General features: G+C 39.6%; 51 protein-coding genes and 1 pseudogene. 16 read left to right on the plus strand and 36 right to left on the minus strand.

Translation table 11 applies throughout. From position 1 onward, the window contains the following. Window positions 1-205 precede the first annotated feature (205 nt). From V7161_RS20320 to V7161_RS20365, 10 genes are all read right to left on the minus strand, one after another. Window positions 206-1,171, minus strand: a complete 966-nt coding sequence (locus V7161_RS20320) for a carbohydrate kinase family protein (protein ID WP_335714699.1) — start codon at window positions 1,169-1,171, stop codon at window positions 206-208. A gap of 30 nt (window positions 1,172-1,201) precedes the next feature. Next, complete coding sequence (locus V7161_RS20325; RefSeq protein ID WP_335714700.1) at window positions 1,202-2,674, minus strand: glycoside hydrolase family 32 protein; 1,473 nt, start codon at window positions 2,672-2,674, stop codon at window positions 1,202-1,204. 69 nt (window positions 2,675-2,743) lie between these two features. After that, window positions 2,744-4,192: a sucrose-specific PTS transporter subunit IIBC gene (locus tag V7161_RS20330; protein ID WP_335714701.1), complete on the minus strand. Its 1,449-nt coding sequence runs from the start codon at window positions 4,190-4,192 to the stop codon at window positions 2,744-2,746. Window positions 4,193-4,356: 164 nt separating this feature from the next. Beyond that, complete coding sequence (locus V7161_RS20335) at window positions 4,357-5,343, minus strand: LacI family DNA-binding transcriptional regulator (RefSeq protein ID WP_335714702.1); 987 nt, start codon at window positions 5,341-5,343, stop codon at window positions 4,357-4,359. 87 nt (window positions 5,344-5,430) lie between these two features. Then, window positions 5,431-7,101: a glycoside hydrolase family 13 protein gene (locus V7161_RS20340; protein ID WP_335714703.1), complete on the minus strand. Its 1,671-nt coding sequence runs from the start codon at window positions 7,099-7,101 to the stop codon at window positions 5,431-5,433. 182 nt (window positions 7,102-7,283) lie between these two features. Further along, complete coding sequence (locus tag V7161_RS20345) at window positions 7,284-8,252, minus strand: sugar phosphate isomerase/epimerase family protein (protein WP_335714704.1); 969 nt, start codon at window positions 8,250-8,252, stop codon at window positions 7,284-7,286. Continuing rightward, a complete protein-coding gene (locus V7161_RS20350; protein WP_335714705.1) occupies window positions 8,249-9,268 on the minus strand; it encodes a Gfo/Idh/MocA family protein in 1,020 nt (339 codons plus the stop codon). Before V7161_RS20350 ends, V7161_RS20345 begins: the two co-directional genes overlap by 4 nt. After that, on the minus strand, window positions 9,265-10,299 hold the full coding sequence (locus V7161_RS20355; protein WP_335714706.1) for a Gfo/Idh/MocA family protein: 1,035 nt from the start codon (window positions 10,297-10,299) through the stop codon (window positions 9,265-9,267). The genes V7161_RS20350 and V7161_RS20355 overlap by 4 nt, the downstream gene beginning before the upstream one ends. A 2-nt stretch (window positions 10,300-10,301) precedes the next feature. Continuing rightward, entirely contained in the window at window positions 10,302-11,027 is a 726-nt protein-coding gene (locus V7161_RS20360; RefSeq protein ID WP_335714707.1) for a ThuA domain-containing protein, read from the minus strand. Between the two features lie 99 nt (window positions 11,028-11,126). Continuing rightward, on the minus strand, window positions 11,127-11,888 hold the full coding sequence (locus V7161_RS20365; protein ID WP_335714708.1) for a sugar phosphate isomerase/epimerase family protein: 762 nt from the start codon (window positions 11,886-11,888) through the stop codon (window positions 11,127-11,129). 126 nt (window positions 11,889-12,014) lie between these two features. Here V7161_RS20365 and V7161_RS20370 point away from each other — a divergent pair, with 126 nt between their 5' ends. After that, entirely contained in the window at window positions 12,015-12,788 is a 774-nt protein-coding gene (locus V7161_RS20370; protein WP_335714709.1) for an AraC family transcriptional regulator, read from the plus strand. Window positions 12,789-12,891: 103 nt separating this feature from the next. On the opposite strand, the gene V7161_RS20375 is transcribed toward V7161_RS20370, so the two are convergent. Further along, a complete protein-coding gene (locus V7161_RS20375; protein ID WP_335714710.1) occupies window positions 12,892-13,959 on the minus strand; it encodes a LacI family DNA-binding transcriptional regulator in 1,068 nt (355 codons plus the stop codon). 555 nt (window positions 13,960-14,514) lie between these two features. Here V7161_RS20375 and V7161_RS20380 point away from each other — a divergent pair. Continuing rightward, window positions 14,515-18,939, plus strand: coding sequence for a pullulanase X25 domain-containing protein (locus tag V7161_RS20380; RefSeq protein ID WP_335714711.1), 4,425 nt, complete (start codon window positions 14,515-14,517; stop codon window positions 18,937-18,939). 95 nt (window positions 18,940-19,034) lie between these two features. Here V7161_RS20380 and V7161_RS20385 read toward each other — a convergent pair whose 3' ends face one another. Continuing rightward, window positions 19,035-20,615, minus strand: coding sequence for a response regulator transcription factor (locus V7161_RS20385; RefSeq protein WP_335714712.1), 1,581 nt, complete (start codon window positions 20,613-20,615; stop codon window positions 19,035-19,037). After that, window positions 20,612-22,429 carry a sensor histidine kinase gene (locus V7161_RS20390; RefSeq protein WP_335714713.1) on the minus strand — a complete coding sequence of 606 codons (1,818 nt, stop codon included), beginning with the start codon at window positions 22,427-22,429 and terminating at the stop codon, window positions 20,612-20,614. The genes V7161_RS20385 and V7161_RS20390 overlap by 4 nt, the downstream gene beginning before the upstream one ends. 233 nt (window positions 22,430-22,662) lie before the next feature. Here V7161_RS20390 and V7161_RS20395 point away from each other — a divergent pair, with 233 nt between their 5' ends. The 3 genes from V7161_RS20395 (at window position 22,663) to V7161_RS20405 (ending at window position 25,972) form a co-directional block, all read left to right on the plus strand. Continuing rightward, entirely contained in the window at window positions 22,663-23,631 is a 969-nt protein-coding gene (locus tag V7161_RS20395; protein ID WP_335714714.1) for a carbohydrate ABC transporter permease, read from the plus strand. Beyond that, window positions 23,631-24,458 carry a carbohydrate ABC transporter permease gene (locus V7161_RS20400; protein ID WP_335714715.1) on the plus strand — a complete coding sequence of 276 codons (828 nt, stop codon included), beginning with the start codon at window positions 23,631-23,633 and terminating at the stop codon, window positions 24,456-24,458. The genes V7161_RS20395 and V7161_RS20400 overlap by 1 nt, the downstream gene beginning before the upstream one ends. Window positions 24,459-24,673: 215 nt before the next feature. Continuing rightward, window positions 24,674-25,972 (plus strand): ABC transporter substrate-binding protein, encoded by a 1,299-nt coding sequence (locus V7161_RS20405; RefSeq protein ID WP_335714716.1) that lies wholly within the window; start codon window positions 24,674-24,676, stop codon window positions 25,970-25,972. Window positions 25,973-26,067: 95 nt separating this feature from the next. Here V7161_RS20405 and V7161_RS20410 read toward each other — a convergent pair whose 3' ends face one another. The 6 genes and pseudogenes from V7161_RS20410 to V7161_RS20435 all read right to left on the minus strand — a co-directional run bounded on the left by V7161_RS20410 (window position 26,068) and on the right by V7161_RS20435 (window position 32,310). Then, window positions 26,068-27,453 (minus strand): sigma-54 interaction domain-containing protein, encoded by a 1,386-nt coding sequence (locus tag V7161_RS20410; RefSeq protein WP_335714717.1) that lies wholly within the window; start codon window positions 27,451-27,453, stop codon window positions 26,068-26,070. 96 nt (window positions 27,454-27,549) lie between these two features. Continuing rightward, on the minus strand, window positions 27,550-28,335 hold the full coding sequence (locus V7161_RS20415) for a 3-hydroxybutyrate dehydrogenase (RefSeq protein WP_335714718.1): 786 nt from the start codon (window positions 28,333-28,335) through the stop codon (window positions 27,550-27,552). An 18-nt stretch (window positions 28,336-28,353) separates the two neighbouring features. Continuing rightward, window positions 28,354-29,007: a 3-oxoacid CoA-transferase subunit B gene (locus V7161_RS20420; RefSeq protein WP_335714719.1), complete on the minus strand. Its 654-nt coding sequence runs from the start codon at window positions 29,005-29,007 to the stop codon at window positions 28,354-28,356. 15 nt (window positions 29,008-29,022) lie between these two features. Next, entirely contained in the window at window positions 29,023-29,724 is a 702-nt protein-coding gene (locus V7161_RS20425; protein ID WP_335714720.1) for a CoA transferase subunit A, read from the minus strand. A gap of 260 nt (window positions 29,725-29,984) precedes the next feature. Further along, window positions 29,985-31,421 carry a GntP family permease gene (locus tag V7161_RS20430; RefSeq protein WP_335714721.1) on the minus strand — a complete coding sequence of 479 codons (1,437 nt, stop codon included), beginning with the start codon at window positions 31,419-31,421 and terminating at the stop codon, window positions 29,985-29,987. Between the two features lie 499 nt (window positions 31,422-31,920). Further along, window positions 31,921-32,310: pseudogene (locus tag V7161_RS20435) on the minus strand (globin). A gap of 194 nt (window positions 32,311-32,504) precedes the next feature. On the opposite strand from V7161_RS20435, the gene V7161_RS20440 reads away from it, so the two are divergent. After that, the gene (locus V7161_RS20440; RefSeq protein ID WP_335714722.1) at window positions 32,505-32,852 is read left to right on the plus strand and encodes a DMT family transporter; all 348 of its coding nucleotides are present in this window, start codon (window positions 32,505-32,507) and stop codon (window positions 32,850-32,852) included. A gap of 1 nt (window position 32,853) precedes the next feature. Further along, window positions 32,854-33,168 (plus strand): DMT family transporter, encoded by a 315-nt coding sequence (locus V7161_RS20445; RefSeq protein WP_289986651.1) that lies wholly within the window; start codon window positions 32,854-32,856, stop codon window positions 33,166-33,168. 56 nt (window positions 33,169-33,224) lie between these two features. Here the strand turns inward: V7161_RS20445 and V7161_RS20450 are convergent, their stop codons facing one another. The 3 genes from V7161_RS20450 to V7161_RS20460 all read right to left on the minus strand — a co-directional run bounded on the left by V7161_RS20450 (window position 33,225) and on the right by V7161_RS20460 (window position 35,702). Further along, on the minus strand, window positions 33,225-34,661 hold the full coding sequence (locus V7161_RS20450) for a glycoside hydrolase family 1 protein (protein WP_335714723.1): 1,437 nt from the start codon (window positions 34,659-34,661) through the stop codon (window positions 33,225-33,227). Between the two features lie 211 nt (window positions 34,662-34,872). Then, window positions 34,873-35,100, minus strand: a complete 228-nt coding sequence (locus V7161_RS20455; protein WP_335714724.1) for a hypothetical protein — start codon at window positions 35,098-35,100, stop codon at window positions 34,873-34,875. 113 nt (window positions 35,101-35,213) lie between these two features. Continuing rightward, window positions 35,214-35,702, minus strand: coding sequence for a hypothetical protein (locus V7161_RS20460; protein ID WP_335714725.1), 489 nt, complete (start codon window positions 35,700-35,702; stop codon window positions 35,214-35,216). Between the two features lie 243 nt (window positions 35,703-35,945). Here V7161_RS20460 and V7161_RS20465 point away from each other — a divergent pair, with 243 nt between their 5' ends. Beyond that, a complete protein-coding gene (locus tag V7161_RS20465) occupies window positions 35,946-36,467 on the plus strand; it encodes a DinB family protein (protein WP_335714726.1) in 522 nt (173 codons plus the stop codon). A 222-nt stretch (window positions 36,468-36,689) separates the two neighbouring features. Next, the gene (locus V7161_RS20470; RefSeq protein WP_335714727.1) at window positions 36,690-37,118 is read left to right on the plus strand and encodes a VOC family protein; all 429 of its coding nucleotides are present in this window, start codon (window positions 36,690-36,692) and stop codon (window positions 37,116-37,118) included. A gap of 46 nt (window positions 37,119-37,164) precedes the next feature. Here V7161_RS20470 and V7161_RS20475 read toward each other — a convergent pair whose 3' ends face one another. Beyond that, a complete protein-coding gene (locus V7161_RS20475) occupies window positions 37,165-38,043 on the minus strand; it encodes a LysR family transcriptional regulator (protein ID WP_335714728.1) in 879 nt (292 codons plus the stop codon). Between the two features lie 108 nt (window positions 38,044-38,151). Here V7161_RS20475 and V7161_RS20480 point away from each other — a divergent pair, with 108 nt between their 5' ends. Then, complete coding sequence (locus tag V7161_RS20480; protein WP_335714729.1) at window positions 38,152-39,243, plus strand: citrate synthase/methylcitrate synthase; 1,092 nt, start codon at window positions 38,152-38,154, stop codon at window positions 39,241-39,243. Window positions 39,244-39,682: 439 nt separating this feature from the next. On the opposite strand, the gene V7161_RS20485 is transcribed toward V7161_RS20480, so the two are convergent. From V7161_RS20485 to V7161_RS20500, 4 genes are all read right to left on the minus strand, one after another. Further along, the gene (locus tag V7161_RS20485) at window positions 39,683-40,189 is read right to left on the minus strand and encodes a DUF6933 domain-containing protein (RefSeq protein ID WP_335714730.1); all 507 of its coding nucleotides are present in this window, start codon (window positions 40,187-40,189) and stop codon (window positions 39,683-39,685) included. A 242-nt stretch (window positions 40,190-40,431) separates the two neighbouring features. Further along, window positions 40,432-41,040, minus strand: coding sequence for an exonuclease domain-containing protein (locus V7161_RS20490; RefSeq protein ID WP_335714731.1), 609 nt, complete (start codon window positions 41,038-41,040; stop codon window positions 40,432-40,434). A gap of 98 nt (window positions 41,041-41,138) precedes the next feature. Further along, window positions 41,139-41,705, minus strand: a complete 567-nt coding sequence (locus tag V7161_RS20495) for a TetR/AcrR family transcriptional regulator (protein ID WP_335714732.1) — start codon at window positions 41,703-41,705, stop codon at window positions 41,139-41,141. Between the two features lie 13 nt (window positions 41,706-41,718). Continuing rightward, window positions 41,719-42,426, minus strand: a complete 708-nt coding sequence (locus tag V7161_RS20500; RefSeq protein WP_335714733.1) for an MBL fold metallo-hydrolase — start codon at window positions 42,424-42,426, stop codon at window positions 41,719-41,721. A 179-nt stretch (window positions 42,427-42,605) separates the two neighbouring features. Here V7161_RS20500 and V7161_RS20505 point away from each other — a divergent pair, with 179 nt between their 5' ends. Genes V7161_RS20505 through V7161_RS20515 form a run of 3 tightly spaced genes read left to right on the plus strand, consistent with a single transcriptional unit; the run spans window position 42,606 to window position 43,789 of the window. After that, on the plus strand, window positions 42,606-42,932 hold the full coding sequence (locus V7161_RS20505; protein ID WP_335714734.1) for an ArsR/SmtB family transcription factor: 327 nt from the start codon (window positions 42,606-42,608) through the stop codon (window positions 42,930-42,932). After that, window positions 42,913-43,368 (plus strand): SRPBCC family protein, encoded by a 456-nt coding sequence (locus V7161_RS20510; protein ID WP_335714735.1) that lies wholly within the window; start codon window positions 42,913-42,915, stop codon window positions 43,366-43,368. The genes V7161_RS20505 and V7161_RS20510 overlap by 20 nt, the downstream gene beginning before the upstream one ends. A gap of 31 nt (window positions 43,369-43,399) precedes the next feature. Then, a complete protein-coding gene (locus tag V7161_RS20515; protein WP_335714736.1) occupies window positions 43,400-43,789 on the plus strand; it encodes an SRPBCC domain-containing protein in 390 nt (129 codons plus the stop codon). A 46-nt stretch (window positions 43,790-43,835) separates the two neighbouring features. Here the strand turns inward: V7161_RS20515 and V7161_RS20520 are convergent, their stop codons facing one another. From V7161_RS20520 to V7161_RS20530, 3 genes are read right to left on the minus strand one after another with little or no spacing between them, the layout of a single operon-like run. Further along, entirely contained in the window at window positions 43,836-44,789 is a 954-nt protein-coding gene (locus V7161_RS20520; RefSeq protein ID WP_335714737.1) for a PDR/VanB family oxidoreductase, read from the minus strand. Window positions 44,790-44,802: 13 nt separating this feature from the next. Next, a complete protein-coding gene (locus V7161_RS20525) occupies window positions 44,803-45,246 on the minus strand; it encodes a dimethylamine monooxygenase subunit DmmA family protein (protein WP_335714738.1) in 444 nt (147 codons plus the stop codon). Next, window positions 45,246-46,202 (minus strand): heme-dependent oxidative N-demethylase family protein, encoded by a 957-nt coding sequence (locus V7161_RS20530; protein WP_335714739.1) that lies wholly within the window; start codon window positions 46,200-46,202, stop codon window positions 45,246-45,248. The genes V7161_RS20525 and V7161_RS20530 overlap by 1 nt, the downstream gene beginning before the upstream one ends. 190 nt (window positions 46,203-46,392) lie before the next feature. Here V7161_RS20530 and V7161_RS20535 point away from each other — a divergent pair, with 190 nt between their 5' ends. Continuing rightward, window positions 46,393-46,902, plus strand: coding sequence for a DoxX family protein (locus tag V7161_RS20535; RefSeq protein ID WP_335714740.1), 510 nt, complete (start codon window positions 46,393-46,395; stop codon window positions 46,900-46,902). Between the two features lie 221 nt (window positions 46,903-47,123). Here V7161_RS20535 and V7161_RS20540 read toward each other — a convergent pair whose 3' ends face one another. From V7161_RS20540 to V7161_RS20560, 5 genes are all read right to left on the minus strand, one after another. Next, window positions 47,124-47,348, minus strand: coding sequence for a hypothetical protein (locus V7161_RS20540; RefSeq protein ID WP_223589333.1), 225 nt, complete (start codon window positions 47,346-47,348; stop codon window positions 47,124-47,126). Between the two features lie 168 nt (window positions 47,349-47,516). Next, on the minus strand, window positions 47,517-47,717 hold the full coding sequence (locus V7161_RS20545) for a hypothetical protein (RefSeq protein ID WP_335714741.1): 201 nt from the start codon (window positions 47,715-47,717) through the stop codon (window positions 47,517-47,519). Window positions 47,718-47,827: 110 nt separating this feature from the next. Beyond that, window positions 47,828-48,649: a pentapeptide repeat-containing protein gene (locus V7161_RS20550; RefSeq protein ID WP_335714742.1), complete on the minus strand. Its 822-nt coding sequence runs from the start codon at window positions 48,647-48,649 to the stop codon at window positions 47,828-47,830. A gap of 112 nt (window positions 48,650-48,761) precedes the next feature. Then, entirely contained in the window at window positions 48,762-49,196 is a 435-nt protein-coding gene (locus tag V7161_RS20555) for an SRPBCC family protein (RefSeq protein WP_335714743.1), read from the minus strand. A 168-nt stretch (window positions 49,197-49,364) separates the two neighbouring features. Further along, window positions 49,365-49,958: a GNAT family N-acetyltransferase gene (locus V7161_RS20560; protein WP_335714744.1), complete on the minus strand. Its 594-nt coding sequence runs from the start codon at window positions 49,956-49,958 to the stop codon at window positions 49,365-49,367. A gap of 190 nt (window positions 49,959-50,148) precedes the next feature. Between V7161_RS20560 and V7161_RS20565 the strand changes: the two genes are divergently transcribed. Together V7161_RS20565 and V7161_RS20570 are read left to right on the plus strand one after the other, a co-directional pair. Further along, a complete protein-coding gene (locus V7161_RS20565) occupies window positions 50,149-50,466 on the plus strand; it encodes a hypothetical protein (protein WP_335714745.1) in 318 nt (105 codons plus the stop codon). Between the two features lie 126 nt (window positions 50,467-50,592). Beyond that, entirely contained in the window at window positions 50,593-50,778 is a 186-nt protein-coding gene (locus V7161_RS20570; RefSeq protein WP_223589323.1) for a hypothetical protein, read from the plus strand. Between the two features lie 117 nt (window positions 50,779-50,895). Here V7161_RS20570 and V7161_RS20575 read toward each other — a convergent pair whose 3' ends face one another. After that, window positions 50,896-51,228: a hypothetical protein gene (locus V7161_RS20575; RefSeq protein WP_335714746.1), complete on the minus strand. Its 333-nt coding sequence runs from the start codon at window positions 51,226-51,228 to the stop codon at window positions 50,896-50,898. Between the last annotated feature and the right edge of the window lie 243 nt (window positions 51,229-51,471).

The following is a 51,471-nucleotide window of genomic DNA, read 5'->3' on the forward strand; positions in this document are numbered from 1 at the left end:
ATATATTTCTATCTATAAAATAACAAAAATATTTTTACATACAAATCAATTTTAGATCAATTGGAAGCGATTACACCGTTTTCCTACCCTGAACCACATCATTCATGAGAGTGTATGAATATGTTATTTTTTAGTCCGCAAACATAATGAAAGAGACGATTCGCCCCGAGTCGTCTCTTTTATTTTTAATATAATTCTTTATCTATTAATCAATGAATTCCAATATTTGTTCTTTTGCAGGCAGCGATGTGATGGCTCCTTTTCCTGTTGTGGTCAATGCCCCGCTTCCATTAGAAAAGGCGAGTATTTCCTTGCTGTTTGTCAGTAATATATCCTCCATGCTGCCCAGATCTGCCTTCATTTCCAAAAGCTTATAAAGAAAGCCTCCAATAAAGGCATCTCCCGCACCGGTTGTGTCCTGAACTTCAACAGCAAAGCCTCTTGATTCATACTTTTTGTCATTTACATAAAGATCGGCACCTAAAGCTCCTTTTGTATAAACGACCGCTTTTACATTTCCGGTGAATAGGGATTGGATGGCCTCATCGATATCCGTTTTCCCCGTAATAAATTCAAGTTCCTCATCTGAAATTTTTACAATATGGGCAAGCGGAAGAAATTCGCGGATTGCTTTTTGGCATGCTTCCGGGCTTTCCCATAATGGCAGCCTTACATTAGGATCAAAGCTGACAATTCCATCATTGTCCACTACTGCCTGGATCGCTTTTTTATGTGCTTGTTTCATCGGACTTTCAACCAGATCCACAGAACAAAAATGAAGAATGTCCCCCGCACTAAACCAGGAAGGATTAATTTCTTCTTCCTTTAATAACAGATCGGATGATGGGTTCCGATAAAATGAGAAATCTCTTTCTCCATTATTCTTTAATGACACAAAGGCAAGGCCAGTATTCGCTTCCTTCGTGCGGAAAATTTTATCCGTTTCAACACCTGCCTCTTGCAGCTGTTCAATCAGAAAATCGCCGAAAGCATCCAATCCCAGCTTCGTAATCATCGCTGATCGTCCTCCGTATTTTGCCACTGCCGCAGCCACATTGGCCGGTGCACCTCCCGGGGCGCGTTCAAACGAAATGACATCCTTGAGATTGACCCCTTTTTGCTGCGGGACAAAATCAATTAATACCTCGCCAATTGCAAATAGTTTTCCCAAATCTCATTACCTCTCTTATTAAATACTGTCCTACGAAACTCCCCATTTCACCGCATTCAGATGGACATGCCCTTCCTTGGCGAAAAATCGAATGCCAGTACTTTCTTTCTTCGGAAATATTCTGGATGTAAACACTTCTTCTCCATCGTTAATAAAGATTTCGACAGACGAAACATCAACAAAAACATGAAATTTTATTTTTTCAGCTTCTAAATGACACTTTCTTATGGTCCCAAATTTTTCGGCAAATGGCTGTCCGGAAAAGGTACGATCCAAAACAATTTTTTTAGTTGCTTTTTCATATTTAATGATGGTTTTTTCTTGTTCTCCAACACGAAGTTCAATTCCGAACTCATCAGCATCAGCTTCAGTAAATTCAGCAATTAACTCATATGTTTCCCCATGAAAACCATCAATCGAAACACTGCCGGGCGTAATGATGGTTTCAACAGCTATTTTTTCACCTCTAAGTTTCTTAAGCTCACTGACAGGAGTTTGAATTAATTTATTCTCTCTTATCGTGATTTCTCTCGGAAGTGTTAAACAATGGGCCCAGCCATATTGATCAGTAGGGTAATCAATCTCCGGAAGCCCCATCCATCCTGCAAGAATTCTTCGTCCTTTCGGATCAAGCATCGTTTGTGGAGCATAAAAATCAAATCCACGGTCCAGCTCCGTGAAGCTGTCATGTTCAAAATTCCTTTCCTCAAAATCAAGCCTATTGCCAATAATATAGCCTGATTGATAAATATTTTGGAATTCATCCTGCTTAGGGTGTAAACCCTGTGGTGAAAAAATTAAAATACCCTTATCATGAATTTCAAAATAATCGGGGCATTCCCACATATATCCAAAATGCATTAAACCAGTATTGATTTCCCCTTCAAATTTCCAGTCCATCATGTTTGGCGAGCTATACAGTAATACACACCCCGTCTCATCTGAACGCTGTGCTCCTATAACCGCATAAAAGCTTTCTCCAGATTTCCATACCTTTGGATCACGAAAATGTTCCGTATATCCATTTGGAATATTAGAAATGACCGGCTTGTCCATTTTTGTAACCATACCACTCGGATCCATTATTGCGATACATTGATACGGATTCCTGACCCATTTTTCATCACGGGTATTTCCGGTGTACATTAAGTAAAGTTTTCCATTATGCTCGATGGCGCTTCCCGAATAGGCGCCATGGCTGTCAAAATAATCATGTGGTTCGATGGCAATTCCGGCGTTTTCCCAATGAACAAGATCTTTTGATTTCGTATGATACCAATATTTTAAGCCATGTATTGGTCCTAACGGGAACCACTGATAAAACAAATGATATTCCCCTTCATAAAAAGAAAAACCGTTAGGGTCATTTAATAGTCCCGTAACAGGCTGGATATGGAATTTCTGGCGCCATGGACATTCATTAACCCTTATTGAAAGTTCTTGTATTTCCTTTTCCCCTGCTTCATCTAATCGTTTATATCTCTGTTCTTTTGTCCAATTCATTGATGCAACCTCTCTTTACAACAAAGAGAGGAGAATCCTCCTCGATCCTCCATCCTTTGCTTCATTTTATTATGCCGCAGTCTGTGAAGTTTCCTTGGCTTGTTTCGAAGCATTTCTCTTTGCCAATACCATTGTTGTGAAAAAAGCAATTGTAAAGGAAATGGCCATTCCTAAAATATAAAACGTGATGCTGCCGGGCTTTATCGAGATTATTCCGGGAAGACCTGCCGCGCCAAGGGCAATGGCTTTCACTTTAAATAATGAAATAAATGCAGAACCAGCAGCAGAACCTGCTATCGCCCCAATAAATGGATACCTAAGTTTTAAATTCACACCAAACATCGCAGGCTCAGTAATGCCCAATAATGCGGAAATACCGGCAGCAGATGCAACTCCTTTAATTTTGCTGTCTTTCGTCATAAGCAGAACGGCAATGGTTGCAGCTCCTTGGGCTACGTTTGACATCGCTGCAATTGGGAAAATGAAGGATCCCCCTGTTTTTGCTATGTCGGCCAGTAATTGTGTTTCAACGGCAATAAAGCTATGGTGCATACCTGTAATAACAATTGGTGCATAAACTAGTCCGAAAAGGGCTCCACCTATGAAACCTGTTGTATCGTACATCCAAACTAATCCATCTGTCAGGAAATTACCTGCGGACCGCATCACTGGTCCAACTAAAGTAAAGGTCAATACCCCAGTAATAAAAATTGCCAATAGCGGTGTAATTAAATTGTCCAAAGCCGATGGTACGCGCTTTCTTAAGAAGGTCTCTGTTTTGGCTAAAATATAGGAAGCGGCTAGGACAGGAAGAACCGTCCCCTGATAACCTACTTTTTGAATTTCAAATCCAAAAATTTTCCAAACAGGGATTTTCCCCTCTGCTAACGCAGCACCATATCCCCATCCATTCAATAAATCAGGATGAACCATCAGCATTCCTAATGCCGCACCAAGATAAGGATTTCCTCCAAATCGCTGGGTTGCCGAAAAACCGATTAACACTGGAAGGAAAACGAAGGCAGCGTTGGCGAACGTATTAATGAGCGCAGCTAAATCCGCCATTTGCGGATAGGCTTGAATCAACGATTTTCCTTCAATAAATAAGTCCGAAGCAGTTAGAACATTATTAAGTCCCATTAAGAGACCACCAGCAACAATGGCGGGGATAATCGGAACGAAAATATCAGATAGCATTTTTACAAATTGCTGAAGCAGGTTTAATTTTTTCGCCCCTGCCTCTTTTACTTCTTTGGTTGACATTTCCGTCATGCCTGTTAAATCAGCAAATTCTTTATAGACTTTATTGACAGTTCCAGCTCCAATAATGATTTGATACTGGCCGCCAGTTGAAAAAGTTCCTTTTACGATATCCATTTGGTCAAGTTTGCCTTGGTCGACTGCTCCTTCGTCATGCAGCACTAATCGTAAGCGGGTGGCACAATGCGCAGCTGCTGATACATTTTCTTTTCCGCCCAGCGCTTCAAGAATCTTACTTGCTTCATTTTTGAAATCCATTCTGTTCTCCTCCTTTTTTATAGGCTCCTTTTAGGAACCGGTTCCAAATTTACTTAAAAAAATAATAATTTTTGCTGTTGTGTTTTTGAGGAACCGGTTCCATTTTACCCTAAAAAGAAAACCGAATGATTGGAACCGGTTTCTTACATGTATTATAGTTTAGTTTAATTTCGTTTGTCAACGCTTTCTCTTTCAATAATTTCATATTTTGATATAGTCAATTTTTCCACTTGTTCCCCTTTTACCATCCTGACAATATTTTGTGCTGCTAATTCCCCGGCTTCTTTATAATAAAACTTGGCAGTTGTTAAGGCTGGGTGAATCACTTCGGTGATTTCATATCCCCCAAAACCTACAATAGAAAGGTCTTGTGGCACTTTCAATCCTTTTAAATAGGCTGCTTTTAACGCTCCCAGGGCAATATTATCAGTCGCACAAAACAAAATCGTCGGCTTTGTTTCATTTAATATTTTTAAAGCTTCGCTCATGGCATCCTTAATTTTAAAGCCCGTCACATAATAATGGACTTCACAATCTGGATAGCTCTCAATCGCAGCGGCGAACCCTTTTTTTCGATTTACCCCAACTGAAATATCGGCTTCTGTTACTCCCATATAGGCGATTTTTCGATGACCTTTATTTAACATATAGGTAGCCAAATCGTACGCGGCGGAAAAATCATCATGAATAAGACTGTAAGTATTTTCATCTTGCTGCCCTACTAAAATCACAGGTATTTGAACTTTGGAAAACGCCTCCAAATGGGCATCGGTAATGACGGTTGCAAGCAGAATAATCCCGGCAATCTTCTGCCGCTCGAAACTATAAATACTTTCAATCTCTCTTTCTAGATCTTGATTGGTATTCGCAATCAACATTTGAAAACCTTGTTCCCTTAAATGTTCATCGATACCAATTAACGTATTGGAAGCAGCATACGAGTCAAGCCGTGGGACGATTGTTCCGATGATATTTGTTTTTTTCGCTTTTAAACTTTGAGCAAACGTGTTCGGAATATAACCTGTTTCATTAATGACCAGTTCAATTTTCTTTTTCGTCGTGTCGCTGACAGAGCCTCCATTTAAATAGCGGGAAACAGTACTCTTAGCAACACCAGCAATTTTGGCTATATCGGCAATGGTTTTATTCATTGAATCTCCTCATTAATTTTGCTTTTTTCCTATAGTATACACAAATATCCTTTATATTAAAAAAATGAGCCGATTCGGCTCATTCTTTTATTTTAATAAGTATACCCTTGTTTCATAAGGCTTTAATGTGAATTCTTTCCGTAATTTCTGTCCCGTTACATCATAATTATTTAGGATTAGTTCAGAAGCAGAATAGGACACATTAGAAGGTAATTTAAACCTTGTTTCTTTTTTACTGAAATTATTAATGACAATGGCCTTCCGGCTTCCTAATTGCCGCGTATAGACAAACAGTCTCGGATGGTTGGCCAGCAATAATTCATAAGTGCCGTAAACAAATAGCGGATTCTCTTTTCTTAAGCAGATTAATTTTTTATAAAAAGAAAGAATAGAGTCCGGGTCTTCTAATTGTGCTGCAACGTTAATTTCCTTGTAATTTGGATTTACGCCAAGCCATGTTTGATCACCGATTGTAAATCCGCCCATATTTCCAGAACTCCATTGCATCGGGGTACGAGAATTGTCGCGGCCTTTTTCCCAAATCACCTTCATGACCTCATCATGGGAGCGCCCCTTTGCGGTTTCAATCTTGTAATAATTAATCATGCCGACGTCATTATACTCATCGATAGACGAGAACTGGACATTGGTCATACCAATCTCCTGGCCCTGATAAATAAACGGGGTGCCCTTCATTAGGAAATAGAGAGTGCCCAGCATTTTCGCACTTTCCTTCCAATATTCTTGGTCATTTCCCCAGCTTGATACACGGCGCGGCTGATCATGGTTTTCAATAAACAAGGCGTTCCAGCCTCTTCCCTCCAGGCCTTTTTGCCATTTTGTTAACACCTTTTTCAATTTACGAACGTCGATAGAACCGTCTGCATCTTTATCCCAAAGGTCTAGAAATTCAAATTGAAAAATCATATTGAAATAGCCGTTTTCTTCGCCAACCCATTTGTCGGCATCATCAAGTCCAACACCGTTCGCTTCTCCGACTGTCATGATGTCATAGTTTTTGATTGTTTTTTCGGATAGTTCTGTGAGGAATTCATCAATTCCATCAACATTCATCATATAGTCGAAGCAAGGAACGTAATCTAATTTTTTCGGGTTTGGCATGTCTGGGAATCCAGGTTCCTTTTTAATATGAGAGATTGCATCCACACGGAAACCGTCGATCCCTTTATCCAGCCACCAATTCACCATGTTATGGAGTGCGTTTCTTACATCTGGGTTCTCCCAGTTTAGATCGGGCTGTCGCGTTGAGAAGATATGCATAAAATATTGACCGGTTTCTTCATCATATTTCCAAGCGGGGCCGCTAAAAATCGATTCCCAGTTGTTTGGTTCCTTACCGTCCTGGCCGTCCCGCCAAATGTACCAATCACGCTTTGGATTGTCTTTTGATGATCGGGATTCAATAAACCATGGATGTTCATCGCTCGTATGATTGATGACCAAATCTAATATTAACTTCATGCCTCGCTGGTGAACTCCTTGTAAAAGCTCGTCAAAATCGGCCATCGTTCCGAATTCTTCCATGATATCCTGGTAATCCGAAATATCGTAGCCATTATCATCATTCGGGGATTTGTACATTGGCGACAGCCAAATGACGTCAATTCCTAATTCTTTTAGATAGTCTAATTTTGAAGTAACACCTTTTAGGTCTCCAATCCCGTCGCCATTGCTATCCATGAAGCTGCGTGGATAAACTTGATAGGCGACAGCTTCTTTCCACCATTTTTTGTTCATTTGGCACCTCTTTTTTGTAAAAAGTAAGCTGTTTTTTTAAAAAAAATGATACTAGTCGCCTTATAAAAGCATCTTAACTTAGTAAGTAAAAATTTTATCGGCGGTTTTTTTAGGTTTATCAGCGAATTTTCATGGTTTATCGGCGAATTTAGCCAATTTATCGGCGAATCGAAAAAATCCGTCTACACCCACCACATTTGTGAAACAGGGTCTTCAATTAAAACTGTCTTTAAATTATTTACTGCACGCTTGAAGCCCTCATCGATGGACATGATCGGGTCTTCATGTTCGATACTGATCACATAATCATAACCATAAGTACGGAGCGCACTCATCATGTCAGACCATTCCTTTAAACTATGACCGCAGCCGACAGAGCGGAACGTCCAAGCTCGCGTTCGGACTTCCCCATATGGCTGCATATCCGTTAATCCATACATATTCACGTTTTCCTGATCAATGTACGTGTCTTTCGCATGGAAATGATGAATAGCCCCTTCTTTGGCCAAAATCTTGATCGCCGCCACCGGGTCGATTCCCTGCCACCATAAGTGGCTTGGATCTAAATTGGCACCAATCGCATCGCAGGTTTCGGCACGCAATTTCAATAACGTATATGGTGTATGAACTAAAAAGCCGCCGTGCAGTTCAAGACCAATTTTCACATTATGCTCCTTGGCAATCGCGCCGACTTCCTTCCAGTAGGGAATCAGCTTTTCTTCCCACTGCCACTTTAAAACAGAGCCATTTTCATTTGGCCAAGGCGTAACAGGCCAATTGGGATATTTAGCCCCCTCATGATCGCCCGCCGTACCGGAGAAACAATTTACAACTGGCACACCCAATAAGGAAGCTAGTTTAATCGTTTTTAATAATATTTCATGCGAAGCCGCAGCAAATTCCTTTTCTGGCGAAATCGGATTACCATGGCAGCTGAAGGCGCTAATCACGAGACCACGGTCCTCAACCATCCGAAGGTACTCTGTGCGTGCCTCCTCACTTTCTAATAATGTATCTAAATCACAGTGGTTATTCCCTGGATAGCAGCCTGTTCCAATTTCAACCGCATGAAGACCTGCTTCTTTGACGGTATCTAACATCTCTTCAAAGGATTTATCAGCAAATAAAACAGTAAAAACTCCTAATTTCATATTGAATTACCTCCACTCTCATAGATTCGATCAATAATGCGAGAAACTTGAAGCGCCTCTTCAGGCTTTACGATTAACACATCCAATCCAAGACAGGCTTCGATAAAATTCTTAGCCTGTGGCACACCCGGATTTTCCTCACCTGAGAGCCAAGCAGCCTCACTGTTTAACAGTATTCCGTTCTTTGTTGTGTAAAGCTCAAACGGGAAGACGTTCAGACCACCGTCTACTCCTGAGATACTGACATTCGCTTGGTCGTCTTTGATATTCGCAGCCCATGACGTTTCAAACAGCATCGATGCCCCATTTTCAAATTTAATGTAGGCAGTGACATGGTCATCAACATTAAAGGTTTCATGATCAAACGTACCCCATTGGTTCACTTGATTCGGTATTTTACTTAACGCGTTATATGTGGAGCCAGACACCGTAATTTCCTTTGGATTCCCCATTAGCCATAGCGCTAAATCAAGGAGATGGCAGCCAAAATCGATGAGGCTTCCGCCGCCTTGAAGGTCTTTATTGGTAAAAACACCCCAGCCTGGTACTTTACGGCGCCTTAGAGCTTGGACTCTTGCCACCAGTGAGGTTCCGACTTCGCTCATCGCTTTTTTTGCTGCTTGGGCTTCCTTCATAAAACGGTAATGATAAGCAATCGCGAGGACTTTTCCTGCTTTTTGAGAAGCGGCAATCATTCCCTTGCACTCTTCTGCATTTAGAGCCATCGGCTTCTCACAAAGAACATGAACTCCAGCCTCAAGGGCGGCAATGGTAATCTCAGCATGAAATTTATTTGGTGTACAGATACAAACCGCATCCACTTCGGAAAATAGCTGATGATAATCCTCAAATACGTGCGGAATATAATATTTTTCAGCTACTTTGCGAGCCCGTTCGCCATTTACATCACTTAAAGCAGTAATTTCACAAATGTCACTCAACTCTAGAAAAGCCGGAATATGGCGGTCCTGCGCGATCCCGCCTACCCCGATTATTCCGATACGAAGTTTTTTCATCGCTTTGTCACTCTTACAATTTGCTTTGTTTCATTAGATTCTAGTGCAGCTAAAATTACCTCTAGTGATTTCATGCCTTCTACACCCGGTACAGGCGGTTCTTGATCATGAAGGACAGTATCCACAAACTTTTCAATCACTTGAGAATTTTGTTGACCGCCCTCTTCATTCGATTGGATTTTTCCAAGCTCATATTTAACTACTTCTCCGTTGGCATATTGAACAACAAGTGAATGAACAGGATCGTCCTCTAACCGAAGAATCGCCTTTTCTCCATATATAATAGTAGAATTATCTTCTTTGCTTACGTACGCCCAGCTTGCCGCAAGGGTACCAATAATCCCGCTTTCTGTTTTTAAAACACAAACCGCATTATCATCAACATCCGCGAAACCCTTGGCACTAGTTTCTACAAACGAACCGACCTCAACGATTTCTTCCCCTAATACATAGCGTAGTAAATCTGTTTTATGGACACCTAAATCACCCATTGCTCCCACGAATGCTTTTTCTTTTTGGAAAAACCAACCATCTTTTCCTTCCACACTCCAGCCTTCAGGGCCGCCATGACCGAAAGCAGTACGGAAGCTGTAGATTTTGCCTACTTCGCCGCTAGCAATTAACTGGCGTGCTTTTTGATGAGAAGGTACGAAGCGCTGATTATGGGCAATCATTAACTTTTTGCCGCTTTTATTAGCTGCGACGATCATTGCCTCTGCTTCCTGTTTCGAGGTTGCCATTGGTTTTTCACATAAAACATGAATACCTGCTTCTAACGCTGCAATCGAAATCGGAGCATGAAGATAATTTGGCGTACAAACGCTGACTGCGTCGACCAAACCGCTGTGTAATAACTCTTCATAGCTTGTGTAGGCAAACGCTCCGAATTTTTCAGCTACTTCCTTTGCTCGCTCTTCATTAATATCACAAACGGCCACAAGCTCTACATTTTTATTAGCTTTATATTCAGGTAAATGACGGTGCTGGGCAATACTGCCGCATCCGATGACTCCAACTCTTAGCTTTTCCATGTTTATTTGCCTCCTTTAATTTCTTCTAAAGGTTTTGCATTTCCGTAGACTGGACGTTCCCGATTAACAGGCTTGGCCCACTTCACGGCATTGATAATAACTCGCTGGATTTGTGGGTTATGATAGGTAGGATATGTTTCATGACCAGGTCTGAAATAAAACACTTTTCCATTTCCGCGTTTGTATGTACAGCCGCTGCGGAATACTTCCCCACCTTCAAACCAGCTTGTAAAAATAAGCTCATCAGGCTGCGGGATATCAAAATGCTCCCCGTACATTTCTTCTTTTTCTAATTCAATATATTCAGAGATTCCTTCTGTAATCGGATGGCTTGGACTCACAACCCAAAGGCGTTCTTTTTCATCCGCTTCGCGCCACTTCAAATCACAGCTCGTTCCCATTAATGTCTTAAAGATTTTTGAAAAATGGCCAGAGTGAAGGACAATCAGCCCCATGCCGTCAAGAACACGCTGCTGAACCTTTTGGACAATGTCATCCTTTACTTCACCATGGGCGAGATGCCCCCACCAGACTAATACATCCGTGTTGGCTAAAACTTCATCCGTTAAGCCGTGTTCCGGCTCATCAAGGGTTGCTGTGTTTGCTTGGATTCCTTCTGACTTAAGGAATTCAGCGATTGTACCATGGATTCCGTTAGGGTATATGTCCCTTACAATCGGATTTTTTTGTTCGTGACGGTTTTCATTCCATACTGTTACTTTCAACATAACCTAACACTCCTTTTATTTTCACTTTACTTATAATTTTAGAGAAATTGAGATTTAATGAAACGGCTTACATTGACTTATGGGGTGGAATATATTGAACTAGAAAGATTTCTTAAACGATTTTAAATAATTCATGCTGATTTCAATACTCTCAAATGGCGTACGGCGGCTTACATCCTGCTCAACCACCCACCACTGAACACCTGCATCTTCTCCCTTTTGAAGCACGGCTTTAATATCGACACCACCTGTCCCTAGCTCCGCAAAAAATTGCTCTCCATCTGTAGTCATATCTTTTAGGTGGATGAGAGGTATTCGATTTTTGTAACGGTCCATCCACTCGACTGGCTTTTCTCCCGCTTTTGTCAGCCAATACACATCCAGTTCTGCCTTCACATTATGGGAGTTTGTTTTATCAAATATTGCTTCAAGGTATGTTCTACCATTCGACAACCGCTCTAGTTCAAAATCATGATTATGATAGCAAAGGGAGATCCCTTCCCGGCGGCATATTTCACCAGCATGATTTAGAAATGAAATAAGCGCTTTGTAATCTTCTTTACTGCGGCGGTCTGGCATTAAGTAAGGGCAGACCACATAGTTGCTGCCTAATATTTTCTGGTCTTCTATGACTTGGTACAGGTTGTTCTCCAATTGTTCAAACGGCACATGGCTTGCTGCTGCCAGTAGACCAAGCTCATCTAATATTGCTTTTACTTCTATTACAGTCAATCCGCCATACCCGGCAAATTCAACACCATCAAAGCCTAGCTCCGCCACTTTTTTTAAAGTGCCGGCAAAATCTTTTTCACTTTCTTCCCGCAATGTAAACATTTGTACAGCGATTGAAATGTTCAACATCCTTAACCCCCATTTCTTGAAACCTTTCTTATTTGATTACATCTTAAAGGGTGTATCTACAAATAAACATAGATGATATTATTAAAACATGTACTATTTTGCTATTTTATGAGACTAAGGGAGCTTGTGATGACAAATATATATTTTTGCGGCTATTCTTATCATACAAACGGATATCATTCACAACATAAATCAGGATACCCTTCGTATTTATTTCGCCTGCAAACAGAGGGCAACTGCGAAGTGGTAGTAAAAGGGAAAAAGAGGAACCTAGAGAAAGGAGACCTTCTGCTAATAAAACCTGGAGATCATTATGAACTGCTTGTCAAAGCAGGACAAAATAGCGGGGACTTTCACTTAGTCTGCGAAGGAACTTGGGTAAACCAATGGTGGAGCCGTTCTGCCAAGCCGGAAGTCTCACGAATCGATCTTGATGAAAAACTGATAGCTTTATGGCGAAATATCATGATTGAAAAACGGCGGCCATCGTCCAGCCAGAATGAAGAACTCACTGGATATTTGCTGCGGGCGCTTTGTCTATCTCTGGAAAGGGCTGTCAACGAAACAGTCCCCACCGTCAATCTTCCGTATACTGTGACAAGGATGATGCGATACATTGAAGAGCATGCCACAACCCCCTTTAAAATCGAGGATGTGGCTCGGCATGCAGGCCTTAGTGTCTCCCGGTCCGTTCATCTTTTCAAAATCAGCGTAGGGAAAACGATGATGGAATACACACTGGAAATCCGATTGTCCGCAGGTATCGAGCGTATGAAGTACACCACCATGTCACTTGAACAGATTGCAGTGGATTGTGGTTTCGGCAGCTATCCTTATTTCCATAAGGTATTTAAAAAGAAGTACGGGATCGCGCCAGGTGCTTTCAGGCGTAAAGAATAATGTATCTTATCAAGATCCCTAAATACCCACAATTTTTAGTTGAAACCATAATTATTAGGTTAGATAATAATTCTTATGCGGACCGTTTAGAGGGGGGAATCTTTTATAGATTCTCGAAACCATCTTCTTTCAGTTCATCTAATGGTAAAGGAACTTGGTGACTGCATGATTGACGTTCAACCAATTTATGAGGAATGATTATGCGCTTGGTTGGTTCTGCCCTATTTTCGATTATTTCAATTAAACTCCTTGTTGCTTGATATCCAAGATCAAAAATATTAATATCCATTGAGGTTAATGGTGGTTTTGACATTTCTGATAAGAGGACGTTATTAAAGCTAACGACAGAAATTTCTTCCGGAACTTTGACCCCTAGTTCATCTAATGTGCTTAGTACACCTAGTGCCATTAGGTCGTCAACTACTACAAGCGAAGTTGGGCGTTGTTCAAGAGCCATTAACTCACTCACCGCCTCTTGACCGCCCTCGCGCAGGAATTCCCCATGAAGGATATATTCATTTTTAATAGGAATGTTTGCCTTATTTAAAGCCTGCTTATACCCATCCAAACGGTCAACTGTGACCATTAGTTCTAGACTTCCTCCAATAAAAGCGATTTTTCGATGCCCATAGTCTATTAAGTATTCAGTAGCTTCTCTCATTGCCCGTACATTATCATTATCAACATGTGTGATTTCTTCCGCATCCTTAAAAGGTTTTCCTATAACTACAAAAGGGAAATCCCTTCGTCTTAAGTACGAGATGAGTTTATCCTCCACCTTGGAATTAAGAAGAATTAAACCATCTACTCGTTTTCCTTGAACCATGCGGATAACTGCTTCAAATGTTTCCACGTCTGATTTTCCAGTCGTTAAATACATGGCATATTTATTTTTATGGGATCCTTCACTGATTCCTTGTAACACCATTGAAAAAAAAGGATTTTGAAACACCACATCACCAGAGCTTGGCATGACAAGGCCTATTGTTTGTGTTGATTGACTTGCAAGACTTCTAGCATTTTGGTTAGGATGATACCCCAGTTGTTCCATTGCCTTTTTAACTTTTCGTTTCGTTGCTTCACTAATTCGTGAATGGTTAGCAATTACTCTTGAAACAGTTGATGGTGCGACATCTGCAAGCTTTGCCACATCCCTAATTGTAACGGCCATTTTAGCTCACCTCTTATTCGATACTTCTTAGCTCTTTTTTTTTGCTGTGTTAAACTTGGCTGTTGATTTCCGCTTCAGGCGCGAAGACTCCAATCAACGAGTTACAAAATCAACATTGTCCTTTAACACAGCTTTTTTTTAAAATGCTAGAAACAATGTATTTATTGATAATCTACCATTTTTATTCTTAACCGCATTTACGAAAACGGTTGCACATTCTATTTTTATTATAAAGGGTATACAACCAGTTATACAGCTAAAAAGAAAGACACTTCGATTTTGATTTATAATATAAAAAATGCTTTTAGAAGTGATAATTCCTTCCCGGAGCAGGTAAAATCAAAATTATTCCATAAGTATATTTCAGAAAATTTAGACTTCAATACTGATTTCCTATTGATTTGTGTTAAGAAATAGATATAATAAATTTTGAAAACGCTTGCGCAAACGGTTGCACATAAAACTTGTCCCATAAGCCTCTTACATATGGTTTTTTTTGTGCAATTTTATGCCAACGATTTCTAAATTAATAGAATAAGAGGAAGGAGATTTTACATGAAAAGAAAGCGCAAAGCACTTCTGTCACTTGTAACCGCAGTGGGGCTAATTCTTCAATTGTTTTCTGGACTTGCGATAAGTCAAACAGCAAAAGCTGCAGAAACAGCACCAAAGCAAATTGTACTTGTTGGCAGCCTTCAGACAGAGTTAGGAAGTTCAGGAGATTGGGATCCCGCTTCCGCTAAAACACAAATGACCTACCAGGGAAATGGGTTGTATTCTTATTCTGGCACATTGCCTGCTGGTGATTATGAATACAAAATAGCCCTTGGAGGAAGCTGGTCCGAAAATTACGGAGATGGTGGAGTGCCTGGTGGGCCTAACATAAAACTAACTCTGACCACACAAAAAGAAGTCACCTTCTACTACAATGACAACACCCACGCCATTGCCGATAGTACCCACTATACACCCTTGCCAGGAGATAAACAGCCACGTCTAGCAGGAACCATTCAACCTGCCATTCAAGCAGGGCCTGCATGGAGCCCATCAGACTCAACAGCGTTGATGGAGGACACCCATTTTGACAACGTCTATTCCTTTACTACAAAGGTACCAAGAGGAAACTACGAATACAAAGTTGTATTGGGTACGGAATGGACAGAGTCATACCCTGCCTCCAATGAAAAGTTGAATGTACTTTCTGATACGACAATCACATTTTTCTATAACAACCAAACAAAAGAAGTTTCTACAGATTATAAACCGACTGGAGCTGATGGATTGGTTGATAAAAATGCTCTTTATCATGATTCATGGGACAAAGTTTACCGTTCACCGTTTGGAGCGATTCCTGCAGGACAACCGGTCACATTACGGGTATCAGCTAAAAAGGGTGACCTGACCAGAGCCAGCCTATATGTAAAAAATTATAATACAGGCACAACAAAAGTTCTTTCTATGAAGAATGTTGGCTGGGCAGACACAAAAGACAAAGGTACCATTGAGTTCTGGGAAGCCACTTTTACACCAGCTGACAAAGGAGTTCACGGCTATAAATTCATCGTCGGGGACCAGGATACAACAGCGGAATACGGGGAAGACACACAGGAAGGACACACCGGTAAAGCTGAAGATAAAAATGCAGGACTCTTTCAATTGACCGTTTTCGATCCGGGCTATCAAACACCGGATTGGATGAAGGAAGCAGTTGTCTATCAAATCTTTCCTGATCGCTTTTATAACGGAAACAAAGCAAATGACCATCTCAAGGACAAAGTTGGAGCTCGCGGCAGCCAGCCGATTGAACATCCGGCTTCCTGGTCTTCCCTGCCTGACAATCCATATGAACAAGGCACTGATTCGTATACTGGAGATGGAGAGTTTAGCAACGACTTCTTTGGTGGAGACATTGAGGGTATCAAGGAAAAGCTTGATTATCTACAATCTCTTGGAATCAATACACTTTATTTAAATCCAATCGCCATTGCACCATCCAACCATAAATATGATGCAACAGACTATAAACAGATAGATCCTATGTTTGGCTCCGAAAAAGAATTCGAGGATTTCGCCAAAGAATTATCAAAACGTAACATGCACCTAATTTTGGACGGAGTTTTCAATCATGTATCCGATGATTCCATCTATTTTGACCGCTATAACAAATATAAAACTGTAGGTGCTTATGAATACTGGTCCCGAATTTACGATTTGATGAATAAAGAAAAATTGTCCGAAACGGCTGCTAAGTCTAAGGCCAAGGAACAACTCATAGCAGAGGGGCAAACCTTTAGCCCATATGGCTTTGAAAACTGGTTCAAAATAGAAAACATAAAAGTTCCCAATGAAAAAGTAAACGGTGTTTCAACTGGAGAGCATTATAAGTATGAAGGCTGGTGGGGCTATGATAGTCTCCCTGTATTCGAATCAGTTAACGGCACAAAGGTCGACCATCCAAGTGAACTGAACAACACATCATTGTCTAATTATTTAATGTATGAAAAGGATTCTGTAGGAAAAATATGGATTAACCGAGGCTCATCAGGCTGGCGCCTAGATGTAGCCAATGAAGTGGACAGCTCATTCTGGCAGGAATTCCGCAAGCAAATGAAATCCAAAACCATGACAGGAGCCGGGAAGACCCTCAAAGAAGGCGAACAGCCTCTCATTCTGGGAGAAATTTGGGATGATGCCTCCAAGTACTTTTTAGGTGATCAATATGATTCCGTTATGAATTACCGTTTCCGCGGGGCCATTTTAGATTACTTAAAGAACGGTAATGCCGTTAATGCACAAAACGCGCTAATGGCTGTACAAGAGGACTATCCGAAGGAAGCTTTTTATGCCCTCATGAACCTGATGGGTTCCCATGACACGGCACGGGCGATATTTCTTCTGGGCAACGGCACAGATACGTATAACAGAGCAGAACAAGATCCGAAATACAATTACACGGAAGGTGTAAAAAAGTTAAAGCTGGCTTCCATCCTTCAAATGGGTTACCCTGGAGCGCCGACCATCTATTATGGCGACGAAGCCGGTCAAACCGGATCCAAAGATCCAGATGACCGCCGCACCTATCCATGGTGGAACGAAAACAAAGATTTAATTGCCCACTACCAAAAGATAGGTCAAATTCGTAAGGAAAATGCTGACCTTTTTGCACATGGCGATCTGCACCACGTCTACGCAAAGGATGATGTGTTAGCCTACGTTCGGACAAAAGGGTCAAAATCCGGCCTTGTTATTATTAACAGAGGTGCTGCAGCACAAACTGTTGAAATCGATACAGAAGCTCTGCTGGGAAATGGCCTTCGTTTTGTGGATCAATTGGATCCGAAATATGCGGCTGAAACGAAGGACGGAAAACTGTCATTAACAGTGCCAGCTGATTCAGGAAGAATGTTAATCAGTGTAAATGAAGTGAAAAAACCAGAACCTGTTAAAGAATTAACTGGTACGGCCGGTTCAAAAGAGATTGCTCTAAGCTGGATAGGAAATGGCACAAAATTCTTTGTCTATGAATCTACTGTTGCAGGTGGATTATGGACAAAAGTGAAGGAAACTGCGGATACCACTGTAAATATTTCCGGTGTGAATAATGGTCGAACCTATTATTTCAAAGTAACAGCCGTGGACAAAAACGGTAACGAATCTGCACCTGCAGCCACAACTGGGCTTGTGCCCCATTATGATGTAAGTAAAGCCAGTGTTAAGGACTTGACTGTTTTGGAAAATAGAGAGTTGGATTTGGCACAGAAATCTGAGGTAAAAGCGCTCTTTTACCTGCCAAGTGCGACAGAATCGGGTGCAGCAGAAGGAATCACAACGGAGCTTCAAGTAAGACTAAAGGGCCAACCCACTTGGGCTTCATATCAAGCCCAATATAATGGACAATCCCAGGACGACCAAGCAAATGAGTTTCAGGGAAGCTTCACTGCGTATGAAGCGGGCACATTTGAATACAGAATGGCCTTTAGTCCTGATTTAGGAAAAAATTGGGTTTACTCAACGACGGGTGAAGTATCCTATAAACAAAGCACGTCTGATACTACTTCGCCTGCAAAGGAAGTTTTGTTAGACACTCCTGTCAAGGAATCCGGTCAGGTTAATTTAAACTGGAAACTCACTGATCCGGATCAGCCATTTAAAACGGTCATTTACCGTGACGGCCAAATTCTTTCAACACTGGAGGGCAGTGCCACTACCTTCCGTGATTATCAGGTAGCAAATGGTACTATGTATAAATACCAAGTTCGCGTCTATGATCAAGCAGGAAATAATGTGGACTCGAACACGGTAAGTGTAACACCGGAAATTGTCATGGTACAGGTCACCTTTAGGGTACATGCACCAGATTACACACCTTTGTCGGCAAAAGTGAATATACCCGGCACCCTAAATGGCTGGAATACCAGTGCTTGGGAAATGAGCCGCAACGGTGCCGTAACGCCTGATTGGGAATACACTGTAGAACTAGAGGAAGGAACTGAGCTAACCTATAAATATACGAGGGACAATTCCTGGGATCAGGAAGGTCTGGCGGACCATACCCCATCTGATTCATCGGATGACGATATCAGCTATTACGGGTATGGTGCCCCTGGAACCGATATGAAAGTCATCGTCACTAACCAAGGCAACAACAAAATGATTGTCCAGGATACGATTCTACGCTGGATTGATAAGCCGTTTGTAGTCAGCCAAATCGAGGTGAATGGTTCAACTATGACCGTTAAGGGGAATGCCATTAAGGGCGCTGACTTCACCATCAACGGGGAAAAAGTAACGGTTGGAAATGATATGAATTTCACTCAATCCTTTACTCTAAAAGAAGGACAGATACAAGTACCTGTTCACATTGAACCAACTGATACAACCAAGTCCATCATCTTTAAAGGAGACGGCGGATCCATTACCAAGAATACAAAGAACTATGTACTCGATGTGATGACAAAAACGATTAGCGAAACCAAATAATCATTCACAATTTTACAAAAAAGTCGTACTTTTTTCTTTTGCTATAAAAAATGAGCAGAAACAGGTTATTACCGATTTCTGCTCATTTTTAACTATTAATTAACATATTCTGCACGATATTCATTCGGTGTAACACCCACCACCTTTTTAAACACCTTACGAAAATATTTGTCATCCTGATAGCCAATCATGTTTGCAATTTCATAGATTTTTAACTGGCTATTTTTCAATAATGATTTTGCTTTTTCCATCCGGATTTTAACGATATAGTCCGAGATGTTTACATTAAATTCTTGCTTGAATTTTCTCGAAATATACTCACGACTGATATAAAAATGCTCTGAAATCTCCTGTAGTTTTACTTCCCGATCAAAGTTTGCCTGCAGGTACTTTTCGATGTCATAAATAATGTTACTATTTTTTTGTTGCGTGATTCTTTTGACTTTTTTCAAGAAAACAGAAATCTCCCGTTTCTTTCTTTCAATATATTCGTTTAATTGGAACGTACCGTTTTTGTCAAAAAACAAATCAACTCGTTTATCAATATTGTCTGCCGCTTTAAAAGGAAGGCTATAAGTCTTAAACCATTTGCGGCTGATGACTAAATATTCGTTTTCAAAATGCAGCAATTGATTTAATGATAAATATCCGTTCTCTGTATAGTCGTTGACGATTTGATTGATTACATCATCAAACGCCTCAATTTCACCAGCTTGTACAGCTAGTTCTATATTAGAAGAATACGCCATAAGATTCCGTAAAGTATCAGGCTGCAAAACATCCTGCCGATAGACTCTTTTTGTTTTATCTAAAATATTACTATTTAATAAAACCTGCTTTGCATGCTGATGGGAATCAATCAATTTGAAACTTTTATTAACTGGCTTTCCGATTGCAATTGGACAAGAAATATCCATGGCACTCTTTATCGCTTTATAGATCTGAGCTAAAAGCTGGTCTATCAGATCAAACTTGTTCCAGAAGATGATCACGATTTCACCCTTATTAGATAAGTATCTGAAACCAATCCCACATTCATTTCCCATCACTATTTCATTAATAACATTTAGGATGGTAAAATAGGCCAAGTCACGATCCCCTTGAAATTTCTCAATGGTCTTTCCGTTAATTCGGACCAGGGCGACCGTATAATTTTGCGACAAGTGAAAGCCAAATTCTTCATACAAATTATCTTTCATGCTTTCGCTGTTCAAAAGCTGTGTTAGCTTACGATCCCGATAAACTGGTTTCATTTCATTGATTAATTGAGAACTGCTTTCCTTTTTCTTCCGCTCTGCTTCTTCTTTTTTCCATTCCTTTACCGCTTTCTCCAGTGTCTGATTTAAGATTTCTGGATCAATTGGTTTTAATAAATAGTCCATACTTCCAAAATGAATCGCTTTTCTCATATAGTGGTAATCATCGTAACCAGTGACAACAATTGTTTTACTATTTGGCTGATTGACATTTATCCATTCCAACAGCTGGGTACCTTCCATTTTAGGCATTTTCATATCGGAAAAAATAATCTCAGGCTTAATCGTTTTAATTAGCTGTATCGCTTCTTCTCCATTCCCCGCCTCATAAATTTCGTTAATCCCATTCTGTTCCCATTCCCCCAGCAGCTTAATACCATCACGCACATGTTTTTCATCATCAACGATTAAGACCTTCATGAATACTCCACCTCTTTTGGCATTACCTTTGGAATCTCGATGGTAACTGTAAAACCATTATCTTCATTGCCGCAAACGTCCATTTTGGCTTGATTATTGTAATAAATTTGCAAGCGATCATAAATATTTTTCAACCCAATTGTTTCTCTATTTTTTTCTTCATTTGATACACCTTGGAACAATTCCTCACGAATATTATTTAACTGCTCATCCGTTACTCCGATTCCATTATCCTTTACACTAATGAAAACCATCTCACCTTTTAGATTTGCCTCAATATGAATAAATGCTTTCTCAACCTTCTGGTCAAATCCATGCTTAAAACAGTTTTCGACAATTGGCTGCAAAATCATTTTCGGAACAAGAACTTCTTCAACTTCTTTTTGGACATTTATGGTAAACTCAAGCTGCTCGTCAAATCGTTGTTTTTGTAATAATAAATAAGATTTTACATGTTTAAGCTCTGAAGTGAACGGTACGATATCTTCCTTCATATTCATACTGTACCTCATGATTGTGGACAATGAGGTTAGTAAGGAATAAACAGGGGCAGCCTTTAATTTTAGCGCCAATGTACCAATAGACTGAAAAGCATTATATAAAAAGTGAGGATTAATTTGTGATTGCAGCACCCTCAATTGGGAGGATTTATTTTCGATTTCCAACTTATATTCACGTTCAATAAGTTCATTGATTTTAGCAATCATTAATTTAAAGTGTCTTCCCAACATGCCAATTTCGTCGTTCCCCAATGATCCAAAATCAGCTTCAAACTCACCTTTCTCCACTTTTTTCATATTAGCAATCAATACTTTAATCGGCGCCGTGAGTCTGAATGAAATAAACAAAGTAGCCATTAACACAATCAGGAGTGTAATGATGGCAATTAAAATATTCGTAAATGCAGTTTGTCTGGCACTTTGATAGAGTACATTGTAAGGAATTCGTTTCACAATATACCAATTCTTAAATGAATTAGAAAAATCCTGATAGACGATTACGCCGGAGAAGTGATTATCCTGCCATTCCAGACTTTTCCCCGCCTTTGGCTCCTTCTTCACCTGGGTATACCATTTTTCTTTATTTTCCCTTCCTATTTCATCCTTATTGGAAGAGTAAATAACAACGCCTTTGTCATTCATAATATAAAGGTCTTCTATGTCGTCTGTATATAATCGGCCGGCAATATTGCTTATTTTTGAAAGATTAATATCGATCGATAGAAAGCCTAAAAACTTGTCCGAAGGGACGTCTCTTAGGATATTATGAAAGCTTAAAACATCCACCTTTTGGGAACTAGGGATGACAGATATATTGTTATAGCTATAAATTTCATGCGGCGGCTCAATCACTGAAAAGCTGTTCAACCGATTTAATCGGGCATAATAAGGGTGAGAAAAGATATGTTCATATGTCCCCCGGCCGCTTATTGTAGAATGGTAGTTGGTATAAGAATCTTTTTCCTTATCGATGTAAAGATGCATTTGTTCAATTTCAGGCCTTGAATTAAATAAATAAGCCATAGCTCTGCGTACTTCTTCCTGATTATAAGTTAAGTCCCGTGAAACTCCATCTCGCATTACATTCATAAAAGGAGTGTAGCGATAAAGAACAGTCGACATTTGCGCAACATCTTCTAAATAAGTAGATAGTTCTTGTTCTCCCTTTACAATTAGGTCATGATTGGTGGATACGAATCGCTCATTAAGCGACTTTGTCGTTTGATAGTATGTAATCGCATTGGCTGTTCCGAAAGGGAGAATAATGACAGCCATTAACGTAATGATAAGCTTTTTTCGGATACCCCAATGCATAATTCATTCGTTAGTTCCATGCTGAAACTAACTTCCTCCCTTGCAGGTTGTTTTTAAAAATACCCTATAAAAATATTTTCCCTCATTTTAGCATACTTCTACTGTCCCTTTCATAGTAGAATTTTTTACTCATACTCGGTTGGACTGTTCAATATTTTCCACCCTACTGGTCAATGTAAGCCGTTTCATATTTTTATGAAATCCCTAAAATGAAATTATGGGAGGTGCAGTCAGTGAATAACGAGAGTAAGTTGGAAAACGTAGAAAGTGCAGCTTTTAAAAGTCAAACAAACACGAAAACCGCAGAATCAATTTCATTCACTAGCAAGAAAAAGCTGAAAGATGCAGGATTATTTACTCTATTTGTAGGTCCAGCCTTTTTAGCTTTTGCCCTTATTGTCTTAATCCCTTTCTTTACAGGTATTTACTATGCCTTTACTGACTGGAACGGGATCACTGGTGACATCAAATGGGTCGGATTTGATAATTTTAAATACTTATTTACTGAGGACAAACAGTTTCAGCAGTCCTTCCTGCTTACAACAAAATATACAGTTGTTGCTATTATTTTAACGAATATGATTGGATTTGGCTTAGCGTTACTAGTTACGCAAATGTTAAAGACCAGAAACATCTTAAGGACCGTTTTCTTCATGCCAAATATGGTTGGCGGTCTTTTATTAGGATTCATCTGGCAGTTTATTTTTGTAAAAGGATTTGCTTCTCTCGGACAGTTGACAGGAATTCCATTTTTCGAGCTGGCATGGTTAGGAGATGCCAATACAGCATTTTGGGGAATCGTTATTGTCAGTGTGTGGCAGGGTGCAGGTTATATCATGATCATCTATATTGCCGCCTTGCAAAATGTCCCGCAGGAATTAATTGAAGCAGCGAAAATTGATGGAGCAAATAGGTGGCAGATTCTCCGCCATATCACGATGCCCTTGGTTGCACCAGCCGTTACAATTTGTTTATTTTTAACAACCGCTTCATCCTTTAAGATTTTTGACGCGAACCTTTCATTAACAAACGGGGGTCCGTTCAAATCGACTGAAATGTTAGCACTTAACATTTATACAGAAGCCTTCGTCAATAACCGCTACGGTATTGGTGAAGCAAAGGCATTAATTTTCTTCATCGTCGTTGCAGCGATTACCGTGCTTCAAGTAACGATTTCGAAGAAGAGGGAGGTTGAATCATAATGATAAACAAGTATACCGGCAAGACATTTATCGGCGAAATCTTTGCTATCCTGCTTGGACTTGTCTTTCTCATTCCGTTTTATTATTTGATTTCAAACTCCTTAAAACCATTTGCAGAAATATTATCGAATACATCAGCATTGCCAAAGGTGTTGATGCTCGACAACTATATTAATGCTTTTGAAAAATTAGATTACCTAAGAGTATTTACGAATTCTCTTATTATTACCGTTATAAGTAATGTCGTTCTTGTTATCTTTTGTTCTATGGCAGCATATATGCTGGTCCGAACAAAAAGGAAAATCAGCAATGTGATTTTCATGACTTTTGTTGCAGCGATGATTATTCCCTTTCAATCGATTATGATTCCGCTTATCAAAACAGCCGGTAACTTTGGGATGCTCAACAGCATCTGGGGACTTGTCATCATGTACTTAGGTTTTGGATCAGGGATGACCATCTTCTTGTATCACGGTTTTATCAAAGGAATCCCGGTAGAACTGGAAGAAGCAGCGATTATCGACGGTTGTACAAGGTTTGGCGTGTTCTGGAGAATCGTTTTTCCACTATTAAAACCAATTACCGTAACGATCATCATCCTAAACAGTTTATGGATTTGGAATGATTACTTATTACCATCACTGGTCCTTCAGGATCCAGGATTAAGAACGATTCCATTAGCCACCTTCTTCTTCTTTGGCCAGTACACCAAGCAATGGGATCTAGCGCTGGCAGCACTTGTTCTTGGCATCATACCTTTGTTAATTTTCTTCTTTTCCATGCAAAAACACATTATCAAGGGAATTACAAGCGGCTCAATCAAGTAATAAGAAAAGCGGAAGCGCCTTGACCAGGGGCGACAGGCATAAGACGAGCAGGCGAGAAGGTTGCTCTTTAACCTTCTTGACTGATTGGCTTATGACCCCGAGCCCCTAGGCGCTGTAGCTAGACAGTTTTTTTAGTAGGAACAACCTCTGCTGCCTGAACCTCAGGCAGTAGAGATATTATAAAAAATAAAATTCATTTTTCGGAGGGAAACCAAATGGCTTTCAAAAAATATTCGATTGCAGCGGGGATTTTATCAGCATCACTTCTTTTAGGGGCATGCGGCAATTCTGACAGTGCATCCGGAACGAAAAAAGACAGCGGCAGCAAGGATGGAAAAGTAGTTGTTGATATCTTTAACGGTAAGGTTGAAATCGCCGATCAATTGAAAGCGTTAACAGATAAGTATACAAAAGAGCATCCAAATGTAACGTTTAATATTGAATCAGTAGGAGGCGGCGCAGATGGTGCGGCAGCTCTAAAAGCAAAGTTCGCCTCTAACAAAGCACCTGATATTTTCGGAAACGGCGGTTATCAAGAAGCACAAACTTGGAAGGACAAATTCGAAGATCTTTCTGATCAGCCATGGGTTAAAGATGCTTATCCAGATGCCTTAAAACCAATGACGATCGACGGAAAAATTTACGGCCAGCCTGTAAACATGGAAGGTTATGGATTCGCGTATAACAAAAAGCTATTTGAAAAAGCAGGAATTACAGAACTTCCAAAAACTTATTCAGAGCTGGAAGCTGCTTCTAAAAAGCTTAAAGCTGCAGGTATCACTCCTTTCTCTGTCGGTTATGCAGAGTGGTGGGTTTTAGCGAACCATGGACTGAACGTTCCTTTTGCTTACGAGCAAGCTGATGACGAAAACTTCATTCCTGGGTTAAACGAAGGTAAATCTAAAATTGAAGGCAACAAATACTTTGAAGACTACTTCAAACTTATTGATTTAACGGTGAAATACGGTAACAAGAATCCATTAACAACAGACTATAATACAGAAGTTACTCAATTTGCTAACGGTGAAACAGCCATGATCCAACAAGGTAACTGGATTCAGCCAATGCTTGATAAATTAAACCCTGGCATGGAAGTTGGTTTCATTCCTCTTGCTCTTACAGATGATGCTGCTCAAGCAGATAAGCTAATGGCTGACGTGCCAACTAACTGGGTTGTTTACAACAAAGCACCTGATGCTGACAAGAAAGCAGCAAAAGATTTCTTAAATTGGATGGTTTCATCTGAAGAAGGTAAATCGGCATTAGTTAAAGAATTCAAATATATCCCTGCCTTTAAAACAATTGAAGCAAAAGCAGAAGATATTGGACCTCTAGGCGCAGATATTCAGAAATATTCTAAAGACGGTAAGACTTACTCTTGGCAATTCATGAAATATCCTGATGGTGCAGGTCAAGAATTCGGTGCAACCCTTCAAGCCTATGTGGGCGGCCAAAAGTCTAAAGAAGAAGCAATGAAAGCTTTAGATGCAACATGGGCTAAACTGAAAAAGTAATTGGTGTCAGGCACCATAAAAAGACAAACGTCCACCACATAAGGACACTTCTTAAAAATGTGAAAAGGCTCTTCACTTCGAGTGAGGAGCCTTTTCTATATTCCGTACAATTTGCATTTTTCATAAAAGCTTGTTTTGCCTATTTCTAAAAGCTTTGCTGCCTCTAGCTTATTACCGTCTGTAACTGCTAAGGCATGGAGAATCGCTTGTTTTTCAACTAACGCCAATGTTTCCTTCAATGGCTTTACCGAAATATCGGGCTTTTGTTGTGGCTGGATATAGTGATCTACTTCAAGGTCGCGGAGATAAAGCGGCAGATGATGTATCTCAATGGTTTCTCCATCTAAAACATTGATGGCCCGCTCCAGGACATTCTCCAACTCACGGATATTACCTGGCCACTTATGCTTTTGTAATCTATCGATTACATCTGCAGACAGCACTGTGCTTTGCCGGTGGAATCTCTTTCCAAGCTTTGTTAACAAGCTTTTAGCAATGAACGGGATATCTTCCGTTCGCTTTTTCAGCGGTGGAATTTCGATTTTTATTACATTTAAACGATAATATAAATCCTGCCGAAATGTTCCTTCTTGTACCATTTTGTCTAAATCTCTATGGGTAGCGGCAATCACCCGGACATCAACCGGAATGGATTTTTGTCCGCCTATTCGCTGGACTTCTTTTTCCTGTAATACGCGAAGGAGCTTACTCTGCATCGAAAGAGGCATATCACCGATTTCATCAAGAAAAATCGTCCCATGGTGGGCCGCTTGAAATTGTCCCTTTTTGCCTCCTTTTTTGGCCCCAGTAAAAGCCCCTTCTTCATATCCGAATAATTCAGATTCTAAAAGGTGCTCTGGAATCGAAGCACAATTTATTGGAACAAATGGAAAGGCGGAGCGGCTGCTGCCATTATGAATGGCATGCGCAAACAATTCCTTGCCTGTACCTGATTCTCCCAGTAATAAAACGGATGAATGACTGCTGGATATTCTTTCAGCTAGTTTTTTTGAAGCTAAAAATGCTGGACTGTTTCCTATTAAATCTGCAAAGTTATATTTACTTTCTTTTTCGAATCGATTTTTATAATATTTCAGTTCTTCAACAAGTGACTGGATTTTGGATTGATATTGCCGCCATTCTTCGGGGTTGCGAAACATCACCGTTCCCAGCGCCCCGACTAATTCCCCTTCGACGACAAGCGGGAAGCGGTTCGCAATCATTTCACTTCCATTAATCCGCTGTACCGCCGCCAACTCAGCCTGCCCTGTTTTCGCAACGATATGCATACGGGTGTTTTCAATTACTTCATTAACATGCTTTCCTATCGCATTTTCTACGGTAGTTCCAATAAATTCACAATAGGCGGCATTTATATATTTGATAATCCCTTGACTATCCACAATGACAATTCGTTCTGCTGCAAGATTAATAACTTCCTCAAGCCAATTATGGGGAATTTGCTCAATTCCTACCTTCATTCACATTCTCACCTTTTTGATAGTGTTAATTCTATTATAGCAAAAGACTTGCCAGAAACTTTCAAAAAATAAGAAAAGAACCCGGTATAGGTTCTTCTATTGAACAGTATATCCTCCATCAAGTACCACAGCTTGCCCGGTAACTCCCCTTGCTTTTTCACTTGCTAAAAAGACAGCATAGTCGGCAATTTCCGAAACGGATAATAGCCTTTTTTGCGGGACCAGCGGGTAAATGACTTCTTCTATGACTCTCTCAAATGGGACATTTCTTGTTTTCGCCAGGTCTTGCAGCTGGTTTTGAACAAGCGGTGTATCGACATAGCCAGGACAAAGGGCATTGACGGTTATCCCATGCTCAGCGCCTTCTAATGCTGCCACTTTTGTTAAGCCGATCACTCCATGTTTCGCACTGTTATATGCCGCCTTACCTGCAAAACCAATCAGACCGTTTATGGACGCCATATTGATGATTCTTCCATATCCCTGTTTCTTCATGAGCGGAAAAACATTCTTGATGCCGATAAACGGTGCTGTCAGCATTACACCCACCAACAGCTTAAACTTTTCTGTCGGGAATTCCTCAATAGGTGAAACGTATTGAAGACCGGCATTATTGATTAAAATATCGATACTTCCAAAAGATTGATAGGCTTTATCGATACTATTTTTATAGGCATCTTCATCCGTTACATCACAGGGTGCAGATAGGGCAATATATCCTTGACTGTTCAACTCATCTGCTACTTTATGACATAATTCCTTATTCAAATCTGAAATTACCACTCTTGCTCCTTCTTCTGCAAAAGCTTTTGCAATTTCCAGCCCAATGCCGCTTGCAGAACCGGTTATAAAGGCGGTTTTTCCATCTAATAGCTTCCCCATTTCGTGCACTCTCCCTGGTTATTGTTGGTTTGACATCAGCTGAGGGCTTACACTAAAACCTGCTTCCGTTTTTTCCTGCACTTCTTTTATCGTGGTTCCTTCCTGCAATTCCGTTAACACCATTCCGTCTTCATTGAAATCAAATACGGCTAAATCGGTAATAAGGCGATGGACAACCTTTTGACCAGTCAAAGGAAGTGTACATTCCTTCTTTATTTTTGATTCACCATATTTATTTACATGTTCCATAATTACAACTACCCTCTTCGCTCCATTGACAAGATCCATGGCGCCACCCATGCCTTTTATCATTTTCCCTGGTATCATCCAGTTGGCGAGATCCCCTTTTTCTGATACCTCCATGCCGCCTAGAATGGCTAAATCAATATGGCCGCCGCGGATCATCGCAAAGGATTCGGCACTATCAAAATAAGAAGCTCCCTGTACCGCAGTTACTGTTTCTTTTCCTGCGTTAATTAAATCTGGATCGACATGTTCTTCGTCCGGATAGGGTCCTATACCTAATAAGCCATTTTCTGATTGCAGTAAAACACTGTATTCCGGCGGGATTTCATTGGCCAGCAGTGTCGGCATCCCAATTCCTAAATTAACATTCATGCCATCCTCAATTTCCTGCACTGCCCGTCTAATAATTTTATGGCGAACGTCCATTAAAGATTCTCCTCTCTATGCTTGAATAACCGTCCTTCTTTCAATTCTCTTTTCGTATAATTCCCCTGCCAGCACACGTTGGACATAAATGCTCGGTGTATGAATATGGTCGGGATTGAGCTCACCAGCACCGACGATTTCTTCTACCTCTGCAATGGTTACCTTTCCAGCCATTGCAGCTAGCGGATTAAAATTTCTTGCCGTTTTGTCGTACACTAAATTCCCTAACCGATCCCCTTTCCAAGCCTTCACTAGTGCAAAGTCACCAACAATCGCTTTTTCAAGAAGATAGGTTTTGCCGTCAAAGTCTTTAAGTTCCTTTCCATCAGCAATAGGTGTTCCGACTCCTGTAGCCGTATAAAACCCAGGGATGCCGGCACCGCCTGCACGGATACGTTCAGCGAGTGTACCTTGGGGCACAAGTTCCACCTCTAATTCCCCGCTTAAAAATTGACGTTCGAAAATCTTGTTTTCCCCTACATAGGAAGAAATCATTTTTTTAATTTGCTTATTGGCAAGTAATAGACCGAGGCCCCAATCATCGACACCACAGTTATTGCTCACTATGGTCAGGTCCTTAACACCTTTATCTCTTAAAGCTAAAATTGCCTTTTCCGGTATCCCGCAAAGACCGAACCCGCCTACAATGATGGTGGCTCCGTCATGAATATCATCGATAGCTTTTTCAAATGAATCAATTACTTTTCCCTTACTCATTCCGTCATCCCCCTTTTATAGATTTGGCTGTGTTAAAGGCAATTGTTGATATTGACACCCTGTTGATTGTAGTGGAAGGCGCGAAGACTCCTGCGGGAGTACGGGGCTGGGGAGACCCCACAGGCGCAAAAGCGCCGAGGAGGCTCCCCGGCACGCCCGCGAACCACACGCGCCTGGAGCGGAAATCAACAGACAAGTTTAACACAGCCATAGATTTAAACTTTCGAAACAAGCGGCTGCTTATTTCGAAAGTTTTTAATTTAGACAATGCCTGTTAAAGAATAAACGGCAATGATAAAGAATACTGCCAGTGTTTTGATAATCGTAACAGCAAAAATATCCCGATAGGACTGACGATGTGTAAGTCCCGTTACAGCAAGTAATGTAATAACCGCTCCGTTGTGCGGAAGGGTATCCATACCGCCGGACGCCATTGAAATTACTCGGTGCATAACTTCAGGCGGAATATTTGCTGCTGCAATTGCTTGATTATATTTTTCAGCCATCGCACTTAAGGCAATTCCCATTCCCCCTGAGGCAGAACCAGTAATCCCTGCAAGTGTAGATGTAGTAACAGCTCCATTTACGAGCGGGTTTGTAAAGGTATTCGAAATCCCGTCACTGATAGCTGTAAATCCTGGCAACGCCGCGATGACACCACCGAAGCCATATTCTGCACCCGTATTCATCGTAGCAAGCAAGGAACCACCGATACTTGTGTTCAGTCCCTCTTTAAAGTTTTGCGTGACCCGCTTCCAGTCAAATAAAATAGTAGAAATAATACCAACCACTAATGCCATTTCAACGGCCCAAATCGCCGCTACCGCTCCTACATCGACAACACCAAAAGCCTTTAAACCAATCTGGGAAAAATCAAATCCGTTTGGATACCATTTCGGTATATTTGTAACAAAAACTTTGTTCATAACCCCTACAAGAATAAGCGGAACAAACGCTAATATTTGTCTTGCTGCTGACTGCTCCGTTGAGAAGTTGGCTGCAGGTTCTTCTTTTTTAGCGAGATTTTCAGCGGCAGATGCCGTTTCAGTACCAAATCCGAAATAGCCCTCTCCAGCTTTTTCGGCCTTTTTCCTTCTGGATTCTAAGTATAAAAGTCCAAGTACCAAGACGAATACTCCGCCAATAATCCCTAACAATGGTGCAGCATAAATGTCCGTTTTAAAGAAGGCAATCGGAATAACGTTTTGAATTTGCGGCGTACCCGGCAAAGCATCCATTGTAAAGGTAAAGGCACCTAACGCAATCGTTCCCGGAATTAACCTTTTTGGAATATCCGCTTCCCTGAAAAGATGCGCAGCAAATGGGAAAACAGCAAAGACGACAACAAACAAGCTTACGCCGCTATACGTTAATATCGCTCCTAATAACACAATCGTTAAGATGGCTCGTTTCGCGCCAAGCAGCTTCACGATTGTTTTAGCGATGGACTCTGCCAGCCCTGACATTTCAACGACCTTTCCAAAAATAGCTCCTAATAAAAAGACAGGAAAATAGTTTTTAATAAATCCGACCATTTTCTCCATAAAAACACTCGAAAAGAATGGCAATACATAACTTGGTTCGGTTAATAAAACCGCAAATAGTGCGCAGATAGGTGCAAATAAGATTACAGAAAAACCTCTGTAGGCAACAAACATTAATAGGCCTAAGGCCAAGAGTATAACGATTAAATCCATGAAAATCCCCCTTGTTCAATTTTTACAGAAAGCGGTTACAAAAAATTTCAATCCTCCTTAACGAAAATTCCCCTTGCACTAGTATTTCATTGCAAGTTCTGTGCCATTTTTATAATAATTTGAAAATTGAGGTTTTTGGTAATATCGCGGGTGGTGGATTTCCGTTTTTGCGGAAAGAAGTTAGTTTGCGGATTCCGGAAATCGGGAAAATTCCGTTTTTACGGAATTAAAGGACGTCAATTTTTAGAGGGCTCCAACAATGAGTTAAACTTTCTACAAATTGTTAATGGTATTCTACAATTTTCAGAGGATATTCTACAATTTTCAGATGGTATTCTACAAATTCCAGTGGACTTTCTTCAATTGATTGGAATTTCTACAAATTTGAGAGAGTATTCTACAAAATATAATAGATATTCTACAATTTTTATAAAGTATTCTACAATATTAAATTACTCCACGTCATAAATAAAACATGTCCAGTTAATCTGAACATGTTTCATTTATCCGGACTATTTACCATAATTCCGGCTACTTGAGTTAAGCGGTCATAAAAAGCTACACCTGCTGGGTTTTGATCAAGGCCAATTTCCTCAAAGGCTTCCTTCATACAGCGAAGCCAGCATTGTGCCCTTCTAGGCGTCACCTCAAATGGCAAATGACGTTATCTCATCGCCGGCGGGCCAAATTCCTGGCTGTAAAGAGCCGGTCCCCCTAAGAATTGCGGCAGGAACATCCGCTGCTTTCGCTTGATTTCTTCCATATCCCCTTCAAATAACGGTCTTAATTCCGGATCAGCATATACCCGTGGATAAAAAGCATTGACAAGCTGATCGATTGTTTCTTGTCCGCCGATTTCACTATAAAGAGTTTTAAATGCGTATTCCAATTTCCATCACCATCCCTTTTGATGTATTTCTTATTTCCATAATTATAATCGTAAAAATATAGGTCTTTTGTGATATAAATCACGCTTTATTCCCGGATTGAAATTATTTTTTTAGATAGATATGGTATTCTAAAGTAGGTTAAACCTCAAAATAAATTAACTTGAAGAAGAGAGTCCTCAAGAGGTGGGTTTTATTGAATAAAGCATGGATATATGTAGCATTAACTTGTTTATTTGAATTAATGTGGGTATACGGCTTCAATGTTGCCGATAGCTGGTGGCAGTGGGCAATCATTATTGGAATTATATTAATTGATTTTCATTTTCTGCCCAAAGCATGCCAAAGCCTCCCCACTGGCACTGTTTATGCTATTTTTTCAGGAGTAGGAACCATTGGAACAGTTTTAATGGATGTCTTCCTTTTTGATCAGAGTTTTAGCGGTGCGAAACTTCTGTTTGTTGCTATTATCATTTTGGGCGTGATTGGCTTAAACCTTGCTGATAATCAGCAGGAAAAAGCAGCTTTAAAGGGGTCGGCCTAATATGGGCTGGATATTGGTGGTTTTAGCGGCCACATGCGAGATTATCGGTGCGGCAGGGCTAAAATTATATAGTAAACGGAAATCCATTCGCAATGGAATCCTCTATATAGGAGGCTTTGGTGCTTCTTTTGGTTTCTTGTATAAATCCTTCCACTATTTACAAGTAAGTATCGCCTATTCGGTATGGATAGGAATTGGAACGGCCGGTGCTGTTGCTGTTAACATGTTTCTTTTTGGAGAATCAAAGAGCTTAGGACGTGTAATAAGTGTTATGATGATTATCATTGGTGTCATAGGGTTAAGAGCACTTTCCTAAATAATTAAAAAGAGCCTGCCTTTTACGGAATACCGTTTAGGCAGGCTTTTTCAATTTTATAATTGTTCTCCATTTGAAGCAATAACGTCTTTATACCAGAAGAAGGACTTTTTCTTCTTCCGCTCTAATGTACCGCTGCCGTCATCGTGTTTATCAACATATATGAGACCATAACGCTTTGAGAACTCTCCTGTTGACATACTTACTAAGTCAATACACCCCCAACATGTATACCCCATCAGATTGACACCATCTTCAACTGCTTCTCTCATTGCCTTGATGTGGTCACGCATATACTCAATGCGATAGTCGTCGTTAATAGTTCCATCTTCCTCAACATTGTCATACGCACCTAGTCCATTTTCTACAACAAATAGTGGTACTTGATATCTGTCATATAATTCGTTTAATGAAATACGCAAACCAATCGGGTCAATTTCCCATCCCCAGTCACTTGCTTTTAGAAAACAATTTTTCACCCCGGATAGAATATTTCCCTGTGCTGCTTCTTCTTCGGTTTTTTCCTTTTTCTCTGTTACTGACATATAGTAGCTGAAGCCAATATAATCAACAGTTCCTTGCTTAATTAACTCCAAATCCCCATCTTGAAGTTCTAACTCAATATTATGCTCCTTAAAATAGCGCTTGATAAAAGCAGGATACTCCCCCCGTACCTGGACATCTGCACAATAAAAATTATGCAGATGGTTCTTTTTAAGAGCATACATCACATTTTCAGGATTGCAATCGTAAGGATATACCGGGGCGTACAAAATCATACAGCCGATTTTAGCATCTGGCATTATTTCATGACATCGCTTTACTGCAATACTGCTTGCAACGAACTGATGATGGTAAGCTTGGAAAGTAGGTTGATATTTGTCTTCCTCTTTGTGTATAGCAAAACCAAGTCCCATTATCGGGAAGTGCAAGCCGCTGTTTATTTCATTAAATGTCATCCAATATTTCACTTTACCTTTATAACGATTGAAAATTGCTTCTACATACCTTTCAAAGAAGGACACAACCTGACGATTTCTCCAGCCGCCATATTCTGTTACAAGGTTAACCGGCATTTCATAATGGGAAATTGTCACAACTGGTTCAATTTCATGTTTGTACAATTCATCAAAGACACGATCATAAAAAGCAAGACCATCTTCGTTAGGAGTTAATTCATCTCCATTCGGGAAAATCCTTGTCCACGCAATAGACATACGGTATACTTTAAAGCCCATTTCTGCGAACAATGCTATATCATCCTTATAACGGTGATAAAAGTCAATAGCTTCATGGTTCGGGTAGCTGTACCTTTCTCTATCAATTTTAAAATCAAAACCTGGTGACAATAAGATTTTTAGTCGCTCTTTCCCACCGGGGAGAACATCGGCAATATTCATTCCTTTGTTTCCTTCATAAAACCCACCTTCCACTTGATTGGCAGCCGTAGCACCCCCCCATAAAAATCCTTCTGGGAATCTTTTGTTTTCCATTTCACTTCACCTCATAAAATTGTATATGCGGGGGACAATATCTTTCCTGAACCACAGGTTTAATCACCTTTTTTAGGAAGATCTTAATAAAAAAAACCTAAAACTAATGATAAGTGCATTAGTCTTAGGTTTTGCTGATTGAATAGTAACAATCCTATTTATAAAAGATTGATAAAAAAAAATATAAGCACCTTTTAGAAAAGCAAGCAATTTATTTTTTCGTCCAGTAGGCTAATCCGAACAAAATTAAAGAAAGGACTCCTATCCATCTAAACAATCCCTCTGTATCACCTGCAAACATGGCAATGCTTGGTAATAAAAGGGCAATTCCGCTCCACAAAAAGGCTTTCCAGGATTTTTTCAAAATACCCAAAATAAACAGCAGAATAGATGCACCGATCAATAGCCAATAAACAATTCCCACTAAGAAGAAATTCAACTTTCTCCCCCCTGTTACATTATCTATTTGTCTATTTATCGTATGCACGGTTGATTATGGATGAGATCTCCTAAAAAAATAAAACACCACAAGTAAATTTGTGGTGTTGCTACTTATGAAAATATCCTTTGCAGAAGCGATTTAGGTTTATTTTGCAATTTTTCAATTGATCCTTGGAATATGTACATTAAGACTGATTTTGCCATAAATAAAAGGCTCATTTGATAATGCTTCAATCGAACGAGCGATACTATTCCCAGTTTTCGTAAAAAATGCATCCCCAAAAATGAAAATAGGACATCTGTTATTAGATTCACTATTAAATATCGAAAAAAGTTACCAAAGGTCCATTTGAAAATCCATAATGAACCCACAAAGAATGGTCCAACAATAAAAGGAATTTCTCCCATTACACCGGGAATCAATTTATCGGTGAACCGCCACCAGATTCTTTTTTTAGCTAAAATACTTTCAACCGTTACCCATACCCCCATGAAAAGTGCACCTGGAAAAAAGCGTTTAATTGTCCGCTTTCCTAAAAAGGGCACGGACAGCCATGGTAGTATCATTAAAACGAGCAGCAACATCTTATTATGTTTCATCTAAGGCCATTCCTTTTTTCTTTTTAATATGCACAAATTGGAAGAATATTATTTATCATTTATTGAGAAAATATCCTTTCTGAATTTCTGATTATTTTTTTGAAAAATAGAACAATTTAGAATAAAGGGAGATGGCAAAAATGGGGCAAACGGGGACAGGGATGGCATTCCATTAATTCAATTTACATGAAAATTATGGTAGGATTGAGATGTAATTGTGAAAAATAGAGGGGAGAGAATGATATGCTTCAACGTCCAAATGTAAGTGAGTATCCTGAGTATTATGTTCCTTATGTAAATTCAGTTCCTGGAGCTGATCTATTGACACTTTTAAAAGAAAATCTTGTAAAGGTTATGGAACTTTTTGAGAATTTCTCGGAAGTGGATGCAGAATTTCGCTATGCCCCTGGAAAATGGAGTATCAAAGAAGTTCTCGGTCATATGACTGATACGGAAAGAATTATGAGCTATCGATTGCTGCGAATTGGCCGCGGGGATCAAACAGCTTTAGCTGGCTTTGACGAAAATGATTATGTTGCAGGTTCGCAAATCAACAAACTGCCTGTTAAAAATATCCTTGATGACTTTATTGCAACAAGAAAAGCAACAATCACACTGATTGAGAATATGCCGGAAGAGGCATGGGGCAATATTGGATTCGCTAATAACACAGAGGTCACTGCCCGGGCTGTCGCCTTCATCATTGCCGGACATGAAATCCACCATCGAAGAATTATTAATGATAGATACATAGCCGCTCTTTAATGGGTTAAATATTTGAGCATGTGCGTAACTTATTGCGCGCATGCTTTTTTTAAAAAAATTTTCCTTTTTAGCCAAAAATTTATTTACGAACAAACGTTCTTTGTTATATAATTGAAATATCGGTAATAATGAGATGAGGGCCTGCTGTTAATCAGGCTGCCTAATCACTATGTTATCGTGCATAGTAATAAAAAAATACATATGGGCCAAGGAGAGATTTATATGACAGTAAAATTGATTCCTTATTTAGTAATGAACGGAAATGCAAAAGAAGCAATCCAGTTTTACCAAAATGCATTAGATGCACAAGTTCTATTTAGTCAATCTTTCGGAGAAATGCCGGAAAATCCTGAATTTCCACTTCCAGCTGAAGCAAAGGATCTTGTAAGTCACGCCACAATCAAAATTGGTGAAAGTGAGCTAATGTTGTCTGATACCTTCCCTGGCCAACCTCATCAAAGCGGAAATCAAGTAACCATCTGTATTTCTACAAACGACGCAGAGAAATCCCACAAATTTTTTAATGCATTAGAAGATGGCGGTCAAGTGGGCATGCCGCTTCAAGAAACTTTCTTTAGTCCTGCATATGGCAGCGTAACAGATAAGTTTGGCGTAAACTTCCAAATTTTCACTGAAGGCCAGCATCAATAATTATTACGGTCCTGTCCTCCATTGAAGGACAGGGCCGTTTTTTCTATTATAGACGGTAGTTGGAGATGAATTTAAGAAATTCTTTTTGTTTGGAATGTTCGTACTTCATGATGGCATATGTGTTCGCTTCAGGCAAATGGATGGTGTGGCAATCCACTTCCAGCAGACTCCCCTCTAATAACTCCCTTCTTACAGTTGATGTCGGCAGGAAAGATACTCCCAATCCCTCAATGATAAACCGTTTCGTAATATGGACTTGAGACACTTTCATCATTCGAACATAGGGATATTTACTTTTTACTTCTCTCGATAGACTTTCCCAATAGCCCGGATGATTATGGGTTAATAAATAATTCGATGATAAAACCTCTTCCTCATCTAGGGGTGGGGCTGTTTCAGCATCTCTGCCGTCGTGTGGGGCAACAAATATGACTCTATCTTTATATAATAATTCACAAATTAAATCTTGATTTGTGCTATTAAGACATGACAGGCCCAGGTCAACTTCTTCATTTAACACTGCTTGTTCGATTTCTGTAGATTCTATTATTTTCACCGTAATCTCAACTTCAGGATGCTGCTTCGTATAGCTTTTTAAAACATATGGCAGGATGGTATCTGCAATCAGCGGTGAAATGGCCAGTGTTAATTGAGATGTATATCCCTGGGTAAAAGAGTGTAAATCCTCCAGTCCGCCTTGATAAACCTCTAGCAATCGCTTAGCGTGAACCAAATACCTCTTCCCCGCTTCCGTCAGCTTTATCTTTTTGCCCTCCCGATCAAACAAAAGTATCCCTAACTCTTTTTCTAGTTGCTTAATATGAACCGTTACAGAGGGTTGTGAGATATACAGAATTTCTGATGCTCTTCGAAAATTTCCGCACTCGGCAGCTGTTATAAAGGTGTTAAGCCAGTCAAATTCCATTTCCCCACCTCTGATTAATTTTATTAATCAATTAGTTTAATAATATTCAATACTCTTAATCAAGCTAATTCTATAAAATAATACTAAATAAGGAAAGGGGCGAATTTCATGAATGTTCAAAAGGGGTTAAAAGGAATTGTCGCTGCAGAAACACTGATCGGTCATGTGGACGGAGAAAACGGGGAATTAATTTATCGGGGATATGAAATCAGAGAACTAACAAAAAGCTATTCTTTTGAAGAGGTTGCTTATCTTCTCTGGTACGGTTATTTGCCGGATGAGGGCCAATTACAGGGGTTGAAAGACGAGTTGAAACGCAATCGTGAGCTGCCGGAGTATCTGATAAAAATTATTGATTTGCTTCCGCCTAGCATGGATATGATGAGTGTTATTCGAACGGTTATTTCTGCTGAAGGGGGTAATTCCGAATATGAGGGGATAGCGACCATTTCACACGCAATTCGGCTAACTTCCCTCGTTCCCACCATTATCGCCTATCGGAAAAGCCAAATAGAAGGCAGATTATTTGAACATCCTCGGGATGATTTAGATCATGTTTCAAATTACCTTTATATGCTTACAGGAGAGGTTCCACTGGAGGCACATGTGGAGGCACTTGAATCGTATATGCTCCTGACACTTGAGCATGGGATGAATGCATCTACCTTTTCAGCTAGGGTTACGGTATCTACTGAATCAGATATCGTGTCAGGGGTGACATCTGCCATCGGTACGATGAAAGGACCGCTACATGGCGGAGCGCCATCAGGAGTAATTGATCTGCTTAATGAAATTGCCCTTGCCGGGGATGCTGAAAAAGTTATTAGGGAAAAAATTATGCGTGGAGAAAAATTGATGGGTTTTGGCCATAGAGTATATAAAACCCGTGATCCAAGAGCCATCGCTTTAAAGACGAAACTGCTGGAACTAGTTGGTGAGGATGAGTGGCTTGATCTTGCGATGAAGGTTGAAGAAGTTGCCATAAGAGTATTAGAGGAGTTGAAACCAGGCCGCTCTCTTTATACCAACGTAGAATTCTATGCGGCTGCCATTATGAAAGCACTAGAAATGGAACCTGAATTATTCACCCCAACCTTTACCGCAAGCCGCATGGTCGGCTGGACCGCCCACATCCTGGAACAAGCAGAAAACAACACCATCTTTCGGCCGCAATCGAAGTATATTGGTGTATTGAAATAGTGTGGTGTTTAATGGGGTGTCAGGCACCGCGCGTGGACAAATTCGCCTTTTTGTCCTCGGCAGACGAACACGAATATATTAATTATAATTTTAAATTTGGAGTGTGGGTATCCACGCTCTTTTTTGTCTTTTTCTAGCTTTAATATTTTGGGATTTTTATAATTCGCCGATAAAATCGAGAATTCGCCGATATAGTGGTGAAATTCGCCGATAAAATCGAGAATTCGCCGATAAACTCTAAAAATTCGCTGATAAAAATTTCAGATTGGCTTTTAAGCTATATTTGATCCCTAATTCAGGGTAATATTACTCTAAATTAGCGCTTGAAATCGAATTTCATGACATATAATTCTTTCAAACTTTTAACTTTTACAGGTAAATGTTAATTTTCCTCAGAAAAAAAGCCTCTTTCCAAATATTAAATGTGAAATTATTGTTTTTAAACTTCCTTTTGAATATATTCTCTAAACAGATTAATTGGTCTAGCATAATTTGTTGGTGAATAAATAAGACCATTATTAAATTTGTTTAAATCAATAGGATTTTTCGCCATAATGTCTTTACCTGTTGGATAAATATGTTGCATCATTTTGACCATTTCCACCATGGCTCCAACAACACTTCGGTTATGCGTTTTAGTGAAAACAATCTCGTTTTCTTGTTTTATAAATTTTTCGATACTTACTGCATCGAGTCCTTCTGACCTAAGGTTCTCAGCTAAATGACGGGTTAACAATTCGCCAATATTAGAAAGCTCTTTCTTTTTTACTCCAGGAATAACCAGACTATAAAGAGTTAAATCATTAACGAGAATTAAACACTGATAACGGCCAATTTTAAATAGATTCATATGCCACGCATTCAGGTCATTGGATAACTCCACATCACTTCTCGCCTGAACCTGTAATTCTTTTAAAACCTTCTGCGTCGCTCCAATTACAAACACTACTCCACCCACTTTTTCTCTTTTTAAATCATCATTTCCATTATTGACGATATATTAAAATAATAAAACAATTAATGGTGTCAGGCACCACCCATGGACAAGCCGGCCAATTTGTACGCCCTGGGTGGACGAATATTAATCTTAATAGGAGCCAATACCAATATTTTCACTTTTAAGTCTGTGCTTTGTAATTAGCCAAATCTAAATACACAAAAAAACTAATCAAAAATTTGATTAGTTCTTCATCCCATTTTAGTACGCGAAGATGCAGGCTGGTATTTTCTCATCGGACCAGAATCAAGCACTTCTTGCAAATAGAGATTCCCATTTGGACTGGATTTCTTAAGCAACTCCATTAGATATGTAATATCGTCCATTGCTCTATGTGTCTGATAGTTTGTTATATCATGTGCTTCTAAAAGAGTCAGAAGTTTGCCATTTGGGAAACCGTAGCTTTTCCAAGGGACATTTCTCATCGTACAATACCACTTCAAATCATTGACTTCCGGATACATGTGGAATAGAAAGCTGCGGTCGAAGGAAGCGTTATGAGCAAAAACAGAATCAGCGCGATGGAAGTAGGTTTTGATTTTCCCATCTTGGAAGCTCTTCCCCTTTACCATTTCGTAAGGAATTCCATGGACTCTATAGGCGCGGTCATAATTTCTCAGGGCTGTATTCTTAAGAGGCTCTCTTAAAAAGGAGTCCTCCTCAATAATTTCGATGATCTCACCGGTATCCGTTCGATATGAAAAGAGTTTTAAAGCGAGTTCAATTACTTCATCAGTTGTTGGCCCTAAACCAGTTGTCTCAACATCTAGTATCAAACCAAATTTCTCTTGTTTCAGCAATTCGATCATTCCTTAATATCATGTTTCTCCTATTATATCAGAGCTTATCCTGCTATCCTATCTCCAAAAAGTCCCTTTATGAATTGTCCTCATACTTTTTAGGCAGTCATCCCTTTTAAAAATGCCCTAATTACCAAAAACAAGCTCTCATCCAAATCTAACGCCATTTTAAAACCGCCCTTTTGCTCTAAAGACGAAAATCCATGTAATATACTCCGAAGGCCTCTTACGGCATGTAAAGCTTGGTCTCCTTTCAGCTCAAACGCCTGTAAGACCCTTACTGTCAGCTCAACGATTTTCGCCCCAGCTTGCTGTACCTCCGTGTCTTCCGGATCTGGTGCCATTAAAGTAGCTTCATATATTCCAGGATGCTGCCTGGCAAAATGGACATAAGCCTTACTTAAATCAAGGACCGCATCGGTGCCTGACACCCCAATGGCAGCAACGGCTAATTCTTTGTAAAGTTTTTCAATTCCATAAATCGCTAAATTCTTACGTAAACCACCCAGGCCATCAAAGTGATTGTACAATGATGGCGGGCGAATATTGAGTTTTTTTGCCAGGTTCGCCAAAGTTACTTCCTGCATACCGGATTGGTCCGCGAGTTCCCCTGCTGCTTCTAGAATATACGTTAATTCGAGTCCAATTTTAGGTCTGGGTGACATCAAAAATGCTCCTTTACTTCAATTTCTGCTCAAAATTGATTATTGCTTGTTCCATGATCCCAACAGGGTTCTCCACCATTTCTCCGTGGCCAACGGCAAGTAAACTTGGTTCAGCCCCTACTAATTTCTTTGCACTCATTAGAGCTGTCTTTTTACTCCATGTTCCAAATGCCGGAAATGGAAACAATGGCTTGATATCCCCTGCCACAGCGATGCCTCCCCTAGTTTGAAAGGCATCACCAGCAATTAAAGCTTTAGTACGGTTGTCTACAAAGGACATAGAACCTGGCGTGTGACCTGGTGAGGCAATTGCCGTCAAAGAGCCGACTTGGTCGCCCTCATTCAAAACAATAGTGGCTCTTGTTTTTAGCTTTTTCGGAACGCCGCCTTTAATCGGGGTTTGGTCTTCATGCTGATCGAGAGAACGGTCGCCGCTCATTAATCTGTTATCTCTTGCTGAAATATAAACAGGTGCTTCTGGGAGGGTTTCTTTTATTAAATCTAACGCCCCTACATGGTCCTCGTGAGCATGGGTCAACACGATTTTCGTAATCGGTTTTCCAATTCTTTCAGCTGCCTGCAAAATCCCCTTTGCACAAAAGCCAAGCGCTGCATCAACCAAAGTTAAACCGTCCTCTTCCTCAACCAAGTAGCAGTTCACTGGAAACACTTTGGCCATAAACGTCATTTGATATAAAAATCCCTTTTTAATCATTCTCATTATAACCCATCTCCCTTTAACTAATATCATTAGTTTTATTTTAACTAACATCATTAGTTTTATCAAGTAATTTTGGAAAAAATTTAATTTATATATATTAAGTATTTTCCAAAAGATACTAATATGAAAAAACCATTAATTAAGTTGACACTTAATTAAGTGTCAACTAAAATAATATCATGATTGAAAAAGTCCTTCATGCATTAGCAGAACCTAGACGCAGAGATATTCTTTATCTCGTTCGTGATGGAGAGCTTACCTCCAGCGCGATAGCCTCACATTTTGAAATATCAGCTCCCGCAGTTTCACAGCATCTCAAAGTTCTAGAACAATCCGGCCTTGTAGTCGTCCGGAGAGACGGAACAAAACGGTACTATGGGATCAGAAGGGATGGTTTTGCTGAATTAAAGCAATACATTGACCGTTTTTGGGATGATAGTTTACTTCGCCTGAAAGAAGCTGCAGAAGAAGAAGAAAGGAGAAGAAATGGCACAAACAAACAGTGAAATCATCGTAAAAGAAATCTTTATTGAAGCACATCCGGAGACCTTATTTTCGTTCTTTACCGACGCTGATAAAATGGTCCGCTGGATGGGCAGACAAATCCTGCTTGAGCCAAAGATTGGCGGTAAGTATCGGATAGATGTCAATGGCAGCGATATTGCCATGGGAGAATATGTGGAAATTGTACCTTATGAAAAAATCGTCATGTCCTGGGGCTGGGAAAAATCAAAGATTGTTCCCCCAGGCTCTAGTAAAGTGGAATTCCGTTTAACTCCGAAGGAGAATGGGACGAACTTAGTCTTAACGCATTACGACTTGCCGGCTTCAGAAATCCCATCCCATCAGCAAGGCTGGTCTCACTACATGCCTCGCATAAAGGAAATTGCAGAAGGCAGAGACCCTGGCGTTGACCCATGGACCGAACTGGCTATGCATTAGTTTAATAGAATAAAATTGGAGGAATATAAAAATGGGAAATACCATTCATCAAGAAGTGGAATTCAATGCACGTCCTGAACGAATTTATGAAATTTTGACTGATTCTAAACAGTTCAGTGAAGTTACAGGCGGAGCGCCAACTGATATTAACGCAGAGGATGGCGGTACGTTCTCTTGTTTCGGCGGGATGATTTTAGGAAGAAACATTGAACTTGTTCCGGGTGTTCGCGTCGTTCAAGCATGGCGTGTAATGAACTGGCCAGAAGGCTTATATTCAATCGCCAAGTTCGAACTTACAGAACAAGGATCAAAGACTAAGTTGGTTTTTGACCATGTCGGTTTCCCAGAAGCGGAAGTCGAGCATCTTGCAGCAGGCTGGGGAGCGAATTATTGGAGTCCAATTGAAAAATATTTAGGATAGATTTGTAAAAATCACATTATTTCGTCGGGGAAATAATGTGATTTTTTTAAATTTCAATCATCAATTTCTCTGATTTTGCTCTAGAAACACATGATAAGATCACATTTTGGGCATTTCTTTGTTTTTCACTCAAAAAAGAATCGTAGTGATCAACCTCTCCTTCAACCACCTTCAGCTCGCACGTCCCGCATCGGCCGACTCGGCAAGAATAAGGAGCCTTGATTCCCGCCTCAAGCAGCGCATCCAACAGAGACTTTTCCTTTAAAACCTTTACTGTCATCCCGTTTGAAACTTGAACCTGAAAACAATTAGCCTTTTTAGGCCGCGGCGGTGTAAAGTGCTCGTAGTGAACATTCGAACGTGGGTAACCCTTTTGAAGAGCAAACTCCTTAAAACTAGATATAAAGGCCTCTGGTCCGCAAAAATATACATGGGTCCCAATCTTATGTTCCAGAAGAGAATCAACACTAAGTCGCTCTGCCTCCACTCCCTGTGAAAAATAAAACTTACATTGCCCCGGGTAATTTTGCTGCAAAAAGTCGTAGAATGCACAAAGCTCCTTTGATTTTGCCACGTAATGCAGTTCAAAGGAATCCCCTAATTCAGCCATCATTGATAAAAATGGAGTAATACCAATTCCTGCCGCATAAAAAACATGATGCTTTGCCTTAAAGCTCAATGGAAAATGATTTTTGGGATAACTAATATGCAGCCTGTCCCCGACTTTTACCTGCTGATGCCAATAAGAAGAACCGCCTGCTGATGTGTCATTAAGATGAATGGCAATTTGGTAGAACAAACGATTATCCGGATGGCTTGTTAAGGAATAATGCCTCTTGAGTAAACCAAAGCTTCCGTCTATATAGGTAGTAATATGTGCCCCTCCGCTAAAAGCCGGCAGTTCCTCCCCGTCGATATGAACCAGTATAAAACTTTTTACATTCCGGGCTTCCTGATGAATTTCTTTTACCACTACAGGTATTGTTTTTTCCTGATCCATTCTATCCACCCCTCTAAAGTTTTGCCACGTATCCAAGATAGGCATTTTTCAGTGTAGAATAATGATCGGAAATCCCAAGCAGCAAATCACATTCACTGCAGGCGATTTCTTGATTTTCCTCCAAAATTACATTCGTAATCCCATGGCACCGGCAGCAAAACACCTTCGCCCATCGCTTACCATAACCAATGTACTGTGCTTCTTCCTCTGAAAAGCCAACCTCTTCAGCGATCTTTTTCAAAGAATCCAGCTTAGCCCATTCCGAAGCAACATAAAGGTAGCACCCCATCTTCTGCTTTTTCAACCATTCAATAAGTGGTTGATCTTCGCTGTATATCTCATAGGGTGCCTTCTCTGCTACTGCCAAATCGATAACTGGTTGTATAATCTCCATCCCGTTCTGATCCGCACAAAATAAATATTTTCTTTTTCCAGAAACAAACAAAGCTTTCTGCATCATAAAACTCCTCTGCTCTCGAGCCTGCCCTTCAAGTATTCGATTACTTGATTCTTGAAAAGAGAAAGGCCTTTATAATCCACTATATTATCTGGAAGCTCACAGAGAATATGGTAAAATTGTTCAGCCCATTCCGTTTTTGAAGCTAATTTTTCTAATGAAATTAGATGAGTATGAATGGTAAACAGGATTCCTCCTGACCGCGGCAAACGGAATAGTTTCTGTACCTCCACTCGTAAATGTACGAATTCTCCAGCGTTGTTCAATGTTACCCCTTTACGGCCTTTTCCCCATACATCAAAGGTTTCTAGTGATGTATCGAGACGATTCCCGGCCATCAGCGACCAGTTTTTCCGCCACCAGGGATTTCCCGCTTCCAACTGCAACAAAAACTGAAGGATTCGCTCATCCAATCCTTCCTCCTTAAAGCCCGGAATTGGATGATGAATTTCTCGAAAACTCATCCCTAAATCAAAGGCCAGCGACCAATTAGCAGGGAAGCATAATTGACCGGCATCTAAAAATAAATCCCCATCTCGCTGCATCATGAAAATCAGGTCTTCTTGCACATGTCTTCCAATAAAATCAAGCGGCTCACATGGTAATGTAGTTTCATCCCCAAAAATAAAATACTGCTTTTCTTGTAAAATTTTATTATGAAACGTCCATTCATCATTTTGTTTATCAAGCAAAAATTGATCTGGATAATGGCTTGTTAAATGCCCCATGATCATCTCAAGGATTTCCCATTGTCCACGAAGTGTATGAGACAGTGACTGATAACATCGTTCAGAATGCTGGTTTAGAAGACCCCGCTTAAGATTCATTTCATTTATGTAACTCGGAGTAATTTCGATGCTGTTTGGAGAATCCAACGGGACAGAGTTATTAGAGTAACGATAAACTTCTCCTTTAAATGGATACGGAAATGTTTCTAAATCATCAGCCTGTTGCATAATATCCCTACTTTACTGAAAATTCTTTACTTTTATTTTAATAAAATCAATTGACCTTGTTAACAAATTGTTCAAATTCTTTTTACGGATTTGTGAATAAGTGAACAAATTACCCTCAATTCAAAATAAAAATGATATATTTACAGTGTAATCAATATATAAAACTTATTTATCAAAAGGAGTGTTTCAAATGTTAGTCAATTGGTTAAGAGAAAACAAAGTTGCCGCTAGTATTTTAACAGTTCTTCGCTTATATATCGGATATTCTTGGATCACAGCTGGATATCACAAATTAGCAGGCGGGTTTGATGCTTCTGGATTTTTAAAAGGAGTAATTGCGAATCCAGTAAAAGGTCCTGATGGCAGTATCGTTTACGGCTGGTACGTCGACTTCTTAAAGCACTTCGCTTTACCAAACGTAGATATTTTCAATACACTCGTACCTGTTGGAGAATTTCTAGTAGGGCTTGGACTTATTCTTGGATGCTTAACTACTGCAGCAATGTTCTTTGGTCTAGTGATGAACTTCGCGTTCTTCTTAGCCGGTACTGTATCTCATATTCCTACTGACTTATTCATCGGTGCAATTATCTTATTCTCTGGCTATAATGCAGGCCGAATTGGTCTTGACCGCTGGGTAATTCCATTTATTCGCAGAGCAGCATTCAAAGGTAATGGAGCAGTAAAACATAATGCTTAGTTCAAAAAAGCGCCTATGCAATCGGCTTTCTATCCGTGACATAGGCGCTTTTTATTAAGACTTTCGCAAAGAGTGTTGTTTTTCGTCAAAGTTCATCAACCCGTATAACTAGATGCTTCGTGGCATCTTTTCGTAAGAACATTTGCGAAAATTGCCTACAAACTTAGGAAATGCACTAAATTTGGCCCAAAAAGCAACATAGTTTACGAAAAGGGCCTTTATTAATAACTATCTTCACTTTTTTCCAGATCTGCTCTATTATCGAACCAATTTGTAACTTGTGTGAGGATGGCAAATACAACAAAAAAATTCATGGCCCAGACATTAATAAAAGGTGTTAGGCCACCAAATTCAATTGTTTCATACCCTTTTAGCTTCATTATTATTAAGGACTCCACAAAAATAAGAATAAACCCGACCACACCTGCAATTGCCGCCCTTATCATTGAATTCCCCTCCTATATTTATTTTATATCAACAATATTACGTTGTATTTTTGACAGTTTTTTGAACATCTTTACTCTTATTATATTTCATTTTTTAATGAATCAAAACCATAAAAATGAAGAAAAAGAGGAGCAGCAACAGCTTCTCCCCTGAAAATTTAAATTCAATTAATCAACATTTCTATCATTATTACCTAGGACTTTTATTAATAAATCTAGTTTCTCATTTCTCTCCTGATCCAACTTTGTTTTTTCATTCATAAACTTTATTGTTCTGACAACAAAGTATATACTAAAAACCAAAATTACCAAATAAAGTAAAATAGGGATGATTGCAAAAAGACCAAATATACTGCCATCGTCCATCATCAAAAAGCCCTCCAATTTTGTGAAACTATTCCATTATTATACATTAATTTACTGAACTTTTGTTACAATGTGGACAATTTTGTAAGAGGTAATCCGTGAATTCCCTAAGACTATTTAACCCAATGTTCAGGAATCCTTAATGAATCAGGTAATTTCGTATGAATATCGCCCTTAGCCGAGTTAACTTGTGCTTGTGTTAAAAAGAAACTTCCGGTTAAATTAGCACCGCTTAAATCTGCGTCTCTTAAGTCTGCACCGATAAAATCGACTACTCTCATGTCGGCTTCCCTAAGGTCAGCTGCAATGAGCAAGGCTCCTCTCAAGTTTGAACCTCTAAGGTCTGCACCTTTTAACTTTGCACCTAAAAAGTCTCTTCCCTTACTTATTTTTTTGTTCTTCTTTTGAAAAACCTTTGATCGTACAAGTTCACTTGTGCGGAGAAGTAAATCATTAACGACGGCTCTATGACCCGATATATCAAGTTCTAGGATAGATTTTGGATTTAAATTAGTGAGAGATTCTGTTTTTTCTAAAGCATTTTGCAATTCTTCATATATAGGCTTTGCATCCTCCAAACCATGTGCTTCATTTAAATAGCAAAGCATTTCATGGAGCTGCTGCATAATAGGAAAGACCTCAAACATTTCTTTGGCCAGCTCTGGGTGTTCACGCCAATCGTTCCCATCATAGGTGATTTGTGATACCTTTTGACCAGCACCAAAGCATTCATAGACTGCACAGCCTCGAAACCCTTTATTTCTAAGGTTTTTATGAATACCGCAGCGATAATCGGATTGCAAATTCCGACAAGGGGTACCTCCTTCCTTATCGAAAGCAAAATCGGCGGACTTCGCATAAGGCAAAGCCACACAACACAAACCAAAACAATTTTCACAGTCTGCTTTTAACTTATTTATTACTTGAGTTGACAATACTTACACTTCCTCTAAAAATTGTAATATCTCTACTCTAATAGCAGCAGGAAAGAATTTCAATTATCAATTTTCCATAAAAAAAACGAGCCAAACGGCTCTCTCCCAAATGTTATTTAACTAACCCAGCTCTTAAATGATTGATACCGAATTCCAAATATCCCTTTAAACAGGTAAGCATATAAACCCAGCCTTCTTTATTATCAATAATTTGAGAGATAAAATCGCTGTCATTTTCATTAAAGCCTTCTTCTGTTATTTCAATAATAGTACTTGAATCAGTTTGTTCTTCCAGCAACATGGTCACGATATGTCCTTCTCCATTCGCACCCCACTGGTACACGATTTTCTTATTTGCAACTATTTCTCTAACTTCTATATCCCCTTGGGCATGGTATTCATCATATCTCAATGTGATTTTTTTATCTGCTTCCCATCTTTCAGAACTGGATGAAAACCAAAAGTTTCCGATTTTTGCTGGATCAACGAATGATTCAAATACTTCATTAGCAGGTGCTATTATTTTCATTTTTGTAACGTTGTTCATTTACTGAATCAACTCTCTTTCAATAATTTGATGTATGCCAAGGGTCTGTGGTTTCGCCAATATATTTCATTTTACCGCCGGTGAGTAGGATTCAAACCCTGAAAAAAACATTTATTTAATCTGTGGTGCAGTTTCCATCTCGTTTGTACCTTCAGTGACTTTATAATCTTATATCCAATCGCTGACCCTGATTTTCCATATCATATGATCATACCCTTTATCCCAATAATCCTTTAACAAGTAACCAGGATTCCCAAATTTCTTTTTCCAGATTGTTTGCGCGCTTTTATATCCACTGTCTAAACAAAACTCTTTCTTCCCTGCAGCTTGCAGTGCAAAATACATTGCTTTCAATAACATGTTCCCTATTCCCATCCTTTGGTAGTCAGGGTGGACAAATACAGTTCCTACTTCCATAAGCCCTTTATATGCATTGTTTGTACAATTGCATATTAAGTCGCTTGCTGGACCATATTCAATCGTTCCGATAATTTGATCCTCTGTAATGGCTATCAAAAAATATCGTTCCGCGCCATGACTTTCAAAATCTCTTGCCAAGTATTTTTTCTTCAGCTTGATCTCATTTTCAATATCAACCAGCTTTTCCCCTATACCTTCTTTTGTAAATGTGTCCGTAATCACCTTTCTAAAAAATTGATTTAACTCATTCATTTCCTCAATTCTTGGCCTTCTTATTTCAACATTTAGCTCCACAGAACCACTCCAAACTCCTTTTCCTTTTGCCCTTGCTGTCCTCTTCATAATAATTGTCTTCCATATCTATTGCCATAAAAAAGCAACAGTATTAACTTTATTTTATCAATCCTTATTAAGCCTTTTTCGCCACAAAATTGTCAGATATTAAACGGGATGTGTGGTTTCCATCACACTATTTGATAACTAGCGGATGTACAATCGAGGGGAGTTAATCAAATGAGAAGGGGCTGTTTTTTTGTTAAATTTGCTGATTTTTATTTTAATCTCAATTACTTTGGTCTTGTTGGGTATTTTTATTGATGGGCTGATGGAGTTACATAAGAAAGATGAAGAAGATAAAAAAAATATCGTAAGAGAAGGAATCGAAGGGTATTTGGATAAAACGTTTGGATTCGGGGCTGTCAAGATATTCAAATCAATCCTTGATGCTGAAGGCAATTTTGGTTATTTGGTGTATTTGCCGCATTACGAGTGGTTCAAATCCCCCAAATACAAATGGTATGAAGTTTTTGATACCCAGAGTGGCTTTCAGCATAATGAAATCGAAAGATAATTTCAATCGATATGACGTAGCACCCCAGAAGGGTGTTATTTTTTTATATTCTTTTATTACACAATTGACATATTTGTAACATCAAAGACATATAATTTATCAATCAAATAGGAAGGAGGAGAACCAATGGATAATAGGATTTTCTTGTTCCTTGCTGCTATTTTATCGGGGTTTGCACTTATTAGAGTTCCTTTAGCTGATTCATTTCTTGAAAGCGTTTCACCTGTTACAGATATCATTGGCATATTAACTGTTATCGTCTTCTCACTCGTTTTAATTTATAAAGGAGTCAAAGGCATGTTCAATAAGTAAATAGGTTAGGTGGAAAGCACTCAATAATGGGTGCTTTTCATATTTTAATTTTTTAACCAAAAACGTACTACCCCAATAACAAAAACATCCCTTCACAGCATGTGAAGAGACGAAAATTCAATCCTGTTTTTCTTTTATCTGTTCACGGATCATTTCTAGTTCTTTTAAGGAGAGTTCTCCGAGGGACTTTTTTATTTCCTCTTCAATCTCTTTTCTATTGCTCTCTCGATATCGATTCCACCATTCTCGCAGGCCTTCTGTATGATCCAAGAGGTATTCGATATCTATCTCTTCCACCTCATCGTCTGATAAGTAATTCAATGTAGCTGCTAACATACGATTAAGGTTAGCGACTTCATCTTCATGTTCGTCTTTTTCTTTTTCTGGCAATAAATCATTTGTATCTAAGTCCGTATCGTCGTTGATTGAAGGTGCAGCTTTTCGTGGCATCGTTTCACTCCTTGCCATATATATGCATTTTAGTATTACCATAAAAAAAAAAATCGATTACTTTATGAAGTATTTTTCATTTGTTAGTCCCAATAAAAAAAGCCCTTCTAGTGAGGGCTTTTTATCATTTTTAAAGGGTTATTTATAAGATTTTATCACTTTTTTTCAAGTGCAATTCTTAGCTTTAACAAATAGCACGCTCTTAAAATATTAAAACCACAATCTTTTATGATAATCATATTC

Origin of the sequence: Neobacillus drentensis (genome assembly GCF_036965425.1) — a bacterium.
Lineage (GTDB): Bacteria > Bacillota > Bacilli > Bacillales > Cytobacillaceae > Neobacillus > Neobacillus drentensis_F.

Bases quoted from the DNA above. Each gene is read 5' to 3' on its own strand.
- V7161_RS20375 (WP_335714710.1), bottom strand. From the start codon at position 13,959: ATGGCCGTTACAATTAGGGATGTGGCAAAGCTTGCAGATGTCGCACCA.
- V7161_RS20380 (WP_335714711.1), top strand. From the start codon at position 14,515: ATGAAAAGAAAGCGCAAAGCACTTCTGTCACTTGTAACCGCAGTGGGG.
- V7161_RS20475 (WP_335714728.1), bottom strand. From the start codon at position 38,043: ATGGAATTTGACTGGCTTAACACCTTTATAACAGCTGCCGAGTGCGGA.
- V7161_RS20350 (WP_335714705.1), bottom strand. From the start codon at position 9,268: ATGAAAAAACTTCGTATCGGAATAATCGGGGTAGGCGGGATCGCGCAG.
- V7161_RS20555 (WP_335714743.1), bottom strand. From the start codon at position 49,196: ATGAACAACGTTACAAAAATGAAAATAATAGCACCTGCTAATGAAGTA.
- V7161_RS20525 (WP_335714738.1), bottom strand. From the start codon at position 45,246: ATGCAGAAAGCTTTGTTTGTTTCTGGAAAAAGAAAATATTTATTTTGT.
- V7161_RS20470 (WP_335714727.1), top strand. From the start codon at position 36,690: ATGACAGTAAAATTGATTCCTTATTTAGTAATGAACGGAAATGCAAAA.
- V7161_RS20445 (WP_289986651.1), top strand. From the start codon at position 32,854: ATGGGCTGGATATTGGTGGTTTTAGCGGCCACATGCGAGATTATCGGT.
- V7161_RS20570 (WP_223589323.1), top strand. From the start codon at position 50,593: ATGGATAATAGGATTTTCTTGTTCCTTGCTGCTATTTTATCGGGGTTT.
- V7161_RS20510 (WP_335714735.1), top strand. From the start codon at position 42,913: ATGGCACAAACAAACAGTGAAATCATCGTAAAAGAAATCTTTATTGAA.
- V7161_RS20355 (WP_335714706.1), bottom strand. From the start codon at position 10,299: ATGGAAAAGCTAAGAGTTGGAGTCATCGGATGCGGCAGTATTGCCCAG.
- V7161_RS20335 (WP_335714702.1), bottom strand. From the start codon at position 5,343: ATGAATAAAACCATTGCCGATATAGCCAAAATTGCTGGTGTTGCTAAG.
- V7161_RS20480 (WP_335714729.1), top strand. From the start codon at position 38,152: ATGAATGTTCAAAAGGGGTTAAAAGGAATTGTCGCTGCAGAAACACTG.
- V7161_RS20520 (WP_335714737.1), bottom strand. From the start codon at position 44,789: ATGGATCAGGAAAAAACAATACCTGTAGTGGTAAAAGAAATTCATCAG.
- V7161_RS20535 (WP_335714740.1), top strand. From the start codon at position 46,393: ATGTTAGTCAATTGGTTAAGAGAAAACAAAGTTGCCGCTAGTATTTTA.
- V7161_RS20430 (WP_335714721.1), bottom strand. From the start codon at position 31,421: ATGGATTTAATCGTTATACTCTTGGCCTTAGGCCTATTAATGTTTGTT.
- V7161_RS20545 (WP_335714741.1), bottom strand. From the start codon at position 47,717: ATGATGGACGATGGCAGTATATTTGGTCTTTTTGCAATCATCCCTATT.
- V7161_RS20365 (WP_335714708.1), bottom strand. From the start codon at position 11,888: ATGTTGAACATTTCAATCGCTGTACAAATGTTTACATTGCGGGAAGAA.
- V7161_RS20420 (WP_335714719.1), bottom strand. From the start codon at position 29,007: ATGGACGTTCGCCATAAAATTATTAGACGGGCAGTGCAGGAAATTGAG.
- V7161_RS20425 (WP_335714720.1), bottom strand. From the start codon at position 29,724: ATGAGTAAGGGAAAAGTAATTGATTCATTTGAAAAAGCTATCGATGAT.
- V7161_RS20405 (WP_335714716.1), top strand. From the start codon at position 24,674: ATGGCTTTCAAAAAATATTCGATTGCAGCGGGGATTTTATCAGCATCA.
- V7161_RS20400 (WP_335714715.1), top strand. From the start codon at position 23,631: ATGATAAACAAGTATACCGGCAAGACATTTATCGGCGAAATCTTTGCT.
- V7161_RS20515 (WP_335714736.1), top strand. From the start codon at position 43,400: ATGGGAAATACCATTCATCAAGAAGTGGAATTCAATGCACGTCCTGAA.
- V7161_RS20505 (WP_335714734.1), top strand. From the start codon at position 42,606: ATGATTGAAAAAGTCCTTCATGCATTAGCAGAACCTAGACGCAGAGAT.
- V7161_RS20345 (WP_335714704.1), bottom strand. From the start codon at position 8,252: ATGAAATTAGGAGTTTTTACTGTTTTATTTGCTGATAAATCCTTTGAA.
- V7161_RS20410 (WP_335714717.1), bottom strand. From the start codon at position 27,453: ATGAAGGTAGGAATTGAGCAAATTCCCCATAATTGGCTTGAGGAAGTT.
- V7161_RS20415 (WP_335714718.1), bottom strand. From the start codon at position 28,335: ATGGGGAAGCTATTAGATGGAAAAACCGCCTTTATAACCGGTTCTGCA.
- V7161_RS20360 (WP_335714707.1), bottom strand. From the start codon at position 11,027: ATGTTGAAAGTAACAGTATGGAATGAAAACCGTCACGAACAAAAAAAT.
- V7161_RS20530 (WP_335714739.1), bottom strand. From the start codon at position 46,202: ATGCAACAGGCTGATGATTTAGAAACATTTCCGTATCCATTTAAAGGA.
- V7161_RS20560 (WP_335714744.1), bottom strand. From the start codon at position 49,958: ATGAAGAGGACAGCAAGGGCAAAAGGAAAAGGAGTTTGGAGTGGTTCT.
- V7161_RS20385 (WP_335714712.1), bottom strand. From the start codon at position 20,615: ATGAAGGTCTTAATCGTTGATGATGAAAAACATGTGCGTGATGGTATT.
- V7161_RS20540 (WP_223589333.1), bottom strand. From the start codon at position 47,348: ATGATAAGGGCGGCAATTGCAGGTGTGGTCGGGTTTATTCTTATTTTT.
- V7161_RS20465 (WP_335714726.1), top strand. From the start codon at position 35,946: ATGCTTCAACGTCCAAATGTAAGTGAGTATCCTGAGTATTATGTTCCT.
- V7161_RS20460 (WP_335714725.1), bottom strand. From the start codon at position 35,702: ATGAAACATAATAAGATGTTGCTGCTCGTTTTAATGATACTACCATGG.
- V7161_RS20340 (WP_335714703.1), bottom strand. From the start codon at position 7,101: ATGAACAAAAAATGGTGGAAAGAAGCTGTCGCCTATCAAGTTTATCCA.
- V7161_RS20495 (WP_335714732.1), bottom strand. From the start codon at position 41,705: ATGTCACCCAGACCTAAAATTGGACTCGAATTAACGTATATTCTAGAA.
- V7161_RS20575 (WP_335714746.1), bottom strand. From the start codon at position 51,228: ATGCCACGAAAAGCTGCACCTTCAATCAACGACGATACGGACTTAGAT.
- V7161_RS20450 (WP_335714723.1), bottom strand. From the start codon at position 34,661: ATGGAAAACAAAAGATTCCCAGAAGGATTTTTATGGGGGGGTGCTACG.
- V7161_RS20330 (WP_335714701.1), bottom strand. From the start codon at position 4,192: ATGGATTTCAAAAATGAAGCAAGTAAGATTCTTGAAGCGCTGGGCGGA.
- V7161_RS20500 (WP_335714733.1), bottom strand. From the start codon at position 42,426: ATGAGAATGATTAAAAAGGGATTTTTATATCAAATGACGTTTATGGCC.
- V7161_RS20390 (WP_335714713.1), bottom strand. From the start codon at position 22,429: ATGCATTGGGGTATCCGAAAAAAGCTTATCATTACGTTAATGGCTGTC.
- V7161_RS20325 (WP_335714700.1), bottom strand. From the start codon at position 2,674: ATGAATTGGACAAAAGAACAGAGATATAAACGATTAGATGAAGCAGGG.